Genomic DNA, 57671 nt, shown 5'->3' with positions numbered 1-57671 from the left:
CTCAGCACAAGAAGAGGTAGATACGCAGTCAGAAATGGTGTTCAGTTCCCAGTAGTTGGAAGACTTGACCTATCCTTTATGCAAGAGTTTTTTGTCAATATTGGTGACAAAAGGAACACCATACAGGTAAGGGCTGATATCTTCAACTTCACCAACATGATTAACAGTAATTGGGGCGTAGGGCAGATCATTGCCAATGAATCACCAATTGGGATCACTAACATTGACCCGGTGACGAATGTACCGACTTACCAATTGAACCCATCAGGAAGCGAATTACCAAACCGTACTTTCGTCAGAACCGCCAATATTGGAGACGTATGGCAGATGCAGTTGGGGGTGAGGTATATTTTTAATTGATGAGTATAGTTAAAAGTAGGTTTGGGCTGAGTGGAGGAGTTGGCACTCGGTTGCTTTGCGGGACTTTTGAGTAAAGAGTTTTTAACCCAAAATATCTCGTTTCAAATCTAGTCTTATGTGATGAAGATTTTTGAGCCATTCGTGGAGACACGAACGGCGGCGAAAATAGCGAAGCATTCTGCGAAAATCTGCGAGATCTGAGGGAGATTGTTGGGGTTTCCAGGAAGTGGAGGCGTTATCAGACAGTTGTACCGCTGGACCTTGAGTTTGAGTTTTTAACCCAAAATACCTCGTTTCAAATATAGTCCTATGTGATGAAGATTTTTGAGCCATTCGTGGAGACACGAACGGCGGCGAAAATAGCGAAGCATCCTGCGAAAATCTGCGAGATCTGCGGGAGATTGTTGGGGTTTCCAGGAAGTGGAGGCGTTATCAGACAGTTGTACCGCTGGACCTTGAGTTTGAGTTTTTAACCCAAAATATATCGTTTCAAATATAGTCTTATGTGATGAAGGTTTTTTAGCCGTTAGTGAGGACACTAACGGGGGCAAAGGTTTGGAAATGTTAAAGGTTGCGCGGATTGTCGGTGCAGAAGATTTCGTCGTTGTGAGTGGGGTTGAAACCCGAGGTTATTAACATTTGACCGCTTTGGGGTCTTAGATGATCTATTCCCTAGAGATTATTCCTGTTGTATTTCCAACTACAAAAGAACTCTAAACAGAGGGTTTCTCCCCTCTCCATTAAGGGAGTGGGGTTGGGGGTGAGGGTATTAGTGATTGTAGAATCGATTAATTGTGATTGGGCGGATTGTGGATGTGGTACTGTCGTAAACGGACTTTTAATACCTTTTTGAGCTATAAGCTCAAGAATCATAATTCCGAAGGTGCAACCTTCGGATAACGCACCACCTTTGCCAGCAAATGGATTCTATGGCCGTAACTTAAAAAAAGAGAACCTCATTTCTATTGAGCTCTAAGCCCTATTTCCATTATATTTCTACTGTATTTATACCGTATTTCTACTTCATATCTAAAAACTATAATTATACCTTCTCTTATTTTTACTTAAGACATCCATAAACAGGTAAAACATTGGCCCTTGAGACAAATCAACTTGCCTGTTGTTTCCTCTGGTATTGAGCTGAACGATATAGCCTAATTCTATTCGGGTCCACTCCCAGAACCTATATCCTATACCTACATAATTTCTGTTTTGTGAAAAGAAATTCGTACCGTAATCCCTCCCCCATTCAACATGCATTTCGGAGTATTGGGAAATATACCAGGTGTTGTTGGTGTAAAAATAATCTGTGTTAAGCGGTATTCTGGTTCTTAATCTATAGCGCACCCGCCAATTGTGATTAGGTCTTGTATCCCCATCTATTCCCCTCCACCTGGACTCAAATCTCAGCCTGTGCGTGAAATTAAAACGGTTGTAATACACATAATTGTTGATCTGCAAGGTAGTTCTCATTTCCCTTTCAAAGGGCCTGTCGAGGTCAGATTCCAATGGATATCTTGGAGCTGAATAAAATATCCCCATCGGGTTCAAACTTACTCGGGTCAACTTGGTAAACTGATAGGCAATCCAAGGCCTGATACTCAGTCTTAGAGGAGCATCCCAAATATCACCTTGACCCAATTGACTCTGCCTTCTATACACTACATCTGCTTCCCAAGCCCACTTGGTGGTGTCGTTGAAAAAATCAGAAACATAATATTTGGTATACATCATTCTGTTATCCAGAAATTCCAATTCATCCTCCTGTGCAAATGTATGCGCAACACCTAAAAAGAGGGATATAAATGTTAAAATTAAAACTTTCTTCATCTAGGTTTGAGTAACTACAGGTTCAATAATCTTTCAATTCGACTTGGAATGTTTTCTCTCCTCAAGGCACGGTCAAGTCTCACCACTTCTTCGGTATCGCTTCTTTTCACCAATTCCTTCAGTCTGTTTTCTAGTTTCCGGAATTTCTCCAAGTTGTTTTGCAAATCCTTACAGTTTCGGGATTCGAACAGATTTTCAGCATAGGCATTGAACAATGGCCCAGTCCCTTTGCCATATATGGCAGGTAATATCTTAGTCTCTATATCCCTTTCAAAGAATGGGTTTGGGGAAAATCTGGTGAATTCTTTGTCAAGCCGCTCTGGCATATTTTCAATGAAGAGGATTTCATCATGTTGGTTGATCAGATAATCCAGCATACAGGTCAGCTCCTTACCCAACCTTACTTTTTCATCATAATCTTCTGCATCAAGGTATTCATTCTGAAGTCTCTGAAGGGTATTGTTATGAATCACACGGTAAATTCTATAATCCAGTGGCATTTCTTCGAAAGTGCGGTCTTCAGGAATAACCTGTAGAAAGGAGTACATCGCGTCAGCTCTTGTTTTTAGCTGGACAATCTGATTATCCAAACTATCAATTGTAGCTTGTTCGTCAAAAATCCTGATTTCCATAAAAGAGTAGTCTAAGTATTCATCAGTCCGTTGCTTCAAGGTATCTGTGAATGCTTCTATCTGTTCCATCAACCTGTGCGGAGAATCAACATAAATCCCCAAATCAAATGTTGCTTCTTTTTCTACACCGGCTTCCTCATAGGTAAAACTATCTGCCTGATTCAGATTTGGTAGACCATTTGGATAATAGTTTGGTCTATAAAGAAAATCAAAAAAGCCCTCTTCGGTCAATTCAATTACCTCCAGCATGTCCTGAGACTTTCTACGGGCATGGTCTATAAAACCAAAAATATAGGGCAGACTGTCAATTCTATCTCGGTTCAGGATAAACTTGGCATTACTTAAAAAGTCATTGTATTCATCCAACATGATATTAAGTCTTGGCTGCACGCTTCTGATCAATCTTTCTTCTTCTTCAGGGTATACAAACTTAAATCTTCGGGTCAATTTAAAAGCAGGATCTTCTCTTTCGTCTGTTAAACCCTCTGAAAATCTATTAAACCTGTATAAAATATTATCCAGTATAGAATTGCCTTCAACCTGTTCGGTTAATTTTTCATCAATCTCTGTGTAGCCATTTTGAAAAAGCACTCCAAAACCTTCTTCGCTGATTCTAAAGTCAATTTCTTGAATCTGCCCATCTGAATCTTCTAATTTTTGAATTACATCTTCATAAGCGATATCTACATCTACCGTACCTGCTGTTTCATTAAACTTATTAAGTTTTAATAAAAACCCATCTCTATAGACCCGTGATTCTTTAATTTCATCTCCATTATTGATATACCTTAGAATCAAGTCACCATCAAAAAATCCTTCATCGTTTAGATTACCTCTTAGAAAATTTTTACCTTGAAGATCATCGAATTTAAATTCACCTACTGCAATCCCATTTTTAAAAGTGAAGTTTCCTCCATTCGTTTCTGGTAATCTTCTGTTGTCTTTAATTGTAACAACCTCAATCATCCAATTCCCTTCTGGTATGCCATTCAAATAATTAAACTTTGCACTTCTTTCGATTCCATTTAGAAGATACTCTAAACCCATAGATCTTCCTTCGGTTAAAGATTTGATATCCAAATCCAAATCCGAAAGCTTATATTCCCATTGACCATGGAATCGATTTTCCTGATACTTACCATTTATTTGTAACTTTCTGATTGAATTTGAAAGCAATTGATTATACAGTTGGGAGATGAAATCATAGTTGCCCTGCTTTACAAAAAGAGTATCATCCATATAATATTGCACCTTCTCTATACCTAAAAATTCTTCTAAGTATATGGTATCTCTTTCAACCATTTGAAGATTTTGGCCATTAGCCTGCACCAGAATAAAGAAAAACCAAAAGATATTTATTGCTTTTTTTACCATTATCTACCTCCTGTAATTTCTAAATAGAAAATATCCACCTTCTAGCATCATTGAAAACATAGCCCCTTGTTCCGCTCTGTCTAGTTTACTTACCCCTACATAGGATCTTGCCCTAAAAAAGAAATTCCCCACTTCTCCACTTAGACCGAAAGTCATGCCTGTATCGAAGCGATTAAATCGCTGAGGATCATACTGAAAATCATTCATAATAAAAGGACTATAATTCTCACTCAAATTACTTGAAAGCCTATAACTAAACTGTGTGCCTAGAAAAAATCTCCAATCAATCGTTCGGAGTTCTGGTAACATAAAAGAAACATAAAGGGGAAAATCGAGGTGGTTGTTTTTTATTAAAATATTTTGTTGACTATGCCTAAAATTTCGTTGCGCAAAATGTACTCCATAATCAATAAAGCTGACTTGACCCAAAGGTATAAATCCTTCAAGCCCTAAATTGAAACCACCAGCCATAGTTAGATCCCGAAAATGATTACTCCAATAAATTCCGCTAGAATTGACCCCCCCGATGATCATGACATCATTTAGAAAATAAGGCAAATTTGAAAGATCAAGGATATTTTCAGTTTCTTCAATTTCTTGATCTTCTTCCTGAGAAAAACCTGAAACAGGAAATAAAATAAAAATAATCAAAATAATCTCAATTAATTTAAATTTGGATGTACACCAGTATTGATCTAACATAGAGCTTAATCTTGTGTGGGGTTACTAGATTTAAAGTTAAAGGTAATACTTATTTATTCCTTTAACGAATCAATACAATTGGAAATATATTCCATATGCTAGGTTGAACTGAAATAAAATCAAACCAGGACTTGCTGTAAAGTCATATTCTCCTGTTCTGTTTCTAAAAATCTCTCCTTCTCCAAATTGGATTGGAGCCAGTACATTTACATGTGTAAAGAATCCAAAGTGAGGTGAGAAAGGTATTTTAATTCCTCCTTCTATACTAAATGCAAATTTATTAAAAGATTCAAAATCAGGATTTAGAGAATTTACAGCAAAATTCCCCAATCTAACTCCTCCATAAGGCATCACTGCGGGGTCATTGTCATTTCTTTCATAAAATACCCCCATCATAAAGGATCTCACTTGAGCTTCTCCTAAATTTTCCCATGGCTCCCACTTCAATGGTTTGTATTTAATCGACGTTGGACCACCTATATAGGTGGCGTCCAGCATCAGGCCATTTTCGAATTTATAATGGAGTGAGGTCTGAAAACTAAAATCCTCCATTGGCATTACTATTCCTGAAGGGGTTTTGACATTTCCGCCAACACGATAATTAGGAGACAACCTTACCCCAAATCCCTGTCCTATGGCTTCCAGTCCAGACATAACAATTAAAACGAAAACTAAAACTATAAACTTTGTAAATCTCATTTCAATCTTACTTTCGGACGGTTTCAATATAAGTAATTTCAAATGGAACAATTTGGGCCAATTTATCTTCTTCTTCAATGAATTCCTCGAATAAAGGCAGATACTCATTTCCAAAAAACCTGATTAACGCCCTATCTGATAAATATTCTGACGGAATATTACAGGCTCTAAGAACTGATAAACTGTCATCACCAGGAAATCTAGCTACTATAAAGTATTCTTCTCTTACAGTATCAAATCTTACCAATCCATCAACTGAATTCCAAACCCTTACTTGTTCAAAATCCTGTAGCCATGGACAAGGTGTTGCTTCCTCAAAATCAAGAATGTTTGTACAAGATGTTGATAAAATCGACGAAGAAACCAAAATGAATACTATCCTAATTGCGTACTTAAGCATAAAAGATTCTCAATTATTGATGATATTTTCTAACCTATCTCGGTTATCTCTCCCGATTCTCAACTTTGAAAAGTAGTCTACAAAGAAATAAAACATCGGACCTCTAGTCATATCTATTGTTCTCCCGTCTCCCCTAAAGTTATACTGGTGAATATATCCCACATCTATTCTTGCCCAATCCCAAAACCGATAACCTAACCCTACAAAATTTCTATTTTGAGCAAAATGGTTAAGTCCAAATCTCGGACCTAACTCTATATGCATTTCATGGTAGTTGGTGGTATAGAGAACATTATTATCATAGAAATGCTTTCCGTTAAGTGGCACCCTAAATCTAGTCCTTTGTCTTAACCTATAATTCCATGTTGGCCCCATAGGTTCATCTACACCCCTCCACCTACTTTCAAAACGCCACCTGTGAGTCATATTTACCCACTCCTTACCAGCCTTTTTAATATATGCATCTTGGGTGATCTCCAGCATGCTTCGTAATTCGTATTCCCTGTTTCCTATCAAGTTGACATCAGAAGGTTGCCCTTGTCTTGGATCACTTACATAAAGACCTATTGGATTGAAATGGACCCGGGTAAACCTCCCAAATTGATAAGCGATAAAAAACCTGGCACTTGTCCTCAATGGTTGCTCAACAAAATTATTGTTGGTTAGACCACTTTGCCTTCTATTGATAATATCAAAATAATAAAACCATGTTTTTGACTCAGAGAGATAGTCCAAGAAAATGAATTTCGTATAATAGACCCTTTGATCCAACATCCTTCTGTCAGGCCGATATACTGAAGCTTCTTCATCTAGAATCTGAGAAAAAGAACTGGTATGACAACAAAATACCGTGCAGAGTGCAAATACTGCTACTTTTAAATTAAACTTCATTTAAAATAAATTATAGATCAATAATTCTCTTAATTCTGCTAGGATTGGATTCTCTTCTTAATCTCCTCTCCATAGACCTGGTCTCACTATCGGGTTTATTGGCAATTTCAATCAGGCTATCAAATGCGTCGTTCATTTCATCAATCAAATCAGGTAATTCTCTAAAATCATCTACATTTATTATTCTCTCTCTATAATCAGGCAGAAGATAATCAACTGCCGCGAAATAGATATTTCTCTTAACTCTTGTTTTGATATCATGCCTGTCCATATAAGGATTGTATGATATTTTGGTGTAAGCTTCATCCAATTGTTGTAGTCTTTTTCTCACTTCGCCAATAGGGTAATATGCTTCGTAGTAGGTTTGGGCCATGTTAATGATTTCCAATCCCTTCTCTTGTTTGTCTTCAAACCCTTCGACCGTACTATATTCCTGCATCATCAAATCCAATTTCCTTTGGTAATTCTGATACATGGATACATGGAATCTTGTAAGGACAATACCTTCTTCATCTATGCCTTCGACCCCTCTTTCAATGTCATAAGTGTCTGAAACTTTTTGAATACTATTTATAAGATCTTCTTCAAGCTGTTGAGATACCATATCCCTTTCAATTTCAATGATCATATCCTTGAAGTAAAGATCGAGTTGGTCAACAATTTTTCCTTTTGCCTGAACATAGTTTCTGATATTAAACACAACATCATCACTAATTGAAAAATCTACAGGATTTTCTATGATACGTTTTCTTTCTTCCCCATCAAAAGTATACCGTACTGTATCAACCTTTTCGATTCCTTCTATCCCAGACCTGTAGTAGGTTCTTTTACTTTGATACTTAAAACTTTCACTTTTAAGCAATTCAATATTATCTTCCAAAATTTTAAAATTATTGAGAATGTTTTGAGCAAGTCTAAAAGAAAAGGACAAGGAATCTGTTTTTTGCCTATTTAAAGATAGAGTCGTATTATTTACAAATTTTTCCAAATCAGAAGTATAGTTTGCAAGAAGTGTTTCGCTTTCCTCCAATGCCTCTTTCTCTTTACCTGTAAAAGTATATTCAAACCTTCTTGTGCCGCCTGGACGAAGTTTCTCTATACCATCGAGATCCAAGCCTGCCACGTATTCCCTTTCAATGAACAAAGAAAATATTTCGTTTAAAACATCATTTCCGTATTTCTGGGAGATTGCTTCTTCACTGAAAAACGGGAAACCATCATCAAACCCAACTCCAAAGAAATCTTTCCCTATGGTATAGTCAATATCATCAAGACCTCTTTTGACATTACTCAATTTTTTTTCTACCCTGGTAAGTTCGATATCATGAAAAGAAACATTATTAGTAAGGTCTTTTTGTAATATTGAAGTTAAAAACCCATTATCATACACTCTTTTTTCATAAAACTCGGCTGAATCCTTGGTGTAAGAAAACTCCCATTCTCCATCAAAAAATTGGTCTTTACTGAATCTCCCCGTAACTTTTGTTTTATTCCCATGAAGATAACCGTCAAACAAAAAATTATCGATCATCCTGCCATCTTCAAAGTTGGCTATCATCAAAATTTTTCGGTCCTTCTGTTGGCTACTTTCTACTTTATGTTCTTCCAGTCTCCAAATCCCAACAGCTTTCCCGTCCTTATAGGATGCCTCAAGTTTTTGAACAATGCCATCGGCAGTAGACTGAACTTGAAACCTGTCATTAACCGTGCTGATATTTATTTTAAAAATATTATTCTGATAAACCCACTTTTCATTTTTTAATCCATCAGCATATGTCCCAGTGATTTTTCTTTGGAAAAAATTATCTAAACTATCTAAATTTTCAGATGAAAAGGAAAAATTGCCATGAAACACTTTTTCATCATCTTCATTCCGATAAAAACCATATCTAACCTTTCCCTCTTCATGCTCCTTGAGAAAGAAACTTCCCTCAAAAACTTCTTGTTTTTTTTGCTGGCCAAGTACAATATTTGATGTGAACACTAACAGAAAAACAAAGAATAAATAAAATCTCATATATGTTCAATTAATGTTATATTAGCTTTATTTGGTTTAAATTTTACCTAAAATTGGAAATAGCTAAACTAATTAGACTACTGTTTTTTGAATTGGGATGACTTATTTTAATTTAATTTTCACGATTTTGGCATCAATAAATTTGCCAAAAGGATAAAAAGTACCAAAAAAATGAAAACTACTAAACTTAATCTAGCTCTAATCATTGTCTCTTGCTTACTCGTTTTAAGCTGCATGTCTAACCGAAAGGCCCTTAGCCAGTGGATTGGCGCAAATGCAAATGAATTGATTGAAAAATGGGGAGATCCTGATCAGATAGAAACTGAGGGAATGTATACAATATGGACTTACGACCGTTTTGATAGTAAATTTCCCGGCACGACTGGATCAAGATCTACAGCTACCAATGATGATGGTTCATCTCCTTACGATACTGCTGAAGCAGTGAAATTCATCATCAATACAAGTAACCGAACAATATTAAGGTATGAGTTGGTAAATAACGATCAGTAGATACTTGAGAACAAAATAGCAATCTATTTGACCTATTAGATCCCTTTTAAAGCTAATCAAAGGCCTTCAATCAATTCACAAAATACAATATTGAAATTTTAAAAATCATTTCATTTCTTTGAATGGGTTGGTACCTGATTTCTGGATTAATACCTATTTCATCATTGATTTTAAAGACACCACCGCCTCCAATGTTTACAGAGTTGGTTGAAATCCTTCCTATTGGATTAAATTCATAAACTCTTGTATAGTGTCCATATCCAAAAGTGCCATACCACTGTCTTTCTTTTTCAGTAAAATAATACCTGGCATTGATGTCATAAGCCCTTGCATTACCCGTAGATGGAACAAATAGGGTAAATGAAGGCGCTATTGAAAAATAATTGATGGGGAAAAATTCCCCAGTAAAATTTATCCCGTAAAACCAGGTTTCACTAGGCCATTCGTATCCATGGTAAACTCTTACCTGATCTTTGTATTGAGCATAAGCCGTAGACAAAAGAGTTGAAAAAATAAAAACTAACAAAATTTCCTTAATCACCTTCGACATTCGTAATGTTATTAAAATGCAAAATCTCTAGTTAATGGTCTTCTTCTTTCCCTAAAGTCAATCGTGTACATGACATTTAGCCTAATTATATGCCTATTTCGGTAGACACCTGGCAAAGCAGTTGGACCATAAGTCCACATATGTCCTCCAAAAAACATATAATTGTTTAAAGTATATCCTATAGCTGTGTAGACCCTATTTTCCTCAAAGATATTCCACACCTGTTTCCCTGATTCAAAGAAAAATTCGTTCGATGGAGCAATGAAAAAAGTTTTATTCTCCATCCTCGGTTTGTTTAGAGGAACATAAGCGGTGATTTTATATCTCCAACGGTCTGTATAATCAAATTCAGCTGCCAGATTATTGTTTCTTTTAAACCTGTGCTCAAATCTAAATTGATGCAGGATTTTGATAGGACCCACACCTTGTGTCAATAACCACTGGTGCCAAAATCTTGGCTCAAGAACGGAATCTACAAATTCAGGATTCCCACGATCTGGGGAAAAATTCCACACTAAGGTAGGTCCAAAGGTGACCTCAAAATTATCTGTAAATAGGTATGTAAAACCAAACCTGTTATACAACTGACTCATCCTTCCTACAAAGTCCCTTGGATTGTTTGCGCTATTTCTTCTCCTGTAATGATTTTCCTGATACCAAAACCATTTATCAGTCATTCTCAACTTAAGATACAGACCATTCCAGTTTTCAGTAGTCCCAGGTAAATTGACTCGTTCAGGAACTTCAGGAGCCTCTTGAGCTTGCACATTAATTATTGACAAACTGCTTAAAAACAATATAATAAAGCAAAGGCGTGTGACGTACTTTAATTCAATCATCATTTATATATCAAGCATTGACTCAATTCTACTAACATCCATTCTCCTATTGATCCTATTTTCTAGGCGACGTGTATCTGCTTCTCTTAACTCTCTCATTCTCACATCCAATAATTCAAGTTTGTCAATCCAAATCTTTATTTGTGTATAATCTCTTTCACTTTTAATTGACTCAAAATAATGCTCTATTAGAACCTCAGCAGCTTCATATAATCTTGACTTGGCCCGCTGATCATATCTCGAATAGGTAAAAGGATTAAAAACTTCTTCTTGATAAAGTTTATCAAGGTTATCTACAATTTCATGAAGTGTTTGAAGTCTGGAATGCTGTTCTTCCATATCTTCAAGTAAATCCAAAATAATCCTAGCATTTTCTTTTTTCTCAGCGAACCTATTGAGCTTACTGTATTCTTCCAGCTTGCTCTCAAATTCTTCAATCAGGATATTTTGATGAACAGATAAAAGGACCACTGCATCTCTGTCGTCAATCCCTTCGGTATTGATATAAATTTCGTCCAATAAAAGTTTTCTATCTTGTATTTGGTTTTCAATTGACCTCAAGTCTGAATCTCTTTCAATCTGGGATAAAGAATTATCTACATAGGATTTTGTACTCAATAAAGAACTTGCTAACTGAGTGAAATAATCAGTCATTCCTTCATAAAACCCAAGTTCAAAAGCAGATAAGTCAAATTCCAATTCTCTGACAATAGTATCTCCATCATATATGTATTCTATTCTGTCAACTTCCTCAATAAATGGCAATCCCGTTTCAACCATGTATTCTACATCGTAATACTGAATCTCTTTTGACTTAAAAAGTTCGATTAACTCTTCAAATTCTTCAAGTCTTTTAGCTCTGAAATCAAAGTAGGCATTGGCATACGCCAAGCTATCTGACCGTTGTCTATTTATCCTTAAACTATTTCTATTGGAATAGTCTCTGACAATTCTTTTAATTCTATCAAATTCAATAGGTAAATCTTCAATCGCTTTTTGTTGGGTTCGACTAAGGTCAAAAACAAATCTTCTGGTGTGTACCGGATACTCTATTAAGTCTCCATCTTGGTTTACAAAAGACTCATCATATCTCAAGACATTTGTGAGAAACTCTGAAATAAAAATATTTGCTTCTACTTGCTTTTGATATTGTTCTGATGAAGCCAAAATTCCATCATTAAAAAATATTCCTGACTTTTCATCAGCAATCCTAAAGGGAACCTTCTCACCACTATTTAGCCTATTGAGCTTAGCTATAGTCTGAAAAAAAACTAAATCTCCAAGGTTCTCACCAGTCTCAAGGTTACGCTTCACCAATCCCAAGAGAAATCCATTTTCATAATTCCTTACTTCACTTACTAAAACATCCCCTTGCTGATAAACAAATGTCCATTCACCATTCATTACTCCTCCAGGTAACAATTCTCCACGGATAAAATTGGACCTATCATCGATAAAAGTTCTATATTGAAACCTTCCTTTAAGGTCACCTTCTTCAAAAATAAGGTCATCAACTACTGACTTTTTTCTTAACTCTCCTTCTCTATATTCATTCTCCTCAAAAATCCATTTTCCCTCTGGGGCTCCATTTAAATAGGATGCTTTAAGTATTATTTGTTGGCTGTTGATGTCATACTCTAATTTAAAATCTTTGACATCCTCTAAAAGTACATTGTGCTTTTCTTCTCTATAATTCCAAGTTCCGGTTTTTTGATCTTTCTCATATGAACCAAATATTTCCGTCCTGTAAAAAATGGTCTTATCTTCAATATCCCTCTCTTTGCGAATAAACTTGAATTCACCTTGTTTGAGAATTGCGTCACCCTCTCCTTTTACAAACTCAAATTCGCCTTCTCCTCTTAACCCATTAAAAGTGTAATCGCCTGAATATTTCTCCTGCCCAATTGCTGAATTGGCATACCAAAACAGCATCAAAAGCAATAAATAATTTTTCATAAAAATTTAAATAGGTTTCAATGTTATGTATTTAGGAACATCATTCCTGAATTGTGGAATATGTCGAAATTGTGTAGAAATTATCTACATAACAACCCCAAAAGTGCTTAAAAAAATAAGAACGACCAATTGATTTAAGTGTTTTTAACGCTAAATTGAAATTTAGCCTCCTTAAAAAGTTGAAAAGTGATAAAAAATATGTGTTGACCTACATTAAAGATAAAAATTAATTCATTGAAACCAACAATTTGACAAATCCCAAAGCACCTGATTCGGACTCCGTACTTATCGTACCGCTTCTTTTTTCCAATACATAAATTTCGACTTCTCTGTACTTGTTTTGAAGGGCAAATTTTTTAATATCTTCTTCTGCTTCAATCAAAATCATTTCTTCCTGATCCAACTGATCATTGCCGTATTTGAGAAAATACTTAAAATCAGCCTCGGCTTGAGGTTTATTTTCCAAATAGGTGATTTTCACACAGTCTTCCTGTCTAAATAAAATAAAACTGAAAAGAAATAATATGATAACAGTCTTTCCCATAGGCCAAATGTCTTATCAAGATTGATTTACTAACCATAAACCAAAAAGAGAGCCAAAATAAGCTCTCTTTTTCTTTTTTAATACCCCAAAGTCTTCATCATGCTTTCTGAACTTTGCTCAGGTGCAAACAGCCAATGCTTGATGCTTCCGTCTTTTTCCCTGTCAATGATCACGTGCTTAGGCGCAGGTATCAGGCAATGCTGAATCCCTCCATAACCTCCAAGTGACTCCTGATAGGCTCCCGTATGGAAGAATCCCAAATATTGCTTCGTGCCTGTTTCGGCTTTGGGCAAGTAGATATTAAACTGATGGGCTTCTGAATTGTAATAATCCATGCTGTCACAGGTCAGTCCTCCCAAGTTGATATTGTGGTATTCCTGATTCCAGTTGTTCACAGCAAGCATGATGTATTTCTGATTGAGCCCCCAACTATCGGGCAACTGGGTGATAAAACTGCCGTCAATCATATACCATAACTCTTTGTCATTCTGCAGCTTTTCATCCAAAACAGAATACAAAACTGCGCCGCTCTCCCCTACTGTGTAGCTCCCAAATTCAGTAAAGATATTGGGTTCATCTGTATGATTTTTGGCGCACATCCATTTGATATTTTTGACAATTTGTTCTGCCATATATTGGTAGTCATAGTCAAAAAAGACATTGGTCTTGATTGGCCATCCACCGCCAATATCCATGGTATCCAAGCTAGGGGCGATCTTTTTAAGGTCTACATACTTCTGGATAAAACGGGTCAATTCAGACCAATAGTAGGCTGTATCTTTGATCCCTGAGTTGATGAAGAAGTGCAACATCTTCAAACTCACATTAGGATTGTCTTTGATTTTTTCTTCGTACAGCTTGATGATATCATTGTACCGCACCCCCAATCTTGAGGTATAAAAACCAAACTTAGGCTCTTCATCTGCTGCAATCCTGATTCCCACCTGAAATGGCACCTTGACGTGCTCGAGGTAATAATCAATTTCGGTAAGGTTATCCAATACAGGAATACAATTCACAAAACCGTCATTAAGCAATTCTGTGATGTATTGCTTGTAAAGGTCTCTTTTGAAGCCGTTGCATACAATGTAGGTTTCTTTGGATATTTTGCCTTTTTCATAGAGGCTCTTTACCAAGGGAATATCAAAAGTGGAAGAAGTCTCGATATGGATATCGTTTTTCAAAGCCTCATCCAAGACAAAACTGAAATGCGATGACTTGGTACAATAGCAGTATGTGTAATTTCCTTTGTAGTTATGCTGCTGTATGGCATTGCCAAAATAGGTTTTGGCATTTTGGATGTTCTCCGAAATCTTGGGCAGGTAGCTCAATTTCAGCGGTGTGCCGTATGTTTTGATGATTTCCATCAAATTGACACCATTGAAGTGAAGCTCATTATTGTCTACATGAAATTCTTTGGTAGGGAAATCGAAAGTTTGCTGTATGAGGTCTTTGTAATTATTCATTTCGGATTAGGGTTGTAGCGTAAAAAACGACTACAAAATTTGCTCATATTATTGGTAAATCAAATGAAAACGGGGAAAACCTAAGGATCTATCTTTATATTAGTTGAGAAAAGACATATATTTTACTTCATTAAAAAATTCAAATATTTTTAGATCTGACCTTGTAAATTTTTTCCACAAAGACAACAGCCTCGGTGAAGGCTTATAGATGAGTGATGACGAAAAAATCTACAGTGTGTGGAAAAATTACCCAACACTATATCTGAACAGAGCTCACAGTTGCTGACAGCAAAGTCATTTTAGGCATGAAATTTTCTTTAATCTCATAAATGGTCAACACTCAATCCTATTTTTGGCCTTTTTCATTTCATGCAATGTGTTTTTCAAAGCAAAACCAAAAACATACTAATCAGGTCTATAGGATGACATTACGTTCATATTATTCATTTAATTTATGCAATTAATTTTAGTGCTCATAGGAGCATTTATAGTATTTATATTAAGTACCCTCACTGGTGGTGGGGCCAGTCTTTTATTGATGCCTATCGTCGCAGTAGTGGTTGGTGTAAAGGCCGTCGCACCTGTTATGGCCATCAGTATTGGAATGAGTAGCACTTCTAAAGTCTTCTTTTTCTGGAAATACATAGACTGGAAGCTTTTCGTCTGGCTCTTCCCCTCTACCATAGTTGGGTCGCTTATAGGCGCAAGGATGTTTGCCGCCCTTTCTTCAGACTTTTTGCAGATCCTTATCGGTTTGCTCTTACTGTCCACCATTTTTCAATGGAATAGGAAAGAGAAAAAAACAGGCTTCAAAGTAAAGGCATGGCACTTTGCCCCTATGGGACTTGTGGTTGCTTTTCTTTCAGGTCTGATTGGAGGTGTTGGTCCATTGATGAATTCCGCTTACCTCAATTATGGTATCAGCAAGGAGTCCTTGCTAGGAACTCGCTCGGCAAATGCCATCATTTTACATATCACCAAAATCATCAGCTACGCATATTATGGCTATGTCACAGGTGAAGTGCTCAAATTTGGTATCCTGATAGGAGTATCATCTATGATCGCGGTGTATTTCGGCAAATTGATTCTAGCCAAAATTTCTGAGCTGTTCTTCAGGAAAATAGTAGTAGCCAGTATGGTGCTTAGCGGGGTTTTGATGCTTTGGAAAAACAAAGACTACATAGGCGAAATTGTGGCCTCAATGGGCTAGGACTTTGTCCGACCCAATAAAATTTGAAAATAAATTTAGAATTAATTCAATAATTTAAAATGAAACTATCCATTTCGAAAAATGTACATTTAGTAGAACCGGGAGATTTTGAACCTACGGATCATTGGTACCCACGGGTGTTGAACTCCAATATACATCCCTTGGTATCCTACTTTTTGAATCTCTCCCATGAACAAATGACCGAACGCTACCAACGGCTCAATCCTAAAGCGGACAAGGAAGCGATTTTGGAAATCCTGAAGTATCAACCCTCTTATTTCAGGTGGGCGGGTACGGATCTGATGCATGTTACCAACCATGAGGGAAATAGAAAACTGACTGTAATTGAAACCAATTCTTGTCCATCAGGGCAAAAATCAATGCCGCTGCTTGATCTGAACGTGGAACAGGGAGGCTACAAAAGACTGATAGAAAAGACCTTTAAGCCTATGGTGGACCAACATCAGGAAGGAGGAGCTTTGGCTGTCATTTATGACAAAAACCCCATGGAAAACATAGGTTATGCCGCCACCATCGCGGATGTTTTTGATGAAAATGTGTTTTTAGCCAAATTTGACAAGGATGACAAAGAGCCTCCTGTAAAATTTGAAGAGGGCAAAATGTTTGTCAAAAATGAGAAAGAAAAATGGGAAGAGATCAGGGCCGCGTTTCGTTATGTGACACAGGAACCATGGACAAGATTGCCAAAAAATCCCAAAACGCTAATATTGAATCCAATCGAAGCTTGCCTGGCTGGAGGAAGAAACAAAGAAGTCGCAAGCGGAGCCTATGATGTTTTCAATGAAAAATTCAAGGATAAGGGTATCGGAATCTTCACACCAAAGACTTTCACCAAAGTTCCCTATGAAGAATTGAAGAAATATTTAGAAATTCTCGGCGGAAGCATGGTCATCAAAGTACCCGATTCCAATGCAGGACAGGGTGTATATACAGTGGTCAGTGAAGAAGAACTTGAGTATGCCCTATCTCAAATCTCCAAAGATGATCTTTATCTTGTGCAACAGTTGATTCACAGTAACTATGAAGAAGGCTTAGATAAATCAAAGTCGTGGTATCATGTGGGAACTATTCCTGATTTTAAGGGCAGGAGTTACGCTTTTGACTTGAGGTTGATGATGCATGCCACATCAGAGGGACTGCGTCCATTGGCCGTCTATTCGAGAAGATCCGGTTTCCCACTCAATGAACCATTACCAGAGGGCAAAAACTCATGGGAAGTATACGGCACCAACCTGTCCATTAAGGGAGAAGATGGCTGGACCTATGCAGACGAAAGGCTGATGTTGTTTGATATCAGGAATTTTGGTCAGTTGGGGCTTGGCATTGACGAACTGATAAAAGGCTTCGTGCAGAGTGCCATGGCCGTTTATGCCATTGATCAAAATGCCATTCAAACCTTTGGCAAGAAAAATCCTTATGTTTAATTTCCGAAATCAAGCACACAACATGGACACAAATAAAATATTGATCGTAGAAGACGATGTGGTTTTTTGCAAACTACTAACAAGATTTTTGACTAAAAATGATTTTCAGGTATTGGATGCCCAAGCGGGAAAAGAAGCTCTCCAGCTCATAGAGACCAATTCTTTTGATTTGGCGATATTGGATTACAGACTTCCGGACATGAATGGAATTGATATTCTCAAAAAACTAAAAGCCAAAGAAAACAGCACAAAGGTCATATTGATGACTCGGTATGGAGATGAAGGAATTGCCAACAAGGCTGTAGAAGAAGGTGCCGACGCTTTTGTTTCCAAACCCATCAATCCAACAGAACTACTTGAAGTGATCAAAGGACTTTAATGCAGGAGTCTTTCATTTTACGGTTTTGAAAATAAAGATATTTGATTACCCGCAATCATGCCACTAATCAATTAAACGAGGATTTTTTGGCAAAGGGATACTAATAGATACCTGCCCTCCGGGAGGCGGGTTGGATATTTATCGATATTGGTTCGAAATCACAGGTTAATTCAATTATTTAGATTCTACTGGTATGAAAGCGGATATACATAAAAGTTATATTCTGTGGAGTATTTCGATATTAGTGGATATTCACCATTAATTATAGATACTGGATATTTGTAGACGCTGGATCCTCAAAGACAAAGTAATTCTTAGCTATTAAATCCATCTAGGCATACATAATCTTTCCCCTGACCTGAAGGCAATTTTTGAATTCCTTCAGGTTTTTTATTTTCAATTAGATTTTAATTGCACTTAAACTGTGTATCTCTTCTACAATTGTAGAATTTTTCTACAGGTAGATTAAAGCAGATAGGGGTTAGAAGCCAAATTTGAGCTTTTAGTACTTGGCATAAGAGGTGTATTAAAATAAGTGATGAAAAAAGGCTTAATTATACTGATTTTATTACTAAACATCCTTCTAATAGGGTATCAGGTGTATTATTCATCTGCGGTAAAAGTATATACCCATCATGAAGAGAAAGTTGAAAAATTTCTATCCCATGAATTAGAGAAGAATTTTTATACCCCCTGACAGAATTAGCATTTCAATTGTAAATAATAAAAAATAAATAGGTTTCATGACTAATAAGGTACCGGGGAGGTCTTCGGTACTTTATTTTTTTTGTTAGATTGTGAAAAAATAAAGCAACATGTCCAAAATACTTCTGATTGAAGATGACCTTTCGTATTCTAGGATTATCCAAAGATTTTTGGAAAAGAACGGTTTTGAAGTAAAGACAAGTGAAAAAGTAAAAACAGCACTCCCCATCATCAAATCAGAATGGCCACAACTGATCATAACCGATTATAGACTCCCTGATGGTAATGGAATGGAAATACTGGAATATACTAAACGCCAACATCAAGGAATTGAGGTCATTTTGATAACCAATTACTCCGATATCAGAATTGCGGTGAAGGCAATGAAAATCGGTGCACATGAATACATCACGAAACCTATCAATCCTGACGAGCTGCTTGCCACAGTGAAAGAAGTTTTTGAAGGGGGAAGTAAAACTCCAGATTTGATTGAAGCACAAGAATCAGCCTCGTACGAATACATAGAAGGTAACAGTGATGCTGCAAGATTACTTGAAGAGCATGTAGAATTGGTCGCACCTACAGACCTGTCTGTGATGGTCTTGGGTGAGACAGGAACAGGTAAAGAATACTTAGCCAAGAGAATACATCAAAAATCCAACCGAAGAGAGCAACCCTTTGTAGCGATAGACTGTGGGGCGCTCAGCTCAGAACTAGCAGCAAGCGAATTGTTTGGGCATATCAAAGGGTCCTTTACCGGGGCTTTGGAAGATAAGATTGGGCATTTTGAATTCGCCAATGGAGGCACCTTATTTTTAGATGAAGTAGGCAATTTGGATTATGAGATACAGCTCAAACTGTTGAGGGCTATTCAGGAAAGGACGATTAGGAAAATTGGCAGTAACCAAGAAATCCCTCTTGATATCAGGATCATTTCAGCTACTAATGAAGCACTTAAGGCAGGTGATCTCAATGCTTCTTTCAGAGAAGATTTATTCCACAGACTCAACGAGTTCTCCCTTCATATTCTTCCTTTGAGGGAAAGGAAAGAAGATTTAAATGTGTTTGTACAATTTTTTATCCAATCCAGCAACCAAAGGCTAAACAGAAATGTAAGCACTGTCGACCCAAAAGTGCTGGACCTTTTCAGGAATTACGGATGGCCTGGAAACCTCAGGGAATTGAAAAATATCATCAGAAGGGCAGTTCTTTTATCCAAAGGCGACAGCATTACGCTCGATTTGCTTCCCCAAGAATTGACCACTAAAAATACGGCTGGCCTTCCATCACATACCCACACCTTTAAGGAGAGTATGATCGCACAGGAAAAAGAGAATATCATCAAAGCATTGGAGACAGCCAAGCAGAATAAAAGTCAGGCTGCCAAAATTCTTGGAATGGATAGAAAAACCCTGTACAACAAACTTGAAAAGTACGGACTGTCTTAGAAAGGATGAAGTGTGAGGGAGGAAGGATGAAATGGGTGAAACGTAGGTAGAGGGTCGTGCTCAAGATACGAGAAGCGAGAGTATAGAAAGGAGGAAGGATGAGGGAGGAAGGATGAATTGGGTGAAACGTAGGTGGAGGGTCGTGTTCAAGATATGAGAAGCGAGAGTATAGAAAGGATGAGGGAGGAAGGATGAAATGGGTGAAACGTAGGTGGAGGATCGTGTTCAAGATACGAGAAGCGAGAGTATAGAAAGGAAGAAGGATGAGGGAGGAAGGATGAAAATGGCGGTGATCTGTAGGAGGTTGGTCTATTAATTCACGAATTACGATTTATGACCTAGCCTTCCGGGAGTCAGGTATACGAGGCGAGATTAGTTCAGACCCCAAAGGGGTCAAATGTTTATAGCCTCGGGTTTCAACCCGAGGATTATGGTTGAAAATTTTTTTAGGTTTTTTGGCCGCGTGGTGTTTGCTTAGGAAAAAAGCTTTTCGCCAAAAACAGGGATGTGGAAGATGACTTCCCCTGGATTAAATAGAATTACAATAGAAATAAGGTAGAAATATGATTGAAATAAATAGAAATAAAATTAAGAACTTAAGCGTATTGAAGATCCTAAACGCTTAAATGGCAATGAGTGAGGACACTCACTGCGGCGAAGTCCCCTACACCCAAAATCCGCCCAACCTTTAACATTTTAACCAGCCGACCTATATAGATATCTCTTCCTGACAGCTGTAAAGGGTTCGACATGACAAGGTAAAGCTTTTTGAAATTTTTCAACTTAGGTTCCTGATCGGTCTTCAACTTCGCTGCCGTCGCTGAAAGTGTCCACAATCATGGCTTTTAATCCAGCATAGCCAAATTTTAAAGTTTCGGTTGGTGAAGACACTATCCAATGCTGTTATTACATTTAGGTCATTGAGGACACCACCTGAGGCTGGAAAATTTACTCAATACTTTTTCATCCGCCAAACTACTTGCCTCTTGCTTCTTGCCTCTTTCCTCCTGCCTCTCGTCTCTCGTCTCTCGTCTCTTGTTTCTTATCTCTTGCCTCCTGCCTCCTGCCTCTTGCCTCTTGCCTCTTGTTTCTTGTTTCTTGTCTCTTGCCTCTCGTCTCTTGCCTCTTGCCTCATTCCTCTCGTCTCTTGTTTCACGTCAACAAAGGAGTTCTATGCTTTTTGAGAAAGGTTAAAGTCAGCTTCCAGCACATCAAGACTTTCAGAAATTTCAAAGATCAATTCTTGTACCTCCTCCACAATACCTTCTGTTTGCCCTTCCTTGATCCGTACTTCAATCTCTTTTGCCTTGTCCCCAACCTTCAATTTGATCTGCCTCAACCTGCTGGATAGTTGATGTGTGACTTCCCTCATGGTAGCCACATCTTCTTTACCGATAGAAGTTTCAAGTTTTTTAAGATCAATTTTAGTCGTCTCAATGATGTCACCCATTACCTCTAAGAGCATTTCCTCATCTCCCATACAAAATTTCTTCAAATCTTCCAGGTCATACGCTACAGATACATGCTTTTGAGCCAGCCCCTTGGATGCTGCTTCTCCGGTGACACTTACTTCCAAATTGAGGACCTCTGCAATTTTTCCTATAAATTGAGTCTCTTTGAATGGCTTCAGAATCAAGCCATCAAATCCCACATTCCTAAGCCTATTTTTTTCGTCAGCAAAGACATTGGCTGTAATGGCCAAAATCGGTAATCTCTCATACCTTGGTTTATCCCTCAATAGTGTCAGGACCTCTATTCCACTCACTTCTGGCATTTGAATATCCAAAATAGCCAAGTCAAAATCGATATCATACTTAAAATCTGAACTGAAATAAAGCCCCCCAGGATAACTCCGCACATTTGCTCCTTTGGATTCCAATAAGAGCCTGATCAACTTAATGCCAATCTGATCATCATCTACCACCAGAATAGTCAACCCTGAAAGATCATAATCACCATGCGTTTCTACCTCTGAATTGGTGACTTGAGGAACAGTAGTTTCAACAGGAAGAATCACCTGTATTGATGTACCGTAATTTGCCTCGCTTTGCACTTCAATCGTTCCACCATGTAGGTCCACCAACTTTTTGATAATGGTAAGCCCAAGGCCAGTACCGCCAAACTGCCTTGTAATCGAGGTGTCGCCCTGATCAAACTCCTGAAAAATATTTTTCTTCACTTTATCAGTCATACCCATCCCCGTGTCCTCTACTTTCATGTGCAAATCTCCGTTTTCGGAATAATTCACTGTCACAGTAATCCCACCTTCTTTGGTGAATTTGATAGAATTGGACAAAAGGTTATTTAAAATCTGATTGATTCTGAGGGAATCTCCCAAAAACCATTTTTCTTTTGGCAAATCAATTTTCCAATTAAAATACAGGTCTTTTTCTTCCGCTTTGAAAGAGAAAAAGCTTTTAATCGATAGAAAAAGTTTCAATGGGTCAAATGGATTTTTTTCGATCGTAATCTTCCCCGCTTCCAATTTTGAAAAATCCAATATATCGTTTACAATACCAATTAAGGTGTCAGATGCAAAACCTATCATTTTGACAAACTCCTGCTGCTGATCATTCAAAGGTGATTTTTGGATGGCTTGCTGATAGCCTTGGATGGCATGTAGTGGGTTTCTGATTTCATGACTCATATTGGCCAAGAAATCCTGTTTGGCCTTTGCCAGGTTTTCTGAATGGATTTTTGCCTCTTCCAACTGTCTTCGGTAAGTATTGGCCTTTTTGACTTCATTCAGAATACTATAAATAAACCCCAGGGAACCGATAATTCCCAAAAACACCAAAACGGATAAGATCACTGATACCGTGTAAGTCAGATCATAGGCAGATTGGTTTCTGCCCCTATATTCAATCAAAAGCTCCCTCTGCATATTGGAAATCAATCCCTGTACTTCAGAAAACACCTCCTTGTTTTTATCAATCAGCTTATTTTCCAGAAAAACAAACTCCTGCTGCAGCTTCTGTTCATCCTGATACATCTGGGTCATAAAAGAGCGTAAAGTCTCTAAAGTACTCTCTGTATAGGTAGGGCCGGCTTCTACCGAATCCTGGTTTAATTGATCCTCTTCATAATCTTTAAAAATCTCCAATAACTCATCTTCGTATTTTCTGGCAGCCTCCTGACGGTCTCTGCTCGATCGTGACGATTCATTTCCCAAACCCGAAATTTCCGACAGAAAGTCTCGCTGTCTTACCCGACCCAAAAACTGCATTTCACTCTGTTCCTGCTGCCTTTTGATGCTCCTTTCAATATTTTTCAGTGCTTCCTCACTAAAAGTCTTGCTGGTAAGATTGTAACGCACCTCCTCCAAACCAGCATACACCACCATCAGTTCAGAGATATTCATACTGATATTATCGAAACTTTCCATTTCCAGTGAATCTTCAGCCAGTGTCTTAAACCACTCTAACCTACCTTTGATCCTATCAAGTGTTTCCTCCAAAACCGAATCTTTATCCGAAGTAAGCTCAGTTTTGGATACATCCAACAAGTAGATGTCTGCCAAAAGTCCGTTCAATTGTCTAAGTTTTTCGTTTGGTTCGGAAAGGTTCTCTACCGTGTTAAGCAAATTTCTAATGCTGAAAAAAGTAATTGCAGAAACAGAAATGACCAGAAATGAGGCTAATAAAAAGCCCAATACAATCTTACCCCTTAGTTTAATGTTTTTGTTTGTTTTCATGCATGCTATCTTTAAAAAAGAGCAATCCAAATCTTGAAGGCTCTTTCTTATTGGAAATTAATGATTTAACTCAACTTCTTGATGACCAAAAAATAAAACAATTATCGTTCCTCTATTTCAGTTCAAGGTTTTGATCATGGATTGAACATAAAGGTGTTGAACTGGGGAATTGATGAACTGACGAATTGAGGAACTGATGAACTGGGGAACTGATGAACTGATGAATTGACGAACCGGGGAAATGACGAACTGATGAATTGGGGAACTGGGGACTGGATTGTTAAAGGTTAAAAATGTTAAAAGTTGGGCGGATTGTGGGTGTAGGGTTTTTGACGAACTGACGAACTGGGGAACTGATGAATTGACGAACCGGGGAAATGACGAACTGACGAACTGGGGAACTGACGAACTGGGGAACTGATGAACTGACGAATTGGGGAACTGACGAATTGAGGAACTGGGGAACTGGTAACTAGATCGTTAAATGTTAAATTGTTAAAGGTTGGGCGGATTGTGGGTGTAGGGAATTGATAAACTGACGAACTGAGACCAGAATACCAAACCTTCAACTCAGTATTAACCCCAATCTGAAATCTAAGATCTACACTCTACAATTGTTGTGTCAAAAGCGAAGCTTTTCTGCGATCATCTGCGATATCTGCGGGAAATAAATACTTTCGCCTCCGTGAGTGTCCCTCATGGCCATTTAAGCGTTTAGGACCTTCAATATGCTAGGTTCTTAATTTTATCCCAATTCTCTTCGTTCTCGGGATCTACGTTACACTTTGATTTCAATCCTATTTCTTCACCACCGTGAATGTTAACTCATGCCATTGACATTCCGGTTTTTCCTGAATTTTGTGGTAGATGATCCTTCCACATCCCTGTTTTTGGCGAAAAGCTTTGTTCAATAGCAAGCATAATGCGGCCAAAGACCAAAATCAAATTATCAACCATAATCCTCGGGTTTCAACCCGAGGCTATTAACATTTGACCCCTTTGGGGTCCCAGGTATCCCTACTTAAACCGCAAAAAATATCTGCTCATATCATGGATAAACACAGATAAAAAATGCATGGTAAACTTACCTCCCGGAGGGAAAGGTTAAAACTTGGGTGGATTGTGGGTTTGGGGGATTCTCTCCACATTTTTTGCTCAGTAAATCGTAAATGATTCTTCATCACCTTTTTCTCCATCCAGACCTTCGGGGTTTTGGAAACCCCAAAGGTCAACATCAACCCATCTCTTTCGCCGCCGTGAGTGTCCTCACTCATGGCCATTTAAGCGTTGAGAATCTTCAATACGCATAGGTTCTTAATTTTATTTCTATCGTATTTCTACTGTATTTCCACAATATATCTACTTTATTTCTTTCACCTCCGTGAGTGACTTTTAAGCCAACAATTCTTGGTATAAAAATTTCTCTTCCACCTTTCTGGCCTTTTCTACTTCAATTACCCTGCGCAAAACTTTTCTAAAACGTTTTTCACCGCTTATAGAAGCGAACAATTTAACCAGGTAATTTCTTACCAATTCTTCATCATGTAGGTAAAACTTCAAGTTGAATCTGTCCAATTCTTTTTCGTACTGCAAAACAACTCCAGAAGGTTGTCCAAGATGTATCAATCCATTGAGGATACCCATTAGTGAGGAAAAGTCATCAGACAAATTCAAGTATAGGACCTTAAATTTCTTTTGGGTTTCAGGAAAATTCGGGAAATCAAAACCAGCACTTCCTATAACTTGGAAAATTCCTGAATCCGCAATCATTTCTAAAAGGGATTGATTTTCAGCTATTGAAGGACTTGACTTACTGACTTGTTGAAAAGCAAAAACATCGGAATAAGATGGCGAATTTTTAGAAAAGGCTACTGACATAAGATTGAATTCTTGTAATGGATACTGGACTACCCTTCAAAAGTAAAATCATTTTTTTTATTATCCTAATTACCCTATCTTTTTTATAGGGTTTTGTTTAAATGGAAGAATCTGGATGAATGGGTTACACGCTTTGGTGAAATGGAGAAATGATGAACTGATGAATTGATGAACTGGGGACTGGATTGTTAATGGTTAAAAATGTTAAAAGTTGGGTGGATTGTGGGTTTGGGGTTTTTGACGAACTGATGAACTGACGAATTGACGAACCGAGATCAGTACACCAAACCTTAAACTCAGTATTAACCCCAATCTAAAATCTAAGATCTACAATCTACAATTTTTGTGTTAAAGGTTAAAAATGTTAAAAGTTGGGCGGATTGTGGGTGTAGGGAATTGATAAACTGACGAACTGAGACCAGAACACCAAACCTTCAACTCAGTATTAACCCCAATCTGAAATCTAAGATCTACACTCTACAATTGTTGTGTCAAAAGCGAAGCTTATCTGCGTTAATCTGCGATATCTGCGGGAAATAAATACTTTCCCCGCCGTGAGTGTCCTCACTCATGGCCATTTAAGCGTTTAGGACCTTCAATACGCTTGGTTCTTAATTTTATCCCGATTCTCTTCGTTCTCGGGACCTACGTTACACTTCGATTTCAATCATATTTCCACTATATTTTTTCACTACCGTGAGTATCACTCATGCCATTAACTTTTTGGTTTTTTCTGAATTTTGTGGTAGATGATCCTTCCACATCCCTGTTTTTGGCGAAAAGCTTTGTTCAATAGCAAGCATAATGCGGCCAAAAACCAACACCAAATTATCAACCATAATCCTCGGGTTTCAACCCGAGGCTATTAACATTTGACCCCTTTGGGGTCTTAGATAACCTATTCCCTAGAGATTATTCCTGTTGTATTTCCAATTACAAAAGAACTCTAAACAGAGGGTTTCTCCCCTCTCCATTAAGGGAGAGGGGTCGGGGGTGAGGGTATTAGTGATTGTAGAATCGATTAATTGTAATTGGGCGGATTGTGGATGTGGTACTGCCATAAACGGAGTTTTAATACCTTTTTGAGCTAAAAGCTCAAGAATCATAAATCCGAAGGTGCAACCTTCGGATATCGCACCTCCTTTAACAATAAATAGAATTTTAAGGGTCTAAAATAAAAAACAAAAAGCATTGAGAGCATCAATTCGCTTTAGTCCTTAGACTTATTTCTATTGTATTTCTACTGTATTTCCACAATATATCTATTTTATTTCTTTCCCCGCCGTGAGTGTCCCCACTCATGGCCATTTAAGCGTTTAGGACCTTCAATATGCTAGGTTCTTAATTTTATTTCTACTGTATTTCTATCGTATTTCTCCTATATTTCTATCTTATTTCTACTGTATTTCTATCATATTTCTATCGTATTTCGTAATTAGAAATCGTAAAAAGCAGCTTAGATACGCTTCACCATCTTATTCAGGTGTATGATGGAGCTGGGTAAGGACATAATTTTCTTCAAATACAAGTCGGCTCATCAATTCAAAATTCCTCTCTAAAGTATAGTAAGTATGGGCCTTGGTATATCCTCTATCCCCTATTTCTTTTCGTAACGCTTGGTCTAAAATCAATTTACTCAGGTACCCCTTCCATTCTTCTTTGGTCCTGGCCAAATATCCGGTCACCTCATGATCCACTACTTCGGTGTTCATGCCTACAGGTGAGGCCACTACAGGAAGACCACAGGCCATATACTGAATCAACTTATACGAACATTTCCCTTTTTCCCAATCATCATCAGGCAGTGGCATAATCCCAATATCCATCTGATGGATGATAGACACCTCTGTTTCTTCTGACCACCTGACACATTCATAATCACCCTCAAAATCAATGGTCTTTTGTCCATTGGCAACCAACAATTTAAAAGGGATTTCCTTCTGCAATTCTTCCAAGATCGGAAGCAATTCCTTTAGGTACTTTACGGTGGTAGGACTTCCCATCCAACCTATTGTGACAGGATGGACATTTTGCTTCATTTGTTTTTTTATATACTTCTTACTGTCTATGACTGTAGGCAAACGAAGGATATTTTTTGCTCCGGCTCCGTTAGCCCTCTTTTCCAAGTAAGCATTTCCTACGATTGTAAGTTTGGAATTGCGCATCACCCAATCAATCTTGTTACCCATCCACCTTTTGATCAAAGGGTTGTTGTGTTTGTCATAATTGTGGAATACCGCATCATCATAGTCTACGATATATCCAGTTCCGATTTTATTGAGGACAAATTCTGCATAAGAAGGCAGATAGGGGAAGATTTCCTTTTCCACCCATACTACATCATATCTCCAAGCACTTAAAATCTGAAAGAATCTTTTGAAGTAGCAAAAAAGGACATTGACTGTAGAAGGTCTTTGGTGAAGGTAGATTTCACGGAGGTATTTTTCATTAAAAAAAGAAGAGATTTTTGTTTGGCAATTAATTGATTCCCATGAGGGTTGAAACTGAAAAGTTCTCAACCTACTGCTGGCTCCAAGTCTCGGATATTTCGATAGAAAAAGTATTTTCACTGGACTCAAAATCTAGGGTACAAATTTGTATACACCAAGTTCAATTTAATGGGCACTATAAGATGGGTGTTGTAAACGGTGAATATCTTATTCGAAAAGTCTAAAAAAAATTCAATCTTTTCTAATTTTTTAGGCAAAAGTTTTTGTTTGAGGAGATGATTGGCTGAAGAAATGATGACTATATTGATTGTTTCGCCACCGTGAGTCTCCTCATTCATGGGCTAGCGTGGTTGAAGTCTGTTCAGGGGGATTAAATGGTTAATGGTTAAAAATGTTAAAGGTTGGGCGGATTGTGGGTTTTGGGTTTTTGACGAACTGACGAACTGGGGAATTGATGAACTGAGGAACTGACGAACCGAGATCAGTACACCAAACCTTAAACTCAGTATTAACCCCAATCTAAAATCTAAGATCTACAATCTACAATTTTGGTGTTAAAGGTTAAAAATGTTAAAGGTTGGGTGGATTGTGGGTGTGAGGGATTGATGAATTGATGAACTGACGAATTGACGAACCGAGATCAGTACACCAAACCTTAAACTCAGTATTAACCCCAATCTAAAATCTAAGATCTACAATCTACAATTTTGGTGTTAAAGGTTAAAAATGTTAAAGGTTGGGTGGATTGTAGGTGTAGGGGATTGATGAATTGATGAACTGACGAATTGACGAACCGAGATCAGTACACCAAACCTTAAACTCAGTATTAACCCCAATCTAAAATCTAAGATCTACAATCTACAATTTTGGCGTTAAAGGTTGGGTGGATTGTGGGTGTGGGGGATTCTCCACACTTTTTTTGTTCGGTAAATAGGGAATGATTCTTCATCACCCATTTCCTCCATCCAGACCTTCGGGGTTTTTGGAAACCCCAAAGGTCAGGGACTGCTAACCTTTGAGGTCTTTTTCGGACCTCGAAGGTTTTTTTATTAGAAAAAGCAGAAACAATAAAAGGCTTTTTTACTGAAAAGAATCTTCGGAATTTTGGAAACCCCAAAGGTCAGGGACTGCTAACCTTTGAGGTCTTTTTTGGACCTCGAAGGTTTTTTTGTTAGAAAAAGTAGAAACAATAAAAGGCTTTTTTACTGAAAAGAATTTTCGGGTTTTTGGAAACCCCAAAGGTCAACATCAACCCATCTTACCTCACCTTTTCATCCTTCCTCCCTCATCCTTTTTTTCATCCTTTCTTCCCCAATTCAATCCCCTCGATGGACCTACTTGATTTTATAAATATGGATATTCCATGCAGATTGGGGATGTTCTGATTTCTTTAAAAATTCAAGGTGTTGCTCATCAATAACCGGATCTATTGAAAGTATGAAGCGGCATCCTAATGCTTTCATCTTTTCATAATTGTACTTGGGATGGTAAATGACTTTGGATTCTAACCACTTCATTCGCATAAAGTCATCCTTATGGGTTTGGTTAAATAGATAAGCCTTGTTTCCCCAACCTTTAAAGTGCCAATACAACCAGTTTTCTCTGTCAGTAGAGCCTAACTCCTCCTTGATCACCTCATAGAGGTCATCTTTGTAGGCCAAAGGGTAATTCATGGTATAGCCATCAATGGCCTGCATACCATTAAAAGACGAAATGGCGGGATGGAAGCCAAGACTCGCCACTTTAAACCCATAGGGACTCTGTTCTTGTAGGAAATTCTTGATTTGTTGAAACTGATCTTCTGCAAAAAATTCCCTATAGGTAGGGTATTTTTCTCCTGTTCCAAGTATGGGTTTAAGGAGATAATTTTTGGCATTGTTGTCTAATGCAATCAGCGGATATACCACAAAAATAAAAATCAATATGCCTGTCAGGGTTTTTCTTTTTTTCAAGTTCCATAACCAGTCCAACACGAAAATAACTGAGAAAACCATCAGCGGATAAATCAAAAAATAAAACCTATCTATGGTAAATTGTCTGATTAGGAGTAAAGCAGGTATCTGCTCCACCCAAGGCCTAAAGGTGATCATAGCGGCAAACAAGGCCACAAAATTGATCGCTACAAAGACCTTCATCAAAGGATGGAACAAAGCACTTTTTTCAATTGAAAACAATTGCATTGCTAAAAAACCCAACAAAATGATGTAAAACAGGGGCACTACATATCCCGCATGGATATTTCCCAAAAACAGGATTTCTACATAGCGCAAGAGTATGTTGTCATGGTACCTCACAAAACTGTAAATGTCATACTCTACCCTATGGGGGACAAACCAGTCTCTCTGAAAATAGTAGATATCAAAGAGGCGGAAATTGAAGATGCAAAAAAGCAAGGTAAACCCGGCCAAAGCCAACCAAAATTTCCACCTCATTTTCCCGCTTTGGTAAAATCCGGCAAGGCCATAAAAAAACAAGGCAAAGGCTACAAATAAACCGTTCAGATTAAGGGAGGAATAAAAACAATATAGCCCGATCACCAAGACATGCAAGAGGCTAAACCTCTCCCCTTTTTGTAGGGAATAAAAGACCAAAAAAAGACTTGGCGTAAAAGCCAGTCCAATTCCCGCTTCCGGCCAAAAAGGAATGACTGCCCATATCAGGGCATAGTAAGGGATCAGTTTTCGGGATTCCTTGGGTAAAAAGTGCTCAAGGAAATGATAGGCTGCCAGATAGGCCAAGACATGGATAAGGAGTTTGTTGATTACGATGGCCGTGTATGGCTTAAAGAAATAGAATAACCAGGTTTTCAGAAAAAACTCTGAAGCAAAACTCCCCCTTGGCAGGGTATCCAACATTCCAGAGATAGGATATTCATTGGCTTTCCATAAGCCATCCTGTTCTATCAAAAGCGTATACCAATGGATGATCAACTCAGCGTAGTCATTGGCATACCAGATGCTGTTTTGTCCCATGAGGATATAGTGGGAGAAAAATATCAGTATAAGTACCAGCCCTAACCAGAAGTCTTTTTGGAATATGAATTTGCTGCTATTTTCTTTCATTAGAGTGAAGTAGCTAAACTGCTTATTGATTCTTTATTCTGGAATCTTTATTAAGTAATTCTTTCTAGTCACTTTTTTTATTGACAAAAAAAGTAACCAAAAAAGTCAAGAATTTCGAATCCTATCAGCCCACAAGGCCTGCGCTGGCCCGGTCGAAATTCCTTCCCAACCCACATGCAGAAAGGAAGGTATTAGTAAATTCGCAACATAGAAAACACCCTATCCAGTAGCCCCATAGGGGCAAAATATTGGTAGCCATGGGTAAGGCGCAAATATATGCTTTCCCATGCTCTTACCTCCTAGCGCCGCAACCCGTGGTCAATAGTAATCAAAGGCCATTGCACGGCCTGGGGATAAGTGAGTACATGAACCGAGGCTTGAAGGCCGTGGAAGGGATAGCCCTATACGAGGGAAAATTAAAATTTGAATATCGAATATCGAACACCCAATGCCCTCCTGCTTCTTGCAGGAATAATGAAGTTTTGGAGAGCCATTCGTGGAGACACGAACGGCGGCGTTGAATTTGGGGAGCCTTTTTTGGGGACAACACGGCGGCATTGGGGTCAAACCCTCACCCCTTGCCCATCTTCCTAAATGGAGTAGGGAGAAATTCTCCTGCATCTGGTAGGTTTTAAGATTTGGACAAGAAAGCGCTACAAGCTCATTAATCAGGGTCTGAAGGCACAGCCATCGGACAATAAGCTATCCAAGTAGCTTTTTTTTGATTTCCACGGCGCTTTAGCCCGTGGTGCATGCTGTTTCTTTGGGTATGCTGACTTTAGTCGCAAAATATTTCGGCTGAAGCCTGTTCCCTATATTTTAGAGAAAAAACCACCGCATAAATGCGATAGAAATTCTTAAAGGTTAATCCTTTGATATATCGGTTTGGAGCCCTTAGTGACACTCAGCCTCGGTTAGTGTCGTCACTAACCGAAATATGGCCAAAAAGATATACAATGATAAACCATTTGTGGAAACACGGAAATCAGCTAGAGTGAAAATTTAAATTGGAATATTATATAAAGATCATATTCAACTCAAAAAAAGTATCAACACACTTAGTCAAGAATTTGCACCTTCGGTAACGCCTAAGACTTTGGGATTCTGGCAATTAAATGATGACAATATTTTTTTTTCAAAAAACACCCATTTTTGGGTATTGTTTTTAAATTGTAATAAACATACTTTTAAAAAAGTAGGACTATAGAGGACAATAACAAAAGTCTAATACTATTTGCTTATCGCTTAGGATAAAAGAATACTGCAACTTACTTTAATCGTTCATTTAATGAAGCATTTATCTCTTTAGTTCTTAAACTTTCATAGATCATAAAAATTTTATCAAAATGAAAAAAACCCTACTCATCGCAATGCTTTTTTCTTTATGCCTTGCTTCCTGTTCAGAGGAAAAAGATACTGAGCCCTTGATTGAAGACGAATATGACCTTTTTGTCAAAGCAATAATTGATGGTGAAGAATATGAGTATGGATATAATTTTCAAGAAAATTATAGAACATCTGGCAACAGACCGATATTGGATGAAAGAATACCTGGTGTTGGTAGAAATGTTATTCTTGTGTACCACAGTACAATGCAAATAGATATTCAGAAGGAGTGCAATCAAGCACCCGGAAAAAATGCATGCATATTTATAAGTGTGGCTGGATTAAATACCATAGGGAAGAATACAGATCCAATATTTGGAGGTGTATTATTTGGTGAGCCCAATAGAGTATTTAGGAGAGGCCAATTGCCTGGTCCAGAGCCTTTACCTTTCGAGGTAACCCTTCGAAATCATGATCCTATCAAGTTTACAATAGAAGGGAGTTTTAAAGGCAAGGCAGTTCTTTTTCCATTTAGCTCTGGAGACACCGAAGAACGAACAATTGATATAGAAGGGAGCTTTAGAAGCGCTGCGAGTATGGATTAGATCGTATCAATCGTTTTTTTCCACCAATAAGATGATGTGCCGATGGCACATAAAGCCTATAGGGCTACCCTGTGTCAGCCCAGACTGTAGGTTTGCGAAATTCTGGGTTTATGGATGCCTTCAAGGTTACGAGGCCTGAAGGGCAGATCTGTGTTGGATCAAATCCCAGAGGATTTTTCTATTGGTAGCAACTTGTTACAATAATGGGCTTTTCAAGCTTGCCTGCCGTAGGTAGGCTTGCCTGCCGTAGATAGGCTTGCCTGCCGTAAGTAGGTTTGCTTGCTTTAGGTAGGCTTGCCTGCCGTAGTTAGGCTCGCCTGTTTTAGTTAGGCTTGCCTGCCATAGGTAGGCTTGCTTGCTTTAGGCAGGCGGAAAAATAAGAGTATTGAAAATCCTTATTTATCACGGTATACCTTCAGCATGTAAATTCAAGATTACAAATCTCGATCCGCCTGTTCAGCCGTCCATTTACCGCGCAGGAAGCTGCTCGGCGGCTTGCTTTTTTTGGGCGATGATTTCTTCGCGGCGCTTGTAGTAGCGAATTTTTTCCTGAAGTTTTTGGAAACGGAGTTTCTTGTTGTAGGCAATCAGGAAAAATACAAATAGCACAAAATAAATCATGGTCATGTTCTTCATCCGCATGATAGCCCCAAGATTTCCTAAGCTATTGGCAAATGCTATCATTGTAGGAACAAATACAATTATTCCTGCTTTTAAAAACACTGGCATATCCCTAATCGCCTCTGGCGTCCAATTTCGATAGATAAAAAAACTGAGGTATAGGTAGAGTAGATTCTCAAATGAGCTAAAAAAGGAAATGATATTATGTGCATCAAAAAACAGTGGTCTGAACATATATGTAAATATCCTCATTGGAGTTGAATAGGACGATATATTTACTCCTGACCCCACCTTACCGGAATTCAACAACCCAGAAGTCTTATCAGCAAGGGCACCCATAGCTTCAATAGAAAATTCTTCCAAATGCAAAAACTGCAAGGTCGAGGCACTAAGATAAATACTTCCTACAAACGCAATTATGCCTAAACCAATTTTATATTCCCTTTTTATTTCTGAACCAAGTAAAATCGCAATTGCTGCCCCAGCAATCAAAGCTTGTCCCATATGAGGACGAGCCATATAGACAAAGAACAATGCAAAAACACCTTGCCACCACCTCTTTTTATATGCCTGAACCGCATATAAAAACCATGCAATCCCCCAAAAACAAAGGGAATCCTTACCTACCCCTGCTGTCCAAAAATGTAGGTTTGGAAAATAGAATATGATTGGAAACAAAGGAAAATTTAATACAGAGTGGTTAGCAGGGAAATAACTGGCAGTCATCACAAAAAGATACCTGATTCCTATAAATCCCAAAAAACCGAACAACATATTCCCAGTGATATATTCCAATCCCAATATTTTGCTTGGAACATAAGTCAACCAAATAATAAATGTAGTACTAGGCCCGAAATATTTGTCCCATGTAGGGTCTATAATCTTGACCTGCTCCATGGTATCAATCAGCCAATATCCCTTGGAATCGCCACCGAAATTCAAAATGTACCAAGTAAAGATAAAAATGAAAATCACATGGTAAGCCAAAAGATAATGCAATTGCATTTCATACTTTGATGGCAAACCAAATTTCCTTGCAATACTCGAATTGGTATTGGCCAAAGCAATCAAGCAGGCTAATATGATTATGATATCCAGCAAACTATGTAAATTTTAAATTTATTTTCTGGCTATTTGGAGATTCCTTTCTCAATTAACAAATCCAAATATAAATTTTCTACTGCTTCACAATATTTTTTGGAAGTATAAAATTCCATTGCCCGCTCGTATCCATCATTACCCATTTTGATTCTTCTTTCAGCAAATTGAATCAGTGACTGTATTTTCTCTGTAAGTGCTTCCACTGAGTTCGAAGGAACTAGATAACCTGTCGTACCTTCTACAACAATATTTTTCAATCCTCCAACATTGGAAGCAATCACTGGAAGTCTATGCATCATAGCTTCTACCGCTGACAATCCAAAACCTTCATGCGCAGATGGTATAGCAAAAACATCCATGATTTGGTAATAAGGCGAAGGGATTTGCTGATATCCTACCATAAAAACCTGTTTGGTAAGCTTCAATTCAATGATTGTTTTTTGTATCAAATCAAAATCCTTTCCATCTCCCACAATAACGAGTTTTACTTTTTCATCTTTTAATTCAGCAATGGCTTTAACTAGTATCGTAACTAGTTTTACATCATCAAAAAGCCTCCCCACAAATCCTACTACAAAATCATTTGTTCCAATACCTATTGAACTTCGAAAAGACTGCTTGTCAAAATCCAGATCGATTTCCGGAATGCCCACTCCATTGTTGATAAGCTTTATCTTCTTTGAGGGGATTTTCACAACCTCCTTTAAAAACTCTGTTACGGATTGTGAAATCCCAATTATCCTATCCGCAGCAGTAAAAAGAAATCTTTGAAGTAATATTGCTTTTTTTGACCTATAAATAGGATGAGAAGTTTCCTCTACCAAGACAATAGGAACCTTACCGATAAAACCTCCAATGGAAGCCATTGCATTTCCTTCAAAAACTGCCCCGTGGATGATATGTGGTTTAAATTGCTTGATGATTCCCAATACTTTTTTATGAATTGCCCAATGAAAAGGATGTTTCATTCCTCCAACTGCAATGACCTCTACTCCTGCTTTTTCAAATTCCGAGGGTAATGGTCCTTTCTTGTAAGTACAAATAATTTTGACTTCATATTTTTCATTATCCAAAAATCTCGCAAGGCTTAATCTTCTTTGCTCAACCCCACCTGATGCTATGGTTTCCTGACAGAATAAAACCCTGACTTTCAAACTGGATTTTTGTATAAAGTGAGTAAATCCCTTGCGTATTTCTGAGGTGAAAAATGGGTGCCTGCATATTGCTTCGCCCTCGCTCCCATCATTGCCAATTCCGATGCCGGCAGGGTAAGAAAATATTCAATTGCGTTGCTGATTTCAGGAATACTATTGGGATCAACCAAAACTGCCGATCCACTGCTTCCAATAATCTCAGATGCTCCACCAACTGAAGTCACAATGGAAGGCAATCCATAGAGCATTGCTTCTGTCAAGGCAACAGAGGAACCCTCCGAAAATGATGGTATCAAAAAAACATCAGATTGATTTAGAAAATCAGATACATTGGCTTGATAACCGCAAAATGTTACTTTCTTTTCGAATCCCATTTCCGCCACCTTTTTTTCCAATAAGACCTTCTGTTCCCCATCACCTACAATTAACAATTTGTACCTATTCTGAAAAGAAGGTTCCAAACTTGCAAATGCCTCAATTGCAGCCGGAATGTTTTTGATCGGGGTTAACCTGCATACCATCACAAATGTTAGATAAGTTTTCTTTTCCTTAGGAAATCGAAGTTCACTTGGCAATTGGGCAGGGTTATATACCACCTTAGCTTTACCATCTCCTAACTCTCCCAATGCGATTAGCTTTTTCTTGACAGCTTCTGATATTACAATGACCTTGGTAGCTTGGGAATAGATAAATTTAAAAATAAATCTCCACGCAAGATGGTGCTTTGGGAATCCGATTTCTTCTCCAATCCTTGTTTTTACACCTGCCAACCTAGCTGCAAGAATCCCATGAAAATTGGCTTCCGCTCCGGAAGTATGGACCACATCAAATTGTCTTTGTCTAAATAGCATATACAGATTGGAAAGTAAAAAAAGGTTTGGAATTCTAGGGTTTTGATTCAGGCAAATTACCTCGATACCCTGACTTTCAAGATACGCCGCTACTCTCCCACTTAGACCTAAAACAATTACAACATGCTCCAAATCATCATTTTTGGAGAATTCCAAAGTAGCAATTTCAACCACTTTTTCAACTCCTCCAAAATCCAAAAATGGAACTACCCTTGCTATCTTCATTCAATTAAGGATATCCAAAACTACCTGATAAACTTTATCCATATTGTAATGGGCAAAGACATGTGATTTCGCTTCCAGTCTCAAATGATTATGATCTTCATAATTTTCCAAGATATTCCTGAGTTTTTCCGATGCAGCTTCCAATTCATTAGGATCAATGATAATACCATTCTTTTGATCCAGCACAATCTCACCTACTCCTCCCACATCCGTTGAAACAACTGTCAAACCCAATGCCATTGCTTCTAGATTGGCAAGGCCCTGCATCTCAACCCTGCCGTCTTGATCCTGAATTCCTGTGTATAAATAAATATGTGATCCGGCCAATGTCTTCAAAACGTCATCATGGCTTTTCCATCCGGAAAGCAACACCTCCCTTTCCAATCCCAAAGCCTTGATTTTATTTTCAAGTGCTGATTTTAAATGCCCATCTCCAATGATCTCAAATAGAATCTTCTTTGAGGTTTTTAATTTCAAAAGAGAAATCAAATTTAATGCGATTTCATGGCCCTTCAGGGGAATCAATCTTCCAACTGAAATCAGTTTCACGGTATCCTTAATATCCCTTTCCCTACTTACTTCATGTAGTTTCGAAAAATCAATTGAAACAGGGATTTTTAGGTTTTTGGGTTTAGTGATTGTAAACTCCTGCAAAAGCCTGAATGCAAGGTCTGAACCATAAATCACATATTCTACCTCTCTATTAAAAATGGAGTAATAGTCTGTCCCATATTTCTTTCTGTTCAGGTCCAGGCCATGGAACTGTACTATGATTTGCGTTTGGGCATTGATTACACTTATGTTTTTGAGTTGGGCGATGAGTTTTCCGTTGGTTCCAAAATGACAGTAAATAAAGTCATATTGGTGATCCAAAAAATGGAGGCCTGTTTGGTATAAGCTAAGATTCCAGCCACTTTTGAATTTCAAGCTTGAAAAAAATAACCAAAGTTTTTTCCATGAATTAAGCTTGATGTTTGCTAAGCGTTCCTTAAAATTACTCCCTATTGGAACAGAATAAATTCCTTTTTCTGAACCTGCATAGTTGTAAGCCAATAAGGAATAGTCAAGTCCCTTCTTTTTAAAAAATTCCAGTTGGGAAAGAATAAAGGATTCAGTCTTGGAATTATAGTAATTGATAAAAACAAGAATTTCTTTTCGCTGTTTCACAGACACTACTTTACGCTTCAAAGAATACGCTTTCCGATAAAAAACTTAGAAACCCCTGTAGGAAAGAAAACCAAAGCAAGAAATCCCAAATAGATTTTATTGAGGTTTAATGGACTGAAAAAAAAATAATGAAAGCCGGTTTTTCGAAAGGGTTTTTTGGTGATCAACAGTCGTTTTACTGTAATATAAGTCAGCTTATTGGAGTATTTCTCCAAATCTGTTTTTTGATGAAAATCACCATTTTCTTTCAAAAACTTTTGAATGGTAGGCATTACGGGTGAAATCACGTATTCCACATTCTCCGTGACCATATTTACAGAATCCCTAAAATAGGTGGCATTGATCTGATTCAACCAGGCACCTCTCACACCTTGCAGCAACACCCGAAGCCATAAATCCAGATCCGCCCCTCGCTTCCATGTTTCATCAAATCCCTGAACGGCCAACAACACCTCTTTCCTGATGATGGCAACAGTGGTGCATACCATTTGCTTGTCGTAAAGAAATGTTTTGAGGTCAAAGTAATGGGATGGTTCATCCTTGTGGGCCAAATAGTAATAATCGGGAACAATTTCCTTTTGACTGAAATACTCATTCCAAGCAGAGGTGAGGAACGAGGCTTCTGGAAATTGCTCACTGAGATCTTTCATTTGTTGGAGCCTCTCCAAATCCCATTCATCGTCTGCATCCAAAAAAGCAATCCAGCCATACTTTGACTGTTTGATCCCAAAATTCCTGGCAGCATATCCTCCAGGACCAGGCTTGTCCCTGAAAAACACCTTGATTTTATCCTCATCCTGCAAGGTGGACACAAATTCCCTGCTGCCATCCGTTGACCCATCATCAACCAAGATGAGTTCAAATTCTTGATATGTCTGATTCAGTACTGAATTGATTGCCCGCTCTATATGAGGTCTCTTATTGAAAACAGGAATGATTACTGAAAACATAACTATCCCGAAATTGGCAAATTAACATCAGTACCCACAATGCGGTAAATATTTTCCGAGCTTTCGGCATTATCCTTCTCCAAAACCTCAGGATCGGGGAATTTTCCTGAATCGATATCCATAATGATTTTCCCGACCAACTCGCTTGTCTTTCCGGTAAATTTGGTGTTGATAGAAGAGGAATATATGACTGCTTTTGAAATTACAGAAATAGGTGAATCATAATTCTTTATAAAACCAATCACGGCATCAATGTTCTTCAAAGTGGTTATGACTATTTGATTTTTGGCATAACCATAGTAATCACTCATCTTTTCATCCAAGTCAAAATACACTGTAGGTGTATCGGTAAACAACGCTTCCTCGATAATACTGCTGTTGCCGGCAATATTTAGATCCATATCCTTAAAACATTCAAATGAATTCTCCAATTTACTGTTGCTGATGATGATTTTGGGGTGATCAAAATCCATTTGGAATTTCAGCAGATAAGGGTGCAATCTGAATTTGATCAATTTCACATTGTCAAGATCTGCGAGTTTTTTTGCCAAGCTCACGTACGTCTCGATTTCGGCTACTGTATTGACGCAAAGGACTATTCTGAGATTATTCCTGTCAAAAACCCTTTCTTGGTTGATTTGGATAAATCCATCCGCCTTCATATTGCCGACAGAAATCATCGAAGTATTAGTTTGCTTGATGTTGCTATAAACTTCTGCTGCCATCTCAGAATATAAAAAAGCATAGTCAAATGTCATGGGAGGGAATATATCCGAGACATTGGCGTGCTGAAAATAGATCGTGGTGATTTGGTTCCTCTTGGCTGCATGAAACGCCCCTACATTGATATCCGAATGGTCATTGGCCATAATCAGGTATTGCGGCTTTTTAATCCAAAATAAAAATGCGAATATCCTATAAATGGAAAGAGTGAAGGAAGACAGATTTATTAAGGTAATGTCCTTGATATGTGATCCGTAAGTGGAAATCAGAAATTTTCTGTGCAGAAGATAAAAAACCGGAAAGCTGATAAAATCCAAAAAAAAGATATATAAAAATGGTAAGTTGGAACTGTTCCCTAACTTCTGATTGACATTGAACTCATGTTTGATCCCAGTGGAATCACCCCTGAACTTTTCAAATATTGGCGCAATCGCCAGGTATTGATTGTGGGTGACAAAGACAAAAAGAAATTTCTTAAATGCAAATGGATTGATGAAATTAAACTTCAACTTGATCAATTGTTTGGCAAATTCAACTCCCTTAAGTTTCCATACTTTAAAAAATGCTTTGGTGAAGTTTTGGTTACCAAGCATGCCCACCCCCCTTTTTTCATACATTTTATTTCTACCATGTAGTGAATGAGATATGACTTGTCTTGATTTGGAAATCATTTATCAGTAAAATATATAAATCAACTATTAAATATTAAATGGGATAAAAATCGATTCCAGTACATTTTGAATCTATAGTAACTACTAAATCAAAAATTCCTTAAAAATCTTAGGTTAAAAGCAAATGTTCCGAACAATGCAAAAAGCCTCCGCATAATCAACTCCATTTGCAATGCCCCACATTTGGGCACGGATTTTTAAAGCTTCTGATGATCTTGGATGAGGGAATTTTCTTCTCTCAAATTCATAAGATTCAATTGCATTAAGTTTAGCTTGCAAATCAGTTTCTGAGATGGAAATGAACATATTCGGAATAAAGTGACGAGGATCTGTAGAAGCCCGCCATTCTGTCCCGGACATAGTTTCGAAGGTTATAATTGTTTTAACACCTTCTGTATTCATTGGTCTACATGCAGTCATTACTGCATCAAAGGTTTTTTGATGATCAATATTTAAATCTCCGCCATGATGGGTAAATATCACTTCAGGTCTAAAGTCCTCTTTTTCTTTTTCAATTACCTTGATTATATCTAAAAGTTCAACGCTGTCAAATCGATTATCAGGGAAATCATATATTCCTACAGAATGGAAACCTATAAACTCTCTTGCTTTCTCGATATTAGACCTGTGGATTTTAAGTTCAGTCTCCCATTTTTCAATATTCCTTGAATCCGAACGAGATGTGATGCCCTCTCCTAGAATAATCGTTCTAACAATACAATTTCTCTCAATTATTAATCTATGCATAGTACCCCCAACGCCTAATATTTCATCATCAGGATGAGCAACAACTAAAAGTATTTTCTTGTTTTGATAAGAATCTATCATAAATTTTTAAATCTATTATGAACCTATTTTATTTTGAGCTATCACTTGAATACCACATTCTTAATTCAGACAATTCATTATAAACTGTAAAACCCTGAGATTGAAACAGCCTTAAACTCTCTAGGTTCATTATATCTGTGTTAGCATATACAACCTTACAGCTTTCTCTTTCAAACAGGTGCCACATGGCGGAATTCAATAACTGTTTTCCTATGCCTTTACCCGCATGGTTTTCATTGGTTGCTATTAGTGATATTAGACCGTGTGGAAATTGTAGGTCTAAATCACTACTGTAATTTAGGCCTTTTTTAAAAAGAACAAATCCTAATACTTCATCCTCTTTAACATTGAGAATAATGCTATGATTTTTATCAATTATGCTATTCTCAAGCCACTTTTTATAAAGTAATTTAGCTTTAGAATTGTCAATAAATTGATCGTTAAAAAATCTACCATATTTGAAGCTTTTCTCACCAAGGTATAATATTTCATTATTTAAAGGCAATTCAAACAATGGTAATATAGTTTGTTTATTTACATATCTATCCTTAGCTATCCTTAGCATATACTTCCTAGATATAATTGAAAAATTATTTGACTTTAGGTAATTAATAACTTCAATGTTTTGTGAATTGGACCTAAACGATACATGATTTATTCTGTTTTCAGTCAACCAATCAATAAACAGTTTCCAATTATTTTCAATCACATTACTATCAGTGAAAAATAGATATTCAAGGCGAGCCATCGGAAAGCCAAAATGATTAGAGTCCCAATTCAAAAAGCTTGCTTTCAAATAACAATTTGAAGAATCTACATAAAATCCTTGGTTCGAATTTAAATCTAATTGTTCATGAATATTTAATAAATATTCATGATCTAAATCTTCAGAATACTGGGAATCAAAAAGAAGGCTAGGGTCACAAGAATATTTCATCCTTGATAGTTAACTATATCTTGTTTTGAGACATTACTTCTCATAATTACACTCACCGTTTCAATAGATCCATAATTAAAAAGTAAATCGATTATAGAAATGTGTGAAAAAAAATCATCTTGGTTATATTGTCGATAATCAGGATGAAGATAATTTTGAAAATATGCCTTAATGCCATTCCCTTCAAAGGTGGATTTATTAGCATAGTCTGACCCTAGTTTTCCAAAAACAAATAAATCTCCTTCAAGTTTCTTTGTCAATTCAACAACGTAATCAAGTTTTTTCGATCGGATTTTTAAATCACTGGCGAAATGAATTTTCGTTTCAATATCAAGATAATCTAAAATTTGAAATAGAAAGCTGTTGGTATAGTCAATTAAATAATTACTCTGAATTTCAAGACTGCTTTCAATAATTGGCATTATTTCACTAAAAAATGGAGATTTTTTATAAGAATATTCAATCGACTTGATGTGTTTAACTTTCCATATATGATTAGCCAGCTCCATTTCTTTAATTATTCCAGAATTATCACTCTTATTGATTAATGGAATGGTTAACCAAAATTTTTGTTTATTATTTACAATTTGATTTCGATTTATATAAGAATTCTTTTCGTATTGAACATCATCCATTATTACAAATTCATCGCTTAACAGTATTTTATGAAAATAACCTAGCCAAGGCAGATATGCTGGTTGATGGGCAGAAATGATTTTCATCCTTTAATCATATCTTTATTTAACCCTGTCCATGGTCCAATGTCCCTAACCAACTCTTTTCCTATATAATTATCAAATTCAGATGGGGCATCTCCGATATTTGGTCGCAAAATTGAAATGTCTTCAATACTAATTCGATCACCTTTATTTAAAGCTTTGTTTAAATGCAAACTTCTTCTGTATTTAAATTTATTTAAATCTTCATCGGGAGTTCTAATTAATTTATTTTCACCTAAACCTTTTTCAAGTGTTCTGATACTTTCAACCAGTAATTTTAATTCTTTGGGTTCCAAGGAAAAATGATGTTCGGCCTTTCTTTTTTCTTTCCTTGAATAAGTGATATGCTTTTCTATAATTCTCCCTCCTAAAGCAACTGCACCAAGACTAAATACATTTGTTACAGAGTGGTCTGATAAACCAGTAAGAACTTTATACCTTTCTTTTATATAAGAAACTGCTTTTAGGTTCGCATTTTCAGGTTTTGTTGGATAATCACTTATGCAATGCAAAATTGCTAATTCATTTTTACTGAAGATAGATATCGCTTTTCTGATTTCCTCATCAGTTCCCATACCTGTGGAGATAATAACTGGTTTACCAGTATCTGCGACAGATTTAAGTAATTTAATATTTGTCAAATCCATTGAAGCAATCTTATACAATGGAGTATTAATTTTTTCCAGGAAACCAACAATTTCAGATGATGTAGGTGTAGAAAAAGGAATTAAACCTTTATTGATAGCATAATTAAAAACTTCAAGATGATCTTCTAATGGTAAGGCAATGGAGTCTAAAAATTCGAACCAATATGCATAACCCTTTACATTCCAACCTTTATATTCGTCAGCTTTAACTTTTGGTGTAACTATATCTAATCCGGTAAATGTTTGAAACTTCACAGCATCAACTCCTGATTCAGCAGCAATATCAATTAACTCAAATGCTGTTTTTTTACTTCCATTATGATTATTGCCGATTTCAGCAATAATGAAAACACTATTCTTTGTCCTTTGTTTTAATGAAAAATTCATAATTATAAAATTAATACCATCGCAATATGTGAACTATCCTCATCTAAATATTGACTTTCATCCCTATTCTTTAGCAACACATATTCTTCAAGATCATCACCCTTTAATTGTTTAAATCCCAAACTAGAATAAAATTTAAATGCCCTTTCATTTTTCCTTGTTAAATCAATAGAACATTTTTCACAATTATTTTGTGACATTATTTCTAATTGAAATAACATAATCTTCTTGCTTATTCCTGTACCGATGAAATGAGGGCTGATTGCAAATCTAGAAACATGAGAAAACTTAGGTTTGAACTCGTAACCAATTGAAAAACCTACCAATTGGTTATCAATTATCCCCCCTATACTATATATTTCTTTCTTTGGAAGTGAATGAGCAAATTCTTTATATGTCCATTTTGTTTCATCATAGATATTTCCAAACGCGTTGAACACATGATTTTCAATAGCTAAAATCGAATCCATGTTCTTATCTAAATACACTTTATTTAATTGAATTAATTTCAAAATTTTCTAAAAAATTCTATTAACCTATCGCTTGACTTTCCATCAATAAGTTGAGATTGATAATACTTGATATCTTCCAAATCACTGGATTTGAGAGAATTTATTACTGAATTCAATTTATTTAGATGAGCAAACTCTAAAAGATATGCAGCTTTCTTCGTCGATAATCCTTTGCCAATTTCGATCTGATTGTCAACAACAGGAATTACTATGAGTGGTGTCCCAACAGCACACGCTTCCAAACTTATTGTACTTGGGGGACAAATAGTAAGATGGGATTTCCTTAACAAATCGATAATCTCATATTCATCTAAATTTTTGTAAGTAAAAATTTTCACATTTGAATCAGACTCATTATAGAGAAGCTTATCAGAAATTATATGAATTTCATTAATTACACTATTCTTTAATAACTCCTCTAATACAATTGATGAAATGTTTTTAGGATCGGTACCACCAAAACAAACAAATACCTTTGTTATGCCTTGAATTTCATTGTTTCTTTTTCTAGCCGCTTTTAAAAAAGCCTTCCTTAGTAATACATAATCAGCCCCTAAAGCAAAGTTTTGATGCACAAAGGGCCTTACATAGTCACCTAATTGAGCTAGAGGTGAGTGATTTATAATTCCATCAAAGATTGGATTGCATTCATAAAAATCATCTACTTTAATAATTTTACAGTTGTGATGTTTAATTTTTTCAAAATAATTGGACGTGAAATTATACCCATCTAAAACAACTATTGCGCCCCTATTCTTAGAAATAAATTCTATTTCCAGATTTTCATTCTCAAATTCAAAAAATGATAATTTTTTTTCAATTAAAGTCCTTCTTATCGCATTAGGTAATACTCCAGAAATAAAGGAGCAGTCAAAATAATTCTCAAGAATTTTATAAAGAGCCAAAAGCCTATATACATGACCATATCCTTCAGAGAAGCTTGCATTAGCTTTTAAAACTACTTTATTCATTTAAGATTTAACCTTGTTTGCATCATTGGAGGTATTTATATTTTAATTCAGCTAATGACCAATCAGAAAGTGAATCAATGTCTTGAACCCTGCTTTCCTCTAAAATAATTGAATGAGTTTGGTCTGTCCATAGCTTTCCTTCAAATGTTTTTAAGTTTAACCAATACCATTGACCTGCATCATGATAAGCTTTAGGCAAATCTTGAGATCTGTTGTTCAAATACTCAGGCCAAAACATGGTAGTCTTATTGTTTTCTCTTTTTAGGCTTCGAAAAATTGGGTAAGAAAACTCCACAACTGGAAACACCGTGTTTAGATTATCAAGCTGTATTTTGGAAAAACCCTCATGAAGGTTATCAGAAGTAACAAAAGGAGCAGTAGGATAAAGACAACAACAAAAATCAAAATGAATCCCATTCTCTTTATAACAAACAAGAACCTCATTAATTACATCACTAGTAGAAGCGTAATCATTTGAATTTTTTGAGCTTCTCAAAAACGGAACCTTCGCCCCATACTTTTTTCCTACCTCCGCTATTTCAATATCATCAGTCGAAACCATCACCTCATCAAAAAGGCCTGATTGAAGGGCTACTTCTATGGAATAAGCTATGATGGGCTTTCCCAAAAAATCCTTGACATTTTTTCTGGGAATCCGTTTGCTTCCTCCCCGGGCAGGAATGATACAAAGATTAGCCACGATAGAATTTGTTGATAGTGTCAATAACGAATTCCTGTTCTTCCTCAGTCAATGTAGGATACACAGGTAAACTGAGACATTTGGAATAGTAATTTTCGGACAAGGGCAAATCCCCGTCTTTCCAACCAAATTGCCTATAATAGGGCATCAAATGGGCAGGGATATAGTGGACTTGGGCCCAAATGTTTTTCTCCCTAAGATACCCGATCAGCTTATCCCGATTTTCGAATTCCACGACATATAGATGATAAGCATGACCTTCTATGACCCCGGACTGCCCATGAACAAAAGCAGCATTGGCAAAGGCATCATGATATTTTTGGGCAATCTCTTTTCTGCGTACCAGTCCCTGATCGGCTCTTTTCAGTTGGCTTAAACCCAAAGCAGCCTGAAAATCTGTAAACCTATAGTTAAACCCCAATTCCTGCATCTCATAATACCAAAGCCCATGATCATAAATTTTCTTTTGGAAATCCTGCTGAATACCATGGGTTCTCAAATTGAGGAGCTTTTTAAATAGCATCTCGTTATTGGTGGTAATCATTCCTCCTTCTCCCGTTGCAATATGCTTGACAGGATGAAAGGAAAATATCGCCAAATCAGCAAAATTACCATTTCCTGATTTTTGGATTTCACCATGGGAATCAGTAAAGTAACCTCCAGGAGAATGGCAGGCATCCTCAATGATCCAAAGCGCAAATTCATCGGCAAGCTTCCTGAATGCCTCCAAGTCCACTACCCTTCCCGCAAAATTGACCGGGATAATCCCTTTGAAATTGCCTTCCTTGTCATTCTCCAATATTGCCCGAACAGCATTGATGTCCAATAAGTAGGTCTCAGGGTCGATATCGGCAAATACAACCTCACCGCCACAATAGCGGATGCAATTCGCAGAGGCTACAAAGGTGATGGGAGTTGTGATGACCTTCTCTCCCGGTTGAAGCCCAAGGGCCAAAACATTTAAATGCAAAGCTGCGGTCCCATTGGAAACCGCAACAGCGTATTTGGCACCTACATACTTGGCAAATGCTTCTTCAAATAGTTTGATGTTCGGACCTTGGGTCAACCAATCTGACTTCAAAACATCAACAACAGCCTCTATATCTTCTTCAGAAATATGTTGTCTTCCGTAGGGTATTTTATTCATCATCAGATTTTGAAGTTTTGGTCAACATGCTCTTTAATCAATTCTCTTAAACTCTCCACTGATTCCCAATCTTGATTTTGTTCGGAATTATATTGAAATCCTTTTGGCACTTTCTTGGCATTAAAAGTCTTAACAAAGTCCTCCAATTTCCATTGATGAGTAGAAGGCAGTATGGCATAATAAGCCCCCAAATCATAGGTATAATAACTATCAGAAGCGGTAATCATTTCCTCATGGACTTTTTCGCCAGGTCGGATTCCCACTACAGACTTTTCGCATTCCGGTCCAATGGCTTCCGCCACATCGGTAATTCTGTATGATGGGATTTTGGGTACAAAGAGCTCCCCTCCCCACATATGTTCAAGCGCATGCATGACCATTTCCACTCCTCCTTTCAGTGAAATATTGAATCTTGTCATTTCAGGATCAGTGATCGGCAATATCCCATCTTTCTTTTTATTCAAAAAAAATGGAATTACAGAACCATTTGAACCCATTACATTACCATACCTTACCACAGAAAAACGAATAGGATTCCATCCTTTGATGTTGTTGGCCGCAATAAATAACTTATCAGATGTGAGTTTGGTAGCGCCATACAGGTTGATAGGCGCACAGGCTTTGTCGGTGGACAAGGCTACGACCCGCTCCACTTTTGAATCCAAACAGGCATCTATTAAATTTTGGGCACCACCCACATTGGTTTTGATACATTCATCAGGATTGTATTCCGCTATAGGGACATGCTTCATGGCCGCAGCATGAATTACATAATCAATCCCATTCAATGCCCTGACCAATCTTTCCTTATCCCTCACATCCCCGATAAAAAACCTGATCTGCGGAAATTTATCAGCAGGATATTCCTGTACCATATGGTATTGTTTTTGCTCGTCCCTTGAAAAAATTACCAGCCTTTTCACATCAGGATAGGTCCCAAAGATATACTTGGTCAATGCCTTACCCAAAGAACCCGTTCCGCCTGTGATCAATATTGATTTGTTTGAAAGCATATTTTAAAATAATTGAAATTCTACCATTTTCTTAAATCCTTGGGATTCTTGCATCAATACTTCAAAGGTTCCCATTTGCTTGATTCTTCCTTTCTCCATCAATATCAGCTGATCTGCATTTTTTACAGTGGACAGTCTATGGGCGATGATGATGATGGTGAATTGTCCTTTCAACTTTTCGATATTTGTTTGGATGGAAGCCTCAGTTTCGGAATCAAGTGCAGAAGTAGCCTCGTCCATCAAGAGTATTTCCACTTCCTTGAAAAGCTCCCTTGCAATAGAAAGCCTTTGTTTTTGCCCCCCGCTGACCAAAATCCCATTGTTGCCCAATCTACTGTTTTCCTTTTGTTCCAGGCTAAGAATAAAATCCTTGATGGAAGCCTTTTCCACTGCTTCCCAAAATCTCTTTATATTCTGTTCATTCTGTTCTGCCCAAAAAGTGACATTATTGAATATTGAATCATCAAAAATCACAGGCTCTTGCGTAATATATCCTATTTTGTTTTGATAGGTTCTCATATCAATATCTTGAAAAGGAATTCCGTCAATGCTTAGCGTTCCCTTATCGGGCAAGTACAATCCAGATATCAGGTTTATTAGGGTGGTTTTTCCTGCACCGCTTTCACCGACCAGGGCAATGGTTTGATTTTTGGATATCCTTAAGTTAATTTCCTTCAATACTGGAACAGCATCATAGAAAAACCAAACATCATCAAAAGCGATCTGTTCGGCAAACCTTTTCAACTGAAGCCCTCCTAATGTTTCTTGATCTTTTCCCAGTTCTTTGGAAAATTCCACCATATTTTCAAGGGTCCCATAATTGGATAAAAACATGTTCCAATAATTCTGGAAATTGAGCACATAAGTCAAAGCCCTATAAAAAAACATCAGGCTCAGGATAATCAATGCCAGGCTTCCTTTGAACATCAATATCTCAAGCAATATTACCGCCACTACAATTCCTATAATTATCGGTTCTCTGATGGCATTTACCACAGCATTGTTGACTCCGATCCACTTTTGGTTTTCTTCGATATTACGGATACCTGATTTCAATTTATCCTTGAATTTGCCTATAGACCCTGTGGCTTTAAGGTATTTGAAGAAAGCTACTTTTTGTATCAATAAACCCTGGAACTGATGATTAATTACCGTAAGTTTTTTTGAAAGGGCTTTTGTTCTTTTAAAAATATAAGTGTAGATAAAGTTGGTCAAAAGACCTCCTACAATAACCAAAATGGAGAATTTGGCATTGACACTGAAGGCAAGGGCCATATAAACAGTTACCATCACCAATGCCTGCATGGCCAAAAAATATGCACTATATGCTGCATTTAGTTTATTGACTTCACCTGTAATGGTATTTTGTATTTTACCGGAATCAGCTACTGAAAAGGCTTTATACTTGTAATTAGACAATAAATCTACGTGTTCATCTCTGACTTTGCGCATAAATAATTGATTCAGGACAGTCTTATACAATCCTTCAAAAAATTTGATAATTCCTTTTAAACTGAAAAAAACAAAAATCAAAATCAAAACGGAAACCAGATTGATCGGAATTCTTAAAAAAACAAGCCCTTCCAAAATAAACCCCAACCGACCCAACACCTCAATATTTATATCTCCCCCATCTACCATCTGCAACAAAGGTAAAAACATTGCAAGGCCAAATCCATCCATTAGTGCCACCAACAAACTCAGGCTAAATGCAATCAGGATTCTAAAACCAAGGATGGAATAGAAATAATTGAAGTATTTAAGTTTATTGAAAGAGATTTTGTTTATTATTTAATTTTGGGATAAAATTCAGTCACCAATTTTATTTTGTGATTTTAAGTTCTCCAAGAATCAAACCAGTACAGCAGGAAAACTACTGGTAAGAAAAGTAAGTATTCGTAGGAGTTAAAAAGCATTCTTAGATATTTTCTAACCCTACCAACACCAAACTCTTATGCTTCCCTCCTCCTTCTGTACACTTTTCATTAATTGTCTTTAGATGTGTAGGGAATGAGAATGGTGGTTGAGTCAAGTTGATAGGTCTCCAATAACCGGTTTGGATGTCTGTATTGGTAGGGTGATTTATAAAGCTTGTGGTCAGGAGGTATTTGGCTCCTGATTTTTTGAAATTGTCCAAGGACTTTTAGATATCAGGAAAGGAAAAATGTACCAGGCAGTCCGTGCAGCATAAGTGATGATTGGTTTGTTAAACGTAGAGGAACAACCTGAGATTTAAGGGTATTCCTTGATTGATGAATCGATGAACTGATGAACTGATGACTGGATCGTTAAATGTTAAAACTTACCCCAGCGAATGTCGGGAGGGGTAAAAGTGGGGTTTGGTGTAGATTTAGGGTTTTTCCTAAGTGATAACTATGTAATTTAAAACGAAGATTTTTCCTGCGTGGATGGTTTCCCTAATTTTAAATTTCTAATTTTTAAATTTACATTTTGACTAAACCTGAAGAATTATTTTCAATATAAGAACCCGAAAAGCCAAAGGGGTATTTTATTATTTAGTCCTGTTTCAATATGATCAAGCGCATAATAATCGCAGGTTTGGTTTCCCTTTTTATTCTTTCCTCCTACTTCGACGATGGTATTTTTATCGATTTGAAAATCAGCATTTGGCGGAAGATTGAGTTTATGGCTTACATTCACCTGATTGAGGAAGAATGTTTCTCTTATATTTCCTATATCAACATTTGACCCAAGCGCAAATGCAAGATTTGGGTTGTTAAGGTAAATTTTTCCCGGTTTTTGGAGGAGGGAAACACCTTCGGTATTTTGGTGTAATCCATAGATCAAACCGCTTTCCTCAAGAAAATGAAGATAAGTTAGCAAGGTGGTTCTATTGATTCCGATTTTTTCACTAAGCTTAGAAATATTGGGAGTAAAAGGCACTGAATCAGCGATGATGGCGAGCAGTTGCTTGATTTTGGGAATATAAGCCACATCTACTTTTCTGAGTAAAGGCAGTTCTACTTCTAAGGTGAGGTTAATTACAGCCAAAATTTGTTGATGATACAATTCACCAAATTCTTTGTAGAAAGGATAATAACCTTGTTTGAGGTATTGATTCCAAAACTGCAAGGGTTTAACTTGGGAAACGATTTCATCTGCAATTTCCTGATGCTGTTTTAGGATTGTTTCGAGGCTATAAAAAGGGAGGTTAAGACCCTGATCGAAATTCAGAAATTCCCGGAAGGAAAGTCCACCCATGGAATACAATACAGCTCTTCGACTTAGATCAGCAGCTGAATTTAAAATTTCAAGTAAAGATGAGCCGGTGAATATTACCTTCAATTCCGGATAGAAGTCGTAGATGTTTTTTATTTCTTTGGACCAATTGGCATATTTATGAACTTCATCTATAACCAAGACTTTCCCTCCTGATTTTGAAAATTGATCTGCTAGATCCAAGAGTGAGTTTTTTGAGAACCAAATATGATCTAGGGAAACATACAATGATTCATTTCTGCTTAATTTGGATTTACTTAAGTACTGGAGTAAGATGGTTGTTTTCCCTACCCCTCTGGCACCGGTAATGCCAATAAGCCGATGTTGCCATTGGATCTTCTCCATCAAGCTTCTTTGAAAACTGAGATTTACATTTTTAAGGAGTTTAAAGTAAAGCTCAAAGAGTGGTTCCATTATTTCTGTTTATTAGACTATACAAAAATAGGCTGTTATTGTTTACCACAATATACAAAATTTACGACTTGTATTTATTAGATAAAAATTTAAAATGAATGAATCTACCCTCCGCTTCCAAACACCATAATCCCGGAAACATCTCCCGGATCTTCGGTGAACAGGTGAACCTTAACTTTCCGCTTTGTCTTTTCAAATGTTTTGCTTTTTAGGAACTCGAGATAGTCAAGATCAAGGTCATTGCCAATCAGGACCATTTCGACGGTTCCGGAGTCGATTCCTTTGGCATAGTCTCCTATGATATAGGCTTTTTGAACATCTCCCATACGGCGCACCACCTGTTCCATCAGGGTATCGAGTCCCAGGAATTTGGAGACCATGTTGGTGATTTCTTCGAAAAAAGGGTGTGCCTGATTGGCTCGGTAGACCTTGGTTTTGCCCTCTTCTCCTGAAGTCAGGAGTCCCGCTTCCGTGAGACGGTTGAGTTCCACTCTGACCGAGTTGGTCGATTCGTCAAATTCCTTGGCAAGCGAACGCAAGTACCCTGAATTGTTGTGTGAAAAAAACTTCAGGAGGAGTTTGATGCGGGTTTTAGAAGTGACGAGGGAGTCGAGCACAGGGGGTACTGGTGGGGAATTGCTTAATTGAGGGGGGTTGTTAAATGTTAAGTGTTAAAAGTTAAAGGTTCAGGTGAGTGACGGCCAATTAACATTTAACCATTAACCTTTAACAAATCGAGATGAACAGAGCAAAGCGTCGTAAACCTTCCTACCGGAAGGCAGGTCGTAAATCTAAAATCGTAATTGTTATGGACGCTTCGCCCTTTCAGTCCCAGGGGAAACCTAGCGGGATGAGTAATAAACTTACTCATGAGTAACAAATTTACTCGGAGATTTTTAAAATGCAAGAAAACATAAATGAAATGTTTATGTACAAAAAAAATACACATTATCTTCTGAAAATTGTTAATAATTGGATTCAGAAAAACCTTTGATCTACATTTAGCTTTTATAGATCGGTCCTTCAGGGTTCTTGCTTTTATTTCCACTTTATCCCGATTCTCTTCGTTCTCGGGATCTATGTTACACTTCGATTTCAATGGTATTTCTGCCATATAGGAACTTTCAATACCCTTTTGAGCTATAAGCTCAAAAACCATAAATCCGAAGGTACAACCTTCGGATAACGCAGAAACCTACCTACCGGAAAGCCAAGTCGTAAATCGTAAATTAAAAGAATAACCTCCTACCTACAACCAACCATTTTACTTCATCATTCATCATCCATCATTCGAAATTCGATATTATTTCAAATTCAATGTTTGCAAGTCCATCTAGCCTCACTTCAATAAAAAGCCTCGTAATTGGTAAATCGTAAATTAAAAGAATAACCTCCCACAACCCCATCCCTTTCATCCTTCCTCCCTCATCCTTTTTTCATCCCTCTTCCTTTATTTCTATTTGGCCTAAATGCAAAGCCCAGAAGGCTCTCGACTAATTCTCCCCTATGGAAAATTCTCCTCGGCTAAACACATTAAAGCTTAGGGAAACATACACGACATTGGCCCTGAGGTTTTCATAAGGGCGTATAAAAACTCCGGGGTCTGGGCTTACTGTAAAATCCCTGTTAAAAAACTCTGTAGGATAATACTTTACTTTAATACTGGTACCTCCCGGTAAAGTGACTCCTGCGAAAAATGAACTTTGCCACCTATTGACCCTATCGCTGAACCAGACATTAAATCGATCTACTCTCCTTTCGTCCACAAATGTCCTTTCTCTATAATTGAAAGCCCATTCCAGTTCGTATCCGGCAAAGAAAAATTGGCTGTCTAGGTTACCGAATTTTACACCCAAAGGTACCCCAGCATTGTAGGTTCTTACTTTTTTTCTGATTTGTGGAGTCTCGTCAAAAATAAATCCCACATTTCTTAAGTTAATTCCCGTGAACCAACCGAAGTTTTCATTGCTGTCAAAGTTCAGGAAATTCTGAAGGTTGATGACCGGAGCCCAACGAACCACATTATTGACACCTTCTACTGCACCTCCGGAAAAAATCCATTCTCCCCCACTGCTCCAGTAGGTATTGGGATAAGTGCTGACTTGCTTTTGGGCTTGCAAAAAGAAAGGGAGTTGCAGAATGAACGCAATGAGTAAAATCTTTTTCATATTAAAATGTGTTTTACGCCAATAAAAGACAGAATATAGTTTTTGCCAAAGAATAAAAACTTAACCCAAAAATAGACTTATTGATTTTTTTTATTCTGCTTTTTTTAAAAAAACCTTCGATCCACTTCAAGGGAGTTTAAGGCTAAAATCAGACTTCTTATGGTTGTGAAAAGTAAAAAAAGTTAAAAGTTGGGAGGATTGTGGGAGCAGGGGATTTTACCGTAATTGGAGTTTTAGTGCTATATTGAGCTACAAGCTCAAAAACCATAAATCCGAAGGTACAACCTTCGGATAACGCACCAATTGTCAACTATAATTCTCAGGTTTCAGCCAAAGGCTAAAAGTGAGCGAAGAATTTCAAAAGCGAGGCTTATCTGCGTTCGTCTGCGATATCTGCGGGAAAATAAACACTTTCAAATAAGCAGGGGTCGGTTAGTGAGACACTAACCGAGGCGAAATGGATTTTTTATCATCCTTCCTCCATCCAGACCTTCGGGGTTTTGGAAACCCCAAAAGGTCAGGGACTGCTAACCTTTGAGGTCTTTTTTGGACCTCGAAGGTTTTTTTGTCAGAAAAAGTAGAAACAATTTCGCCGCCGTGAGTGTCATCACTCATGGCCATTTAAGCGTTTAGAATCTTCAATACGCATAGGTTCTTAATTTTATCCCGATTCCCTTCGTTCTCGGGATCTATGTTACACTTCGATTTCAATAGTATTTCTGCAATATAGGGACTTTCAATACCCTTTTGAGCTATAAGCTCAAAAACCATAAATCCAAAGGTACAACCTTCGGATAACGCACCAATTGTCAACTATAATTCTCAGGTTTCAGCCAAAGGCTAAAAGTGAGCGAAGAATTTCAAAAGCGAGGCTTATCAGCGTTCGTCTGCGATATCTGCGGGAAAATAAATACTTTCAAATAAGCAGGGGTCGGTTAGTGAGACACTAACCGAGGCGAAATGGATTTTTTATCATCCTTCCTCCATCCAGACCTTCGAGGTTTTGGAAACCCCAAAGGTCAGGGACTGCTAACCTTTGAGGTCTTTTTTCGACCTCGAAGGTTTTTTTGTCAGAAAAAGTAGAAACAATTTCGCCGCCGTGAGTGTCCTCACTCATGGCCATTTAAGCGTTCGGAATCTTCAATACGCATAGGTTCTTAATTTTATCCCGATTCTCTTCGTTCTCGGGATCTATGCTACACTTCGATTTCAATAGTATTTCTGCCGTATAGGGACTTTCAATACCCTTTTGAGCTATAAGCTCAAAAACCATAAATCCGAAGGTACAACCTTCGGATAACGCACCACCTTTACCAATTAATGGATTTTTTATCATCCTTCCTCCATCCAGATCTTCGGGGTTTTGGAAACCCCAAAGGTCAACATCAACCCATCTTGACTCTTGCCTCTTGTCTCTAATGGCACTTTAAAACCAACTCTTAACCATTGTTCCCGACAATAAATTACCGGGCTATTATTTCAGTCATGCCGATGGCATTTGGTCTTGTCTTGACAGGTGTTTCAACCAACCCTGTCAATCCTTCATCCTTTCCTTTCCCCTTTAATCCTTTTCCACCTTCCCCTACTTCCTCTTAAGATTTGGCATCATGCTTCCAAGGGCTTTTTGGGCTCCACCCATCTTATTCATTTGTTTCATCATTTTGCGCATATCGCCAAACTGCTTCATCAAGTTATTGACTTCCTGAATGCTTCTACCGCTTCCAGTGGCAATTCTTTTTCTTCTGCTGCCATCAATCACATCCGGATTTTCCCTTTCCAGAGGCGTCATACTTCTGATGATAGCCTCAATTGGTCTGAAGGAATCATCATCTATGTCCAAACCTTTCATCGCTTTACCCATTCCCGGAATCATCCCCATCAGGTCTTTGATATTACCCATTTTCTTGATTTGTTCAAGTTGGGACAGGAAGTCATCAAAGTTAAATTGGTTCTTTCTGATTTTAGAATTGATACGCTTGGCTTCATCCTCATCAAAAGTCTGTTGGGCGCGCTCCACCAAGGAAATAACATCCCCCATTCCCAGAATTCTCTGTGCCATACGGTCAGGATGGAAGACGTCGATATTTTCCATCTTCTCTCCGGTGGAGATAAACTTGATCGGTTTGTTGACCACATGACGAATTGAAATGGCTGCACCACCTCTGGTATCACCATCCAATTTGGTCAGGACAACCCCGTCAAAATTCAGACGTTCGTCAAAAGCTTTGGCCGTATTCACAGCATCTTGACCGGTCATTGAATCGACCACAAACAATGTTTCAGAAGGGTTAAGCTCTTTTTTCAAAGTCTCTATCTCCTGCATCATCTGCTCATCCACAGCTAGACGACCTGCTGTATCGACAATAACGATTTTCTTGCCTGTTTTCTTGGCATGGGCCAAGGCATTGTTAGCAATCTGAAGGGCATTTTTATTTTCAGGTTCTGCATACACCTCCACACCAATCTGTTCACCCAAGACCTTCAATTGGTCAATCGCAGCTGGTCTGTAGATATCACAAGCGGCTAAAAGTACCTGTTTGCCTTGCTTTTTAAGAAGATTGGCGAATTTACCTGTGAAAGTCGTTTTACCCGAACCTTGAAGACCTGAAATCAATACTACAGCCGGATCACCTGACAGGGTAACATCCACCTTGGTACCGCCCATGAGTTTGGTCAGTTCTTCCTGAGTGATTTTCACCAAGAGTTGTCCTGGGGAAACGGAGATCAAAACGTCTCTTCCAAGGGCTTCTTCCTTGATTGTATCAGTTACGTCTTTGGCAACTTTATAGTTGACGTCGGCATCTATCAAAGCTCTTCTGATTTCTTTGACAGTGGTAGCGACGTTAATTTCTGTAATTTTTCCAGTACCCTTAAGGGTCTTAAAAGCTCTATCTAACTTAAAACTAAGATTATCAAACATGCTTATTCGTTATTTGAAGCAAAAATAGGAATTTATTTCGTTTATGGAGAATCGAAAAGGCTGAATCCTGTATTAAAGTAAGAAGGAGAGGATTTAGCTTGTGGATTTTAGATTCCCCAATTCATCAGTTCCTCAGTTCCCCAATTCGTCAGTTCATCAAAAACCCCACACCCACAATCCACCCAACTTTTAACATTTTTAACCTTTAACACCAAAATTGTAGATTGTAGATCTTAGATTTTAGATTGGGGTTAATACTGAGTTTAAGGTTTGGTGTACTGATCTCGGTTCGTCAATTCATCAGTTCATCAATTCATCAATCCCCCACACCCACAATCCACCCAACTTTTAACATTTTTAACCTTTAACACCAAGATTGTAGATCTTAGATTTTAGATTGGGGTTAATACTGAGTTTAAGGTTTGGTGTACTGATCTCAGTTCATCAATTCCCCAGTTCGTCAGTTCGTCAAAAACCCCACACCCACAATCCACCCAACTTTTAACATTTTTAACCTTTAACACCAAAATTGTAGATCTTAGATTTTAGATTGGGGTTAATACTGAGTTTAAGGTTTGGTGTACTGATCTCGGTTCGTCAATTCGTCAGTTCATCAATTCATCAATCCCC

The 57671-nt window shown here is 37.5% G+C and carries 47 protein-coding genes (1 of these 47 running past the window's edge); 7 read left to right on the top strand and 40 right to left on the bottom strand.

The annotated features are described in order from the left end of the window. On the top strand, nt 1–360 hold the 3' end of the coding sequence (locus CLW00_RS16920) for a TonB-dependent receptor (RefSeq protein WP_106134884.1). Its footprint begins 2886 nt before the window's first position; only the last 360 of its 3246 coding nucleotides appear in the window; its start codon lies off the left edge, out of view; the stop codon is at nt 358–360. A 1029-nt stretch (nt 361–1389) separates the two neighbouring features. Here the strand turns inward: CLW00_RS16920 and CLW00_RS16915 are convergent. The 7 genes from CLW00_RS16915 to CLW00_RS16885 form a co-directional block, all read right to left on the bottom strand. Beyond that, complete coding sequence (locus CLW00_RS16915) at nt 1390–2190, bottom strand: DUF2490 domain-containing protein (RefSeq protein WP_106134883.1); 801 nt, start codon at nt 2188–2190, stop codon at nt 1390–1392. 14 nt (nt 2191–2204) lie between these two features. Next, nucleotides 2205–4124, bottom strand: coding sequence for a hypothetical protein (locus CLW00_RS16910; protein ID WP_146131446.1), 1920 nt, complete (start codon nt 4122–4124; stop codon nt 2205–2207). A gap of 75 nt (nt 4125–4199) precedes the next feature. Next, a complete protein-coding gene (locus tag CLW00_RS16905) occupies nt 4200–4847 on the bottom strand; it encodes an outer membrane beta-barrel protein (protein ID WP_245917343.1) in 648 nt (215 codons plus the stop codon). Between the two features lie 120 nt (nt 4848–4967). Continuing rightward, nucleotides 4968–5552, bottom strand: a complete 585-nt coding sequence (locus CLW00_RS16900; protein WP_106134880.1) for a hypothetical protein — start codon at nt 5550–5552, stop codon at nt 4968–4970. A 52-nt stretch (nt 5553–5604) separates the two neighbouring features. After that, complete coding sequence (locus tag CLW00_RS16895) at nt 5605–5997, bottom strand: hypothetical protein (protein ID WP_106134879.1); 393 nt, start codon at nt 5995–5997, stop codon at nt 5605–5607. Nucleotides 5998–6006: 9 nt separating this feature from the next. After that, complete coding sequence (locus CLW00_RS16890; protein WP_106134878.1) at nt 6007–6888, bottom strand: DUF2490 domain-containing protein; 882 nt, start codon at nt 6886–6888, stop codon at nt 6007–6009. Nucleotides 6889–6898: 10 nt separating this feature from the next. After that, entirely contained in the window at nt 6899–8905 is a 2007-nt protein-coding gene (locus tag CLW00_RS16885) for a hypothetical protein (RefSeq protein ID WP_106134877.1), read from the bottom strand. A 234-nt stretch (nt 8906–9139) separates the two neighbouring features. Between CLW00_RS16885 and CLW00_RS16880 the strand changes: the two genes are divergently transcribed. Further along, a complete protein-coding gene (locus CLW00_RS16880) occupies nt 9140–9418 on the top strand; it encodes a hypothetical protein (protein WP_106134876.1) in 279 nt (92 codons plus the stop codon). A gap of 70 nt (nt 9419–9488) precedes the next feature. Here CLW00_RS16880 and CLW00_RS16875 read toward each other — a convergent pair whose 3' ends face one another. The 5 genes from CLW00_RS16875 to CLW00_RS16855 all read right to left on the bottom strand — a co-directional run bounded on the left by CLW00_RS16875 (nt 9489) and on the right by CLW00_RS16855 (nt 14773). Beyond that, nucleotides 9489–9968, bottom strand: a complete 480-nt coding sequence (locus CLW00_RS16875) for a hypothetical protein (protein ID WP_245917341.1) — start codon at nt 9966–9968, stop codon at nt 9489–9491. Between the two features lie 11 nt (nt 9969–9979). Continuing rightward, nucleotides 9980–10750 (bottom strand): DUF2490 domain-containing protein, encoded by a 771-nt coding sequence (locus tag CLW00_RS16870; protein WP_245917339.1) that lies wholly within the window; start codon nt 10748–10750, stop codon nt 9980–9982. 60 nt (nt 10751–10810) lie between these two features. After that, nucleotides 10811–12763: a hypothetical protein gene (locus CLW00_RS16865; protein ID WP_106134875.1), complete on the bottom strand. Its 1953-nt coding sequence runs from the start codon at nt 12761–12763 to the stop codon at nt 10811–10813. Between the two features lie 226 nt (nt 12764–12989). Beyond that, a complete protein-coding gene (locus tag CLW00_RS16860; RefSeq protein ID WP_106134874.1) occupies nt 12990–13307 on the bottom strand; it encodes a hypothetical protein in 318 nt (105 codons plus the stop codon). 77 nt (nt 13308–13384) lie between these two features. Then, nucleotides 13385–14773 carry an arginine decarboxylase gene (locus CLW00_RS16855; RefSeq protein ID WP_106134873.1) on the bottom strand — a complete coding sequence of 463 codons (1389 nt, stop codon included), beginning with the start codon at nt 14771–14773 and terminating at the stop codon, nt 13385–13387. A gap of 454 nt (nt 14774–15227) precedes the next feature. Here CLW00_RS16855 and CLW00_RS16850 point away from each other — a divergent pair, with 454 nt between their 5' ends. The 4 genes from CLW00_RS16850 (at nt 15228) to CLW00_RS16835 (ending at nt 19960) form a co-directional block, all read left to right on the top strand. Then, nucleotides 15228–15983 carry a sulfite exporter TauE/SafE family protein gene (locus CLW00_RS16850; protein ID WP_106134872.1) on the top strand — a complete coding sequence of 252 codons (756 nt, stop codon included), beginning with the start codon at nt 15228–15230 and terminating at the stop codon, nt 15981–15983. Nucleotides 15984–16042: 59 nt separating this feature from the next. Further along, entirely contained in the window at nt 16043–17428 is a 1386-nt protein-coding gene (locus tag CLW00_RS16845; protein ID WP_106134871.1) for an ATP-grasp domain-containing protein, read from the top strand. Between the two features lie 22 nt (nt 17429–17450). Next, nucleotides 17451–17807 (top strand): response regulator, encoded by a 357-nt coding sequence (locus CLW00_RS16840; RefSeq protein WP_106134943.1) that lies wholly within the window; start codon nt 17451–17453, stop codon nt 17805–17807. Nucleotides 17808–18622: 815 nt separating this feature from the next. After that, the gene (locus CLW00_RS16835; RefSeq protein WP_106134870.1) at nt 18623–19960 is read left to right on the top strand and encodes a sigma-54-dependent transcriptional regulator; all 1338 of its coding nucleotides are present in this window, start codon (nt 18623–18625) and stop codon (nt 19958–19960) included. 1171 nt (nt 19961–21131) lie between these two features. On the opposite strand, the gene CLW00_RS16825 is transcribed toward CLW00_RS16835, so the two are convergent. The 6 genes from CLW00_RS16825 to CLW00_RS16800 all read right to left on the bottom strand — a co-directional run bounded on the left by CLW00_RS16825 (nt 21132) and on the right by CLW00_RS16800 (nt 31044). Continuing rightward, on the bottom strand, nt 21132–23654 hold the full coding sequence (locus tag CLW00_RS16825) for a hybrid sensor histidine kinase/response regulator (protein WP_106134868.1): 2523 nt from the start codon (nt 23652–23654) through the stop codon (nt 21132–21134). An 825-nt stretch (nt 23655–24479) separates the two neighbouring features. Next, nucleotides 24480–24611: a hypothetical protein gene (locus CLW00_RS21780; protein WP_281257454.1), complete on the bottom strand. Its 132-nt coding sequence runs from the start codon at nt 24609–24611 to the stop codon at nt 24480–24482. A 435-nt stretch (nt 24612–25046) separates the two neighbouring features. Next, nucleotides 25047–25532, bottom strand: a complete 486-nt coding sequence (locus tag CLW00_RS16815) for a hypothetical protein (protein WP_106134866.1) — start codon at nt 25530–25532, stop codon at nt 25047–25049. Nucleotides 25533–26239: 707 nt separating this feature from the next. Next, entirely contained in the window at nt 26240–26371 is a 132-nt protein-coding gene (locus CLW00_RS21775) for a hypothetical protein (protein WP_281257453.1), read from the bottom strand. A gap of 636 nt (nt 26372–27007) precedes the next feature. Beyond that, complete coding sequence (locus CLW00_RS16810) at nt 27008–28102, bottom strand: glycosyltransferase family 4 protein (protein WP_245917338.1); 1095 nt, start codon at nt 28100–28102, stop codon at nt 27008–27010. A gap of 1214 nt (nt 28103–29316) precedes the next feature. Then, nucleotides 29317–31044: a DUF6044 family protein gene (locus CLW00_RS16800; RefSeq protein WP_106134864.1), complete on the bottom strand. Its 1728-nt coding sequence runs from the start codon at nt 31042–31044 to the stop codon at nt 29317–29319. A 1346-nt stretch (nt 31045–32390) separates the two neighbouring features. On the opposite strand from CLW00_RS16800, the gene CLW00_RS16795 reads away from it, so the two are divergent. After that, a complete protein-coding gene (locus tag CLW00_RS16795; protein ID WP_106134863.1) occupies nt 32391–32975 on the top strand; it encodes a hypothetical protein in 585 nt (194 codons plus the stop codon). Nucleotides 32976–33443: 468 nt separating this feature from the next. Here the strand turns inward: CLW00_RS16795 and CLW00_RS16790 are convergent, their stop codons facing one another. The 22 genes from CLW00_RS16790 to ffh all read right to left on the bottom strand — a co-directional run bounded on the left by CLW00_RS16790 (nt 33444) and on the right by ffh (nt 57041). Beyond that, complete coding sequence (locus CLW00_RS16790; RefSeq protein WP_245917337.1) at nt 33444–34697, bottom strand: hypothetical protein; 1254 nt, start codon at nt 34695–34697, stop codon at nt 33444–33446. Nucleotides 34698–34726: 29 nt separating this feature from the next. After that, nucleotides 34727–35851 carry a glycosyltransferase family 4 protein gene (locus tag CLW00_RS16785; RefSeq protein WP_106134862.1) on the bottom strand — a complete coding sequence of 375 codons (1125 nt, stop codon included), beginning with the start codon at nt 35849–35851 and terminating at the stop codon, nt 34727–34729. Next, nucleotides 35848–36927: a glycosyltransferase gene (locus tag CLW00_RS16780; RefSeq protein WP_106134861.1), complete on the bottom strand. Its 1080-nt coding sequence runs from the start codon at nt 36925–36927 to the stop codon at nt 35848–35850. The genes CLW00_RS16785 and CLW00_RS16780 overlap by 4 nt, the downstream gene beginning before the upstream one ends. Beyond that, complete coding sequence (locus CLW00_RS16775; RefSeq protein WP_106134860.1) at nt 36928–38115, bottom strand: glycosyltransferase family 4 protein; 1188 nt, start codon at nt 38113–38115, stop codon at nt 36928–36930. Beyond that, nucleotides 38112–39044 carry a glycosyltransferase family 2 protein gene (locus CLW00_RS16770; protein ID WP_106134859.1) on the bottom strand — a complete coding sequence of 311 codons (933 nt, stop codon included), beginning with the start codon at nt 39042–39044 and terminating at the stop codon, nt 38112–38114. Before CLW00_RS16770 ends, CLW00_RS16775 begins: the two co-directional genes overlap by 4 nt. A 2-nt stretch (nt 39045–39046) precedes the next feature. Continuing rightward, nucleotides 39047–40384 carry a hypothetical protein gene (locus CLW00_RS16765; protein ID WP_170073240.1) on the bottom strand — a complete coding sequence of 446 codons (1338 nt, stop codon included), beginning with the start codon at nt 40382–40384 and terminating at the stop codon, nt 39047–39049. Between the two features lie 168 nt (nt 40385–40552). Beyond that, nucleotides 40553–41266 (bottom strand): PIG-L deacetylase family protein, encoded by a 714-nt coding sequence (locus tag CLW00_RS16760; protein ID WP_106134857.1) that lies wholly within the window; start codon nt 41264–41266, stop codon nt 40553–40555. Nucleotides 41267–41294: 28 nt separating this feature from the next. After that, on the bottom strand, nt 41295–42203 hold the full coding sequence (locus CLW00_RS16755; RefSeq protein ID WP_106134856.1) for a GNAT family N-acetyltransferase: 909 nt from the start codon (nt 42201–42203) through the stop codon (nt 41295–41297). Next, nucleotides 42200–42925, bottom strand: coding sequence for a WbqC family protein (locus CLW00_RS16750; protein ID WP_106134855.1), 726 nt, complete (start codon nt 42923–42925; stop codon nt 42200–42202). The genes CLW00_RS16755 and CLW00_RS16750 overlap by 4 nt, the downstream gene beginning before the upstream one ends. Next, the gene (locus CLW00_RS16745; protein WP_106134854.1) at nt 42922–43956 is read right to left on the bottom strand and encodes an N-acetylneuraminate synthase family protein; all 1035 of its coding nucleotides are present in this window, start codon (nt 43954–43956) and stop codon (nt 42922–42924) included. The genes CLW00_RS16750 and CLW00_RS16745 overlap by 4 nt, the downstream gene beginning before the upstream one ends. Nucleotides 43957–43958: 2 nt before the next feature. Next, entirely contained in the window at nt 43959–44426 is a 468-nt protein-coding gene (locus tag CLW00_RS16740; RefSeq protein WP_170073239.1) for a GNAT family N-acetyltransferase, read from the bottom strand. A gap of 38 nt (nt 44427–44464) precedes the next feature. Further along, a complete protein-coding gene (locus tag CLW00_RS16735) occupies nt 44465–45439 on the bottom strand; it encodes a PseG/SpsG family protein (protein WP_106134852.1) in 975 nt (324 codons plus the stop codon). 22 nt (nt 45440–45461) lie between these two features. Continuing rightward, a complete protein-coding gene (gene pseF / locus CLW00_RS16730; RefSeq protein ID WP_106134851.1) occupies nt 45462–46139 on the bottom strand; it encodes a pseudaminic acid cytidylyltransferase in 678 nt (225 codons plus the stop codon). Then, nucleotides 46132–47286 carry a UDP-4-amino-4,6-dideoxy-N-acetyl-beta-L-altrosamine transaminase gene (gene pseC, locus CLW00_RS16725; protein WP_211300214.1) on the bottom strand — a complete coding sequence of 385 codons (1155 nt, stop codon included), beginning with the start codon at nt 47284–47286 and terminating at the stop codon, nt 46132–46134. Before pseC ends, pseF begins: the two co-directional genes overlap by 8 nt. A gap of 2 nt (nt 47287–47288) precedes the next feature. Further along, on the bottom strand, nt 47289–48299 hold the full coding sequence (pseB, locus tag CLW00_RS16720; RefSeq protein ID WP_106134849.1) for a UDP-N-acetylglucosamine 4,6-dehydratase (inverting): 1011 nt from the start codon (nt 48297–48299) through the stop codon (nt 47289–47291). 3 nt (nt 48300–48302) lie between these two features. Continuing rightward, nucleotides 48303–49751 (bottom strand): ABC transporter ATP-binding protein, encoded by a 1449-nt coding sequence (locus tag CLW00_RS16715; protein WP_245917335.1) that lies wholly within the window; start codon nt 49749–49751, stop codon nt 48303–48305. 466 nt (nt 49752–50217) lie between these two features. Then, nucleotides 50218–50436: a hypothetical protein gene (locus CLW00_RS16710; protein WP_106134847.1), complete on the bottom strand. Its 219-nt coding sequence runs from the start codon at nt 50434–50436 to the stop codon at nt 50218–50220. A 338-nt stretch (nt 50437–50774) separates the two neighbouring features. After that, nucleotides 50775–51953 (bottom strand): ATP-binding protein, encoded by a 1179-nt coding sequence (locus tag CLW00_RS16705; RefSeq protein ID WP_106134846.1) that lies wholly within the window; start codon nt 51951–51953, stop codon nt 50775–50777. A 104-nt stretch (nt 51954–52057) separates the two neighbouring features. After that, nucleotides 52058–52570, bottom strand: coding sequence for a winged helix-turn-helix domain-containing protein (locus tag CLW00_RS16700; protein WP_106134845.1), 513 nt, complete (start codon nt 52568–52570; stop codon nt 52058–52060). A gap of 876 nt (nt 52571–53446) precedes the next feature. Beyond that, nucleotides 53447–54121, bottom strand: coding sequence for a hypothetical protein (locus CLW00_RS16690; protein ID WP_106134843.1), 675 nt, complete (start codon nt 54119–54121; stop codon nt 53447–53449). A 946-nt stretch (nt 54122–55067) separates the two neighbouring features. Continuing rightward, nucleotides 55068–55238: a hypothetical protein gene (locus CLW00_RS21440; RefSeq protein WP_170073238.1), complete on the bottom strand. Its 171-nt coding sequence runs from the start codon at nt 55236–55238 to the stop codon at nt 55068–55070. A gap of 465 nt (nt 55239–55703) precedes the next feature. Next, entirely contained in the window at nt 55704–57041 is a 1338-nt protein-coding gene (gene ffh / locus CLW00_RS16675; protein WP_106134840.1) for a signal recognition particle protein, read from the bottom strand. Nucleotides 57042–57671 lie beyond the last annotated feature (630 nt).

Source organism: Mongoliibacter ruber, assembly GCF_003003005.1.
In the GTDB taxonomy this organism is placed as follows: Bacteria; Bacteroidota; Bacteroidia; order Cytophagales; family Cyclobacteriaceae; genus Mongoliibacter; species Mongoliibacter ruber.
Note: the sequence above shows the minus strand (reverse complement) of the source record. Positions and strands in the feature narration are given on the sequence as shown.

Bases quoted from the DNA above. Each gene is read 5' to 3' on its own strand.
- CLW00_RS16840 (WP_106134943.1), top strand. From the start codon at position 17,451: ATGGACACAAATAAAATATTGATCGTAGAAGACGATGTGGTTTTTTGC.
- CLW00_RS16845 (WP_106134871.1), top strand. From the start codon at position 16,043: ATGAAACTATCCATTTCGAAAAATGTACATTTAGTAGAACCGGGAGAT.
- pseC (WP_211300214.1), bottom strand. From the start codon at position 47,286: ATGAATAAAATACCCTACGGAAGACAACATATTTCTGAAGAAGATATA.
- CLW00_RS16795 (WP_106134863.1), top strand. From the start codon at position 32,391: ATGAAAAAAACCCTACTCATCGCAATGCTTTTTTCTTTATGCCTTGCT.
- CLW00_RS16740 (WP_170073239.1), bottom strand. From the start codon at position 44,426: ATGGATTCGATTTTAGCTATTGAAAATCATGTGTTCAACGCGTTTGGA.
- CLW00_RS16875 (WP_245917341.1), bottom strand. From the start codon at position 9,968: ATGTCGAAGGTGATTAAGGAAATTTTGTTAGTTTTTATTTTTTCAACT.
- pseB (WP_106134849.1), bottom strand. From the start codon at position 48,299: ATGCTTTCAAACAAATCAATATTGATCACAGGCGGAACGGGTTCTTTG.
- CLW00_RS16855 (WP_106134873.1), bottom strand. From the start codon at position 14,773: ATGAATAATTACAAAGACCTCATACAGCAAACTTTCGATTTCCCTACC.
- CLW00_RS16760 (WP_106134857.1), bottom strand. From the start codon at position 41,266: ATGATAGATTCTTATCAAAACAAGAAAATACTTTTAGTTGTTGCTCAT.
- CLW00_RS16900 (WP_106134880.1), bottom strand. From the start codon at position 5,552: ATGTCTGGACTGGAAGCCATAGGACAGGGATTTGGGGTAAGGTTGTCT.
- CLW00_RS16865 (WP_106134875.1), bottom strand. From the start codon at position 12,763: ATGAAAAATTATTTATTGCTTTTGATGCTGTTTTGGTATGCCAATTCA.
- CLW00_RS16755 (WP_106134856.1), bottom strand. From the start codon at position 42,203: ATGAAATATTCTTGTGACCCTAGCCTTCTTTTTGATTCCCAGTATTCT.
- CLW00_RS16765 (WP_170073240.1), bottom strand. From the start codon at position 40,384: ATGTATGAAAAAAGGGGGGTGGGCATGCTTGGTAACCAAAACTTCACC.
- CLW00_RS16915 (WP_106134883.1), bottom strand. From the start codon at position 2,190: ATGAAGAAAGTTTTAATTTTAACATTTATATCCCTCTTTTTAGGTGTT.
- CLW00_RS16770 (WP_106134859.1), bottom strand. From the start codon at position 39,044: ATGTTTTCAGTAATCATTCCTGTTTTCAATAAGAGACCTCATATAGAG.
- CLW00_RS16780 (WP_106134861.1), bottom strand. From the start codon at position 36,927: ATGAAGATAGCAAGGGTAGTTCCATTTTTGGATTTTGGAGGAGTTGAA.
- CLW00_RS16815 (WP_106134866.1), bottom strand. From the start codon at position 25,532: ATGTCAGTAGCCTTTTCTAAAAATTCGCCATCTTATTCCGATGTTTTT.
- CLW00_RS16910 (WP_146131446.1), bottom strand. From the start codon at position 4,124: ATGGTTGAAAGAGATACCATATACTTAGAAGAATTTTTAGGTATAGAG.
- ffh (WP_106134840.1), bottom strand. From the start codon at position 57,041: ATGTTTGATAATCTTAGTTTTAAGTTAGATAGAGCTTTTAAGACCCTT.
- CLW00_RS16835 (WP_106134870.1), top strand. From the start codon at position 18,623: ATGTCCAAAATACTTCTGATTGAAGATGACCTTTCGTATTCTAGGATT.
- CLW00_RS16800 (WP_106134864.1), bottom strand. From the start codon at position 31,044: ATGAAAGAAAATAGCAGCAAATTCATATTCCAAAAAGACTTCTGGTTA.
- CLW00_RS21780 (WP_281257454.1), bottom strand. From the start codon at position 24,611: ATGGTTGATAATTTGATTTTGGTCTTTGGCCGCATTATGCTTGCTATT.
- CLW00_RS16880 (WP_106134876.1), top strand. From the start codon at position 9,140: ATGTCTAACCGAAAGGCCCTTAGCCAGTGGATTGGCGCAAATGCAAAT.
- CLW00_RS16860 (WP_106134874.1), bottom strand. From the start codon at position 13,307: ATGGGAAAGACTGTTATCATATTATTTCTTTTCAGTTTTATTTTATTT.
- CLW00_RS16715 (WP_245917335.1), bottom strand. From the start codon at position 49,751: ATGCGCAAAGTCAGAGATGAACACGTAGATTTATTGTCTAATTACAAG.
- CLW00_RS16825 (WP_106134868.1), bottom strand. From the start codon at position 23,654: ATGAAAACAAACAAAAACATTAAACTAAGGGGTAAGATTGTATTGGGC.
- CLW00_RS16690 (WP_106134843.1), bottom strand. From the start codon at position 54,121: ATGAAAAAGATTTTACTCATTGCGTTCATTCTGCAACTCCCTTTCTTT.
- CLW00_RS16735 (WP_106134852.1), bottom strand. From the start codon at position 45,439: ATGAATAAAGTAGTTTTAAAAGCTAATGCAAGCTTCTCTGAAGGATAT.
- CLW00_RS21440 (WP_170073238.1), bottom strand. From the start codon at position 55,238: ATGAGTGAGGACACTCACGGCGGCGAAATTGTTTCTACTTTTTCTGAC.
- CLW00_RS16705 (WP_106134846.1), bottom strand. From the start codon at position 51,953: ATGGAACCACTCTTTGAGCTTTACTTTAAACTCCTTAAAAATGTAAAT.
- CLW00_RS16850 (WP_106134872.1), top strand. From the start codon at position 15,228: ATGCAATTAATTTTAGTGCTCATAGGAGCATTTATAGTATTTATATTA.
- CLW00_RS16885 (WP_106134877.1), bottom strand. From the start codon at position 8,905: ATGAGATTTTATTTATTCTTTGTTTTTCTGTTAGTGTTCACATCAAAT.
- CLW00_RS16895 (WP_106134879.1), bottom strand. From the start codon at position 5,997: ATGCTTAAGTACGCAATTAGGATAGTATTCATTTTGGTTTCTTCGTCG.
- CLW00_RS16750 (WP_106134855.1), bottom strand. From the start codon at position 42,925: ATGAAAATCATTTCTGCCCATCAACCAGCATATCTGCCTTGGCTAGGT.
- CLW00_RS16745 (WP_106134854.1), bottom strand. From the start codon at position 43,956: ATGAATTTTTCATTAAAACAAAGGACAAAGAATAGTGTTTTCATTATT.
- CLW00_RS21775 (WP_281257453.1), bottom strand. From the start codon at position 26,371: ATGGTTGATAATTTGGTGTTGGTTTTTGGCCGCATTATGCTTGCTATT.
- CLW00_RS16890 (WP_106134878.1), bottom strand. From the start codon at position 6,888: ATGAAGTTTAATTTAAAAGTAGCAGTATTTGCACTCTGCACGGTATTT.